This is a genomic window from Aquabacterium sp., from assembly GCF_021768455.1.
Lineage (GTDB): Bacteria > Pseudomonadota > Gammaproteobacteria > Burkholderiales > Burkholderiaceae_C > Aquabacterium.
On the sequence record NZ_JAIZVX010000008.1, the window covers coordinates 1 to 50,765 of the forward strand.

The window sequence follows — 50,765 nt, forward strand, 5'->3', positions numbered from 1 at the left end:
TGCACCGACAACGGCGCCATGATCGCCCTGGCCGCCGCCATGCGCCTGCAGTCCGGCCAGGCGCGCCTGAGTCAGGAGCCTGCTTTCGACGTCAAGCCCCGCTGGGACCTCTCCGAGGACTGATTTGATCCCCCTGAGGGCCCTGTGCTAACATAGAGGGCTTGGCATGCTTCAGGGCGTGCCATGTTCGCACGGTCCGGGTTGGTTTCACCTGGCGCCGCAAGTTCAACGCAGAAACCTTGGGCACTGGTTCGCCAGGTCGATGCCGCCCGAGGCCTGCCATCCGTAAAGGAAACACCATGTCCGTCGCAGACATCAACACCGCAGCCATCATCAAGGACAACGCACGTGGCGCAGCCGACACCGGCTCTCCTGAAGTGCAAGTGGCCCTGCTGACCGCGCGCATCAACGAGCTGACCCCCCACTTCAAGGCCAACAAGAAGGACCACCACGGTCGTCGCGGCCTGCTGCGTATGGTCAGCCGTCGTCGCAAGCTGCTGGACTACCTGAAGGACCGCGACTTCAGCCGCTACGCAGCCCTGATCGCCAAGCTCGGCCTGCGCAAGTAATCGCGCCATGACGACAAAAAGCCTGTCTGGTTCCTCCAGCACAGGCTTTTTGTTTTTCAACGCCTCCCACTCGACCAAGCGACCGCTGTGTCATTCCAACGGGGCTGAGGCCTCAGCCTCGCTGGAATGGCATCGCGACTGAGTGAGGGCTTCACCGAAAGGGTGCCTGTGGCGCCCAACTCAAACCGGAGATCCCATCCATGAGCATTTTCAACAAAGTCACCAAGACCTTCCAGTGGGGTGAGCGTACCGTCACCATGGAAACCGGCGAAATCGCTCGCCAGGCTTCCGGCGCCGTGCTCGTCGACATCGAGGGCACCGTGGTGCTGGCTACAGTCGTGGCCGCCAAGAACGCCAAGCCCGGCCAGGACTTTTTCCCCCTGACCGTCGACTACATCGAGAAGACCTACGCCGCCGGCAAGATCCCTGGCAGCTTCTTCAAGCGTGAAGCCAAGCCCTCCGAACTGGAAACCCTCACCTCGCGTCTGATCGACCGTCCGATCCGCCCGCTGTTCCCCGAAGGTTTCTTCAACGAAGTGCAACTGGTCATCCACGTTGTCTCGCTGAACCCTGAAGTCACGGCCGACATCGCCGCCCTGATCGCCTCCAGCGCTGCTCTGTCGATCTCCGGCATTCCCTTCAATGGCCCCATCGGTGCCGCCCGCGTGGGCTACATCAATGGCGAGTACGTGCTGAACCCGACGCCGGCCCAGATCGCCGAGTCGAAGCTGGACCTGGTGGTTGCCGGCACCGAATCCGCTGTGCTGATGGTGGAGTCCGAGGCCGACCAGCTGTCCGAAGAGGTCATGCTGGGCGGCGTGGTTTACGGCCATGAGCAGAGCGCCGTGGCCATCAACGCCATCCACGAGTTCGTGCGCGAAGCCGGCAAGCCCGTCTGGGACTGGCAGCCTCCTGCCAAGGATGAAGACTTCATCGCCAAGGTCAACGCCCTGGGCGAAGACAAGCTGCGTGCGGCCTACCAGATCCGCTCCAAGCAGGCCCGCACGCAAGCATGCCGCGCCGCCTACGCCGACGTGAAGGCCGCCCTGACCGCCGAAGGCATTGCCTTTGACGCCGTCAAGGTCGAAGGCCTGCTGTTCGACATCGAGGCCAAGATCGTTCGCAGCCAGATCCTGGCTGGTGAGCCCCGCATCGACGGTCGCGACACCCGCACCGTGCGTCCCATCGAGATCCGCACCGGCGTGCTGCCGCGCGTGCACGGCTCGGCCCTGTTCACCCGTGGTGAAACCCAGGCCCTGGTCGTGGCCACCCTCGGCACCGAACAAGACGCCCAGCGCATCGACGCCCTGGCTGGCGACTTCCGCGACACCTTCCTCTTCCACTACAACATGCCCCCGTTCGCCACCGGCGAAACCGGTCGCGTGGGCACTCCGAAGCGCCGCGAAATCGGCCACGGTCGCCTGGCCAAGCGCGCCCTGGTGCCGCTGCTGCCCCCGAAGGAAGAGTTCGCTTACACCGTGCGCGTGGTCTCCGAGATCACCGAATCCAATGGCTCCTCGTCGATGGCTTCGGTCTGCGGCGGCTGCCTGGCGCTGATGGACGCTGGCGTGCCGATGAAGGCCCACGTGGCCGGCATCGCCATGGGTCTGATCAAGGACGGCAACAAGTTTGCCGTGCTGACCGACATCCTGGGTGACGAAGATCACCTCGGCGACATGGACTTCAAGGTCGCCGGCACCACCGCCGGCGTGACCGCCCTGCAGATGGACATCAAGATCCAGGGCATCACCAAGGAAATCATGCAAGTGGCCCTGGCGCAAGCCAAGGAAGCTCGCCTGCACATCCTGGGCAAGATGGTGGAAGCCATGGGCACCGCCAACACCGAAGTGTCGGAGTTCGCGCCTCGCCTGTACACCATCAAGATCAACCCCGAGAAGATCCGTGACGTGATCGGCAAGGGTGGCGCCACCATCCGCGGTCTGTGCGAAGAGACGGGTTGCCAGATCAACATCGCCGAAGACGGCGTGGTGACCGTGGCCTCGTCTGATGCCGCCAAGGCCGAATACGCCCTCAAGCGCATCGGCGAGATCACCGCCGAGGTCGAGATCGGTGCTGTCTACGAAGGCCCCGTCACCAAGCTGTTCGACTTTGGTGCCCTGATCAACCTGCTGCCTGGCAAGGACGGTCTGCTGCACATCAGCCAGATCGCCCACGAGCGCGTCGAGAAGGTCTCCGACTACCTGGCCGAAGGTCAGATCGTCAAGGTCAAGGTCATGGAAACCGACGAGAAGGGCCGCATCAAGCTGTCCATGAAGGCCCTGATGGAGCGTCCGGAAGGCATGCCCGAGCGCGAAGAGCGTGGTGACCGCGGTCCGCGTGGTGACCGTGGTCCGCGCGGCGACCGTGGTGATCGCGGTGATCGCCGTGAACGCGCCCCTCGCTCCGAGCAGCAGGCTGCTGACCAGGGCGAAGGTTCGGCCGAAGGCCAGGCTCAGCAACAACAGCAGCAGTGATCGCCATGAAGAAACTGGTCGTTGGCAACTGGAAGATGCACGGCAGCCGTGCGTCCAATGCAGAGCTGATCCAGGGTCTTCTGGCGGCCGATCTGGCCGCCACGGCGCCCCGGGCAGAGGTGGCGGTGTGTCCGCCTTTCGTCTACCTGGCTGACGTGGCCAGTGCCCTGCAGGGCTCGGCCATTGCGCTGGGCTCTCAGGATGTGTCCACGCAAACCCAGGGCGCCTACACGGGCGAAGTCTCTGGGGTCATGCTGCGCGAGATCGGTGCGCGCTACGCCATCGTGGGGCATTCGGAGCGTCGCAGCTACCATGCCGAGAGCGACCAGCTCGTGGCGGACAAGGCCAAGGCTGCACTGGCTCATGGCCTGATCCCCATCGTGTGTGTGGGTGAAACGTTGGCCGAGCGCGAATCGGATCAGACGGAAACCGTGGTGGGGCGTCAGCTCCAGGCCGTGATCGACACCCTGGGCGCCGAGGTGCTCAAGGTGGTGGTCGCCTACGAGCCCGTCTGGGCCATTGGCACTGGCAAAACCGCATCACCCGAGCAGGCTCAGGCGGTGCACGCCTTCCTGCGCGGTGTGTTGAAGGCGGCCCATGCCGACGCTTCCAGCGTGCCCTTGCTCTACGGCGGCAGTGTCAAGCCGGACAACGCCGCCACACTGTTTGCGCAAGCCGACATCGATGGCGGCCTGATCGGCGGTGCGGCACTGAAGGCGGCGGATTTCGCCGCCATCGCCCGCGCGGCCTGATCTTCTTTCTAGAGATTTGAGGAGTTTTCTTTCATGCAAGCATTGATGACCGTCGTGCTCTTGCTGCAGGTGATCTCGGCCCTGGCCATGATCGGCCTGGTGCTGGTTCAGCACGGCAAGGGTGCCGACATGGGCGCATCGTTCGGCAGTGGTGCCTCCGGCAGCCTGTTCGGCGCCACTGGCAGCGCGAACTTCCTGTCGCGTTCCACGGCCGTGGCTGCCACGGTGTTCTTCTCGTCCACACTGGGGCTGGCCTACTTTGGTGGCCACCGTGCAGTGGCCACCGAGCAGTCCAGCGTGCTGGACCAGGCTGCCAGCGCCGCAGCGCCCGCGTCGCTGCCCGCAGCGCCGGCCTCCGGTGCTGCGCTGATCCCAACGAAGTAAGGGGTCTCCGACCGGTACTTGTGTCGTTTCGAGACGTGGGTTTGACACCAAACTTGAACGCGTTGTTCACGAAACGACATTTTTCGGTTTAGAATGGAAGTCTTCGGTAAGCAAGTCCTCACGCAAACCGAATGCTTCAGAAGAGTGGGTTGAAACAGCCTGCTTGGCCGACGTGGTGAAATTGGTAGACACGCTATCTTGAGGGGGTAGTGGCGAAAGCTGTGCGAGTTCGAGTCTCGCCGTCGGCACCATGGATTTCAACAGAGTCTTTGTGTAGAGCCCTCCATGATCAGCTCCGGTCATCCCCTGAATGCTGATCAAAACAAGGCTCTGGAAGGTGGATGCGCTTCGCGTTCATCCCGCACAAAGTTCTCCCGTGAGCGCGCTCTGGTAGATGTGGAATCGGTCGAAAACCCGATTGACGTCAAACCTGGCGCGCTTTTTGTTTTGTCCGTGTGGTTCAATCACGCGTCCTGCAGCATCTGAAAGACCTGAGTCATGGTGAACCTCGACCAGTATCTGCCCGTCATCCTCTTCATTCTGGTTGGTGTCGGTGTCGGCATCGCGCCACAGGCCCTGGGTTTTCTGCTCGGTCCCCGTCGTCCTGACGAGGCCAAGAACTCTCCCTACGAATGCGGCTTCGAGGCTTTCGAAGACGCGCGCATGAAGTTCGATGTCCGCTACTACCTGGTGGCCATCCTCTTCATCCTGTTCGACCTCGAAATCGCGTTTTTGTTCCCTTGGGCCGTGGCCCTGAAGGAAGTGGGCATGGCCGGTTTCCTGGCCATCATGTTGTTCCTGGGCATCCTGGTCGTGGGTTTCGCCTACGAATGGAAGAAGGGCGCGCTGGACTGGGAGTGATCCCCGTCCGCGTTGCATCCACAGGAATCTTCAAGAGGTAATTCACATGGGTATCGAAGGCGTCTTCAAAGAGGGCTTCATCACCACGTCGGCCGACACGCTGATCAACTGGTCCAAGACCGGTTCGCTGTGGCCAATGACATTCGGTCTGGCCTGCTGTGCCGTGGAAATGATGCACGCGGGTGCGGCCCGTTATGACATCGACCGTTTCGGCATGCTGTTCCGTCCCAGCCCGCGCCAGTCCGACCTGATGATCGTGGCCGGCACGCTGTGCAACAAGATGGCGCCAGCCCTCCGCAAGGTCTACGACCAGATGGCCGAGCCCCGCTGGGTGCTCTCCATGGGCTCGTGCGCCAACGGGGGCGGCTACTACCACTACAGCTATTCGGTGGTGCGGGGCTGTGACCGCATCGTCCCCGTGGACGTCTACGTGCCAGGTTGCCCCCCGACGGCCGAGGCGCTGCTCTACGGCATCCTGCAGCTGCAGGCCAAGATCCGTCGCGAAAACACCATCGCCCGCTGAGCGCTGCACCAAGAGCCACCACATGAGCACCAAACTCGACACCCTGCAGACCGCTCTGCAAAACGTCCTGGGCGACAAGGTCAAGCGCCTCGACAAGGCCCTGGGCGAACTCACGTTGACCGTCTCTGCCGCCGACTACCTCGGCGTGGCGAAGACCTTGCGTGACCACGCCGACCTGCGCTTCGAGCAGCTGCAGGACCTCTGCGGCATGGACTACTCCACCTACAAGGACGGCGCACCGTCGATCTATAGCGAAGGCCCGCGCTACGCCGTGATCAGCCACCTGCTGTCGGTGAGCAAGAACTGGCGCCTGCGCCTGAAGGTGTTCGCCACCGACGACGACTTCCCCATCGTGGACTCGGTCAACGACATCTGGAACAGCGCGAACTGGTTCGAGCGCGAGGCCTTCGACCTGTTCGGCATCATTTTCGATGGCCACAACGACCTGCGCCGCATCCTGACCGACTACGGTTTCATCGGTCACCCCTTCCGCAAGGATTTCCCCGTGACCGGTCACGTGGAAATGCGTTACGACGCCGAGCAGAAGCGCGTGATCTACCAGCCCGTCACCATCGAGACGCGCGAGATCACGCCGCGCATCATCCGTGAAGACAATTACGGCGGCCTGCACTGAGTCGAGGTTGAAGCCATGGCAGACATCAAGAACTACACCCTGAACTTCGGTCCGCAGCACCCCGCTGCACACGGCGTGCTGCGCCTGGTGCTCGAGCTCGACGGCGAAGTCATTCAGCGCGCCGACCCCCACATCGGCCTGCTGCACCGCGCCACCGAAAAGCTGGCCGAATCCAAGACCTACATCCAGTCGCTGCCCTACATGGACCGTCTGGACTACGTCTCGATGATGTGCAACGAGCACGCCTACTGCCTGGCCATCGAGAAGATGCTGGGCATCGAGGTGCCCGAGCGCGCCCAGTACATCCGCGTGATGTTCGCCGAGATCACCCGTGTGCTGAACCACCTGCTGTGGTTGGGCTGTCACGGTTTCGACTGCGGCGCCATGAACATCCTGATCTACTGCTTCCGCGAGCGCGAAGACCTCTTCGACCTCTACGAAGCCGTGTCGGGTGCCCGCATGCACGCGGCCTATTTCCGTCCGGGTGGCGTCTACCGCGACCTGCCGGACACCATGCCGCAGTACAAGGCCAGCAAGATCAAGAACGCGAGGACGATCGCGCGTCTGAACGAGAACCGCCAGGGCTCGATGCTGGACTTCATTGACGACTTCACGCAGCGTTTCCCCAAGCTCATCGACGAGTACGAAACCCTGCTGACCGACAACCGCATCTGGAAGCAGCGCACGGTCGGCATCGGTGTGGTCAGCCCGGAGCGGGCCCTGCAGATGGGTCTGTCTGGCGCCATGTTGCGTGGTTCGGGCATCGTGTGGGACCTGCGCAAGCACCAGCCCTACGACGTCTACGACAAGCTGGACTTCGACATCCCCGTGGGTCGCAATGGCGACTGCTACGACCGCTATGTGGTTCGCGTGGAAGAGCTGCGTCAGTCCAACCGCATCATCAAGCAGTGCGTGGACTGGCTCAAGAAGAACCCGGGCCCGGTCATCACCGACAACCACAAGGTGGCCCCGCCTTCGCGCGTCGAGATGAAGACCTCGATGGAGCAGCTGATTCACCACTTCAAGCTCTTCACCGAAGGCTTCCACGTGCCCGAAGGCGAGGCTTACGCCGCCGTCGAGCACCCGAAGGGCGAGTTTGGCATCTACCTCGCTTCTGACGGGGCGAACAAGCCTTATCGCCTGAAGATCCGCGCACCTGGCTTCCCCCATCTGGCCGCTCTGGACGAGATGTCCAAGGGCCACATGATTGCCGACGCCGTGGCCATCATCGGCACGATGGACATCGTGTTCGGTGAGATTGACCGCTAAGAGACTGACACACCATGCTCAGCGAACAAACCAAAGCGCGCTTCGACCGCGAACTTGCCAAGTACCCGGCCGACCAGCGCATCTCCGCGGTCATGGCCTGCTTGTCCATCATCCAGCAGGAACGAGGCTGGGTCTCGCCCGAGAGCGAGCAGGAGATCGCCGACTACATCGGCGTGGCACCGATCGCGGTCCATGAAGTGACCACCTTCTACAACATGTACAACCAGCAGCCGGTCGGCCAGTTCAAGCTGGCTGTGTGCACCAACCTGCCATGCCAGCTGCGTGACGGTCAAAAGGCGCTCAACCACGTCTGCGAACGCCTCGGTGTCGAGATGGGCGGCACCACGGCCGATGGCCTGTTCACCGTGCAGCAATCGGAATGCCTCGGTGCCTGCGCCGACGCGCCGGTTGCCCTGGTCAACGACCGCCAGATGGTCAGCTACCTGAGCAATGAGCGCCTGGATGAACTCCTGGCCGCGCTCAAGGCCCAGGCCAAGTGAGGCAAGACACCATGACGCTTGATCTCTCCCAATTCCAGGCGACCGGCAAGGAAACCGTTTTCCACGGCCGCCACATCGAACCGCAGATCTACGCCGGCATTGACGGCACGAACTGGGGCCTGAAGGACTACGAGGCCCGCGGTGGCTACGCAGCGCTGCGCAAGATCCTGGGCAAGGATGGCGGCGAAGGCATGACCCCCGACCAGGTCATTGCCGAAGTCAAGGCCTCGGCCTTGCGCGGCCGTGGTGGCGCAGGTTTCCCCACGGGCCTGAAGTGGAGCTTCATGCCCCGCGCCTTCCCGGGTCAGAAGTACCTCGTCTGCAACTCTGACGAAGGCGAGCCGGGCACCTGCAAGGACCGCGAAATCCTGCGTTTCAACCCGCATACCGTGATCGAGGGCATGGCCATTGCGGCCTACGCCATGGGCATCACCGTGGGCTACAACTACATCCACGGCGAAATCTTCGAGGTGTACGAACGCTTCGAAGCGGCCCTGGAAGAAGCCCGTGCGGCCGGCCTGTTGGGCAACAACATCCTGGGCAGCAACTTCAGCTTCCAGCTGCATGCACACCACGGTTTTGGCGCTTACATCTGCGGCGAAGAGACCGCTCTGCTGGAGTCGATCGAAGGCAAGAAGGGGCAGCCCCGCTTCAAGCCGCCGTTCCCGGCCAGCTTCGGTCTGTATGGCAAGCCCACGACGATCAACAACACCGAGACCTTTGCGGCCGTCCCCTGGATCATCCGCAACGGCGGTGAAGCCTTCCTGAACGTCGGCAAGCCCAACAACGGGGGCACCAAGCTGTTCTCGATCTCTGGCGACGTCGAGCGCCCTGGCAATTACGAGATCCCCATGGGCACGCCCTTCAGCAAGCTGCTGGAACTGGCCGGTGGCGTTCGTGCCGGGCGCAAGCTCAAGGCCGTGATCCCGGGCGGTTCGTCGATGCCTGTGCTGCCTGCGCACATCATGATGGACTGCACGATGGACTATGACTCCATCGCCAAGGCGGGCTCCATGCTGGGTTCGGGTGCCGTCATCGTGATGGACGATTCCCGCTGCATGGTCAAGAGCCTGCTGCGCCTGTCCTACTTCTACATGCACGAGTCCTGCGGACAGTGCACCCCATGCCGCGAAGGCACGGGCTGGCTGTGGCGCATGATGGACCGCATCGAGCACGGCAAGGGACGTCCTGAAGACATCGACCTGCTGAACTCGGTGGCCGACAACATCCAGGGCCGCACCATCTGCGCGCTGGGGGATGCCGCTGCCATGCCGGTGCGCGCGTTCATCAAGCATTACCGCGATGAGTTCGTGCACCACATCGAACACAAGACCTGCATGGTCCCGGCCTACATCTGATCGATCGGGCAACACACATGGTTGAAATCGAAATCGACGGCCGCAAGGTCCAAGCACAAGAAGGCAGCATGGTCATCCGTGCCGCCGAAGAAAACGGGACCTACATCCCGCACTTCTGCTACCACAAGAAGCTCTCCATCGCGGCCAACTGCCGCATGTGCCTCGTGGACATCGAGAAGGCGCCCAAGCCCATGCCAGCCTGCGCCACCCCGGTGACGCAGGGCATGATCATCCGCACGAAGAGCGAGAAAGCCATCAAGGCCCAGCAAGGTGTGATGGAGTTCCTGCTGATCAACCACCCGCTGGATTGCCCTATTTGCGACCAGGGCGGTGAGTGCCAACTGCAGGATCTGGCCGTCGGCTACGGCGGTACCTCTTCGCGTTACGAAGAGGAGAAGCGCGTCGTCTTCAAGAAGGACGTCGGCCCGCTGATCTCGATGGAAGAGATGAGCCGCTGCATCCAGTGCACCCGCTGCGTCCGCTTTGGCCAGGAAGTGGCCGGCGTGATGGAGTTGGGCATGGTGAACCGCGGTGAGCACTCCGAGATCGCCACCTTCGTGGGCAACTCGGTGGACTCCGAACTGTCGGGCAACATGATCGACATCTGCCCCGTCGGTGCCCTGACCAGCAAACCCTTCCGCTACAGCGCCCGCACCTGGGAGCTGTCGCGTCGCAAGAGCGTCAGTCCGCACGACTCGACCGGCTCCAACCTGATCGTTCAGGTCAAGAACGGCAAGGTCCTGCGCGTGGTGCCGCTGGAAAACGAAGACGTCAACGAATGCTGGATCGCCGACCGCGACCGTTTCAGCTACGAAGCCCTTGGTGGTGCCGATCGCCTGAGCAAGCCCCAGATCAAGCAGGGTGGCGAATGGCGTGAAGTCGACTGGACGACCGCCCTTGAGTACGTGGCCAACGGCCTGCGAGGCGTGATAAACGATCACGGTGCCGCAGCCATCGGTGCACTGGCCACCGAGCACAGCACGGTGGAAGAGTTGTACCTGCTGGGGCAGCTGGTCCGTGGTCTGGGTTCGGACAACGTCGACACCCGCCTGCGCAACGCCGACTTCTCCGTGGGCGCTGGCGCCCGCTGGCTGGGTCTGTCGATCGCCGAGCTGAGCACGCTGGATCGTGCTCTGGTCGTGGGTTCCTTCCTGCGCAAGGACCACCCGCTGTTCGCCTCTCGCCTGCGTCAGGCTGCCAAGCGTGGTGCCCAGGTTTCCGCCATCGGTGGTGCCAACGACGACTGGCTGATCCCCCTCAAACAGCGCGTGACCGTGGCCCCGAGCGCCTGGGCGCAGGCCCTGGGTGACGTGGCCGTGGCCGTGGCCAATCAGCTGAACGTGGCCATCCCCTGCAATGGCACCGCGACCGACGCTGCCAAGGCGATCGCCGCCTCCCTGCTGTCGGGTGAGCGCAAGGCCATCCTGCTGGGCAATGCCGCGGCCCAACACCCCCAGGCTGCCACACTGCAGGCACTGGCCAACTGGCTGGCAGAGCACACGGGTGCCAAGGTCGGCTACCTGACCGAGTCCGCCAACACGGTGGGCGCGCAACTGGTTGGTGCGCAGCCTCAGCAAGGCGGTCTGAACGCCGGCCAGATGCTGGCAGGCAAGGCCCTGAAGGCCGTCGTGCTGCTGGGTGTCGAGCCTGAACTCGATGCCGCGAACCCGTCTGCAGCCCTCGCAGCCGTGCAGTCCGCCGAAATGGTCGTGTCGCTTTCGGCTTTCAAGACGGCCGCCACGTCTTACGCAGACGTGATCCTCCCCATCGCCGCCTTCACCGAAACCTCCGGCACCTTCGTGAACGCCGAAGGCCGTGTTCAGAGCTTCCATGGTTCGGTCAAGCCGCTCGGCGATGCCCGTCCTGGCTGGAAGGTGCTGCGCGTGCTCGGCACCATGCTGGGCCTGCAAGGCTTCGACTTTGAAACGTCGGAAGAGGTCAAGGCCCGTGCACTGGGTGATCTTGCCGCGCTGCCTGCCAAGTTGAACAACGCCACCTCGGCGGCCATCAACCTTGCCGGCTCCACCGGTGGTCTGGAACGCCTGGCCGACCTGCCCATCTACAGCGCAGACGCCCTGGTGCGCCGCTCGCCCTCGCTGCAGGCCACGGCCGACGGCAAGGCGCCGGTGGCCAGCCTGCCCCAGGCGCTGTGGGCCGAACTCGGCCTGTCCGACGGTGCCCAGGTCAAGGTGTCGCAAGACGGCGCCTCGGCCGTGCTGCCCGCCGTGCTGGACGCCAGCCTCCCCGCCAACGTGGTGCGTGTGCCTTCGGGCCACGCCCTGACGTCTACGCTGGGTGCCTCCTTTGGCGCCATCCGCGTCGACAAAGCCTGAGCGCAAGGGATAGAACAAGATGATTGACACCTTGTACAACGCTGGCCTGGCCAGCCTGGGCGGTGCCTGGCCGGTGGTCTGGTCGCTGCTCAAGATCGTGTGCCTGCTGCTGCCGCTGCTGGGCTGTGTGGCCTACCTGACCCTGTGGGAGCGCAAGGCGATTGCCTGGTCGCAGATCCGTCCGGGTCCAAACCGCACGGGTCCTTACGGCCTGCTTCAGCCCATCGCTGACGCCGTGAAGCTGATCTTCAAGGAGATCATCATCCCGTCGGCAGCCAACAAAGGCCTGTTCTTCCTGGGGCCGATCATGACCATCATGCCGGCCTTGGCCGCATGGGCCGTTGTGCCTTTCGGCCCCGAAGTGGCCCTGTCCAACGTCAACGCCGGTCTGCTCTTCCTGATGGCGATCACTTCGCTGGAAGTCTATGGCGTGATCATCGCCGGCTGGGCTTCCAACTCGAAGTACGCCTTCCTGGGTGCCCTGCGCGCGTCGGCACAGATGGTGTCGTACGAAATCGCCATGGGCTTCTGCCTGGTGATCGTGCTGATGACGGCCGGTTCGCTGAACATGACCGACATCGTGCTGAGCCAGAACAAGGGCCAGTTCGCCGACATGGGCCTGGGCTTCCTCTCCTGGAACTGGCTGCCCCTGCTGCCGATCACGGTGGTGTACTTCATTTCCGGCCTGGCCGAAACCAACCGCCACCCCTTCGACGTGGTGGAAGGCGAATCGGAAATCGTGGCCGGTCACATGATCGAGTACTCGGGCATGGCCTTCGCCATGTTCTTCCTGGCCGAATACGCCAACATGATTCTGGTCTCCACCCTGGCCGCTGTCATGTTCTTCGGTGGCTGGCTGCCTCCGGTTGAGGCGCTGAGCTTCATCCCGGGCTGGATCTGGCTGGGTCTCAAGGCCTTCATCATCGTCACGCTGTTCCTGTGGGTGCGTGCTTCCTTCCCCCGTTTCCGTTACGACCAGATCATGCGTCTGGGCTGGAAGATCTTCATCCCCATCACGCTGGTGTGGCTGGTGATCGTGGGCGTGTGGATGATGTCCCCGCTGAACATCTGGAAGTAAGGGACCACCATGTCGACCTCTTTCAAAGAATTCGTCTCGAGCTTCTTCCTGCTGGAAATGTTCAAGGGGATGGCCCTCACGGGTCGTCATTTCCTGAAGCCGTACATCACGGTCCAGTTCCCGGAAGAAAAGACCCCGCAGTCGCCCCGCTTCCGTGGCCTGCACGCCTTGCGTCGTTATGAGAACGGCGAAGAGCGCTGCATCGCCTGCAAGCTGTGCGAAGCGGTCTGTCCGGCCATGGCCATCACCATCGAGTCCGATGTGCGTGACGACGGTTCGCGTCGCACCACGCGCTACGACATCGACCTGACCAAGTGCATCTTCTGCGGTTTCTGCGAAGAGAGCTGCCCAGTGGACTCCATCGTCGAGACCCACATCTTCGAATACCACGGCGAAAAGCGTGGCGACCTCTACTTCACCAAGGACATGCTCCTGGCCGTGGGTGACCGCTACGAAAAAGAAATCGCCGCCAACAAGGAGGCAGACGCGGCTTACCGCTGACCGATCATGGACACTTTCAGCCTACTTTTCTACATCTTCGCCTCGGTGCTGGTTTTCGCGGGCTTCCGCGTGATCACCGCCAAGAGCCCCGTGTCGGCGGCCCTGCACCTTGTGCTGGCCTTCTTCAGTGCTTCCTGCGTGTGGATGCTGCTGCAAGCCGAGTTCCTGTCGATCGCCCTGGTGCTGGTCTACGTGGGCGCGGTGATGGTGCTTTTCCTCTTCGTGGTGATGATGCTCGACATCAACATCGACTCCATCCGCCAGGGGTTCTGGAAGCACTTCCCGCTGGCAGGTGCCATCGGTGCCGTGATCGCGGTGGAAATGGCCTTCGTCCTGACGCGCGGGTTCGACCTGCCGCTGGCCAAGCCTTTCCCGCCTGATGTCGCCAAGGTGCCCAATACCAAGGCCCTGGGCATCGAGCTCTACTCGCATTACCTGTTCCCTGTGCAGATCGCTGCCGTGATCCTGCTGGTGGCCATCATTGCCGCCATCGCGCTGACCCTGCGCAAGCGCAAGGATTCGCTGGCCCAGAAGGTGGGTGAACAGGTCCGCGTCAAGAAGGCTGATCGCCTGCGCGTCGTCAAGGTCGCGCCGGTGGTGGAAGCCCCCGCCGCATCCGATGCGGCCACGAATGCCAACGGAGGCCAGGCATGAACACGTCGATCACCCTCGGGCATTTCCTGTCGCTGGGCGCCATCCTGTTCACCATGTCGGTGATCGGGATCTTCCTGAACCGCAAGAACCTGATCGTGCTGCTCATGGCCATCGAGCTGATGCTCCTGGCCGTGAACATGAACTTCGTCGCCTTCTCCCACTACCTGGGCGACATGGACGGACAGGTCTTCGTCTTCTTCATCCTGACCGTGGCGGCTGCTGAATCAGCGATCGGTCTGGCCATCCTGGTGGTGTTGTTCCGCAATCGTGCCTCGATCAACGTGGACGAGCTGGACACCCTCAAGGGCTGATGCCGCGACGCTAGGAGAAACACAACAATGTCAGAGCTTTCCCTCAACTCGCTCCTGGTGGTGCCGCTCGCACCCCTGGTGGGCTCGCTCGCAGCCGGCCTTGCCGGCAAGGCGATCGGGCGTCGCGGCGCGCACATCATCACCATCCTGGGTGTGCTGATCTCCTTCATCTTCTCCGCCATGACCTTGAAGGCCGTGGCAGGGGAGGGTGCCCACTTCAATGCCACCGTTTACGAGTGGATGACGTTGGGCAACCTGAAGATGGAAGTCGGCTTCCTGGTGGATGGCCTGACCGCCATGATGATGTGCGTCGTGACCTTCGTGTCGCTGATGGTGCACATCTACACCATCGGCTACATGGAAGAAGACGACGGTTACCAGCGCTTCTTCAGCTACATCTCGCTGTTCACCTTCTCCATGTTGATGCTCGTGATGAGCAACAACCTGCTGCAACTGTTCTTCGGCTGGGAAGCCGTGGGCCTGGTGTCCTACCTGCTGATCGGTTTCTGGTTCAAAAAGCCCACGGCCATCTTTGCCAACATGAAGGCCTTCCTGGTCAACCGTGTGGGTGACTTTGGCTTCATCCTTGGCATCGGCCTGATTCTGGCCTTCACCGGTACGCTGAACTACGGCGAGATCTTCGCCAAGGGCAGCACGCTGGCCGCCATGACGCTGCCCAAGACCGACTGGTCGCTGATCACTGTGATCTGCATCTGCCTGTTCATCGGCGCGATGGGCAAGTCGGCCCAGTTCCCGCTGCACGTGTGGCTGCCGGACTCGATGGAAGGCCCAACGCCGATCTCCGCGCTGATTCACGCCGCGACCATGGTGACGGCGGGCATCTTCATGGTGTCGCGCATGTCGCCGCTGTTTGAACTGTCCGACGCCGCACTGAACTTCATCCTGGTGATCGGGTCGATCACAGCCCTGTTCATGGGTTTCCTCGGCATCATCCAGAACGACATCAAACGCGTGGTCGCCTACTCCACGCTGTCGCAGCTGGGTTACATGACCGTGGCCCTGGGCGTGTCGGCCTACAACGTCGCCGTGTTCCACCTGATGACGCACGCCTTCTTCAAGGCCTTGCTGTTCCTCGGTGCCGGTTCCGTGATCATCGGCATGCACCACGATCAGGACATCCGCAACATGGGTGGCCTCTGGAAGCGCATGCCGATCACGTGGATCACGTCGCTGCTGGGTTCGCTGGCCCTGATCGGTACGCCGTTCTTTGCTGGTTTCTACTCGAAGGATTCGATCATCGAGGCCGTTCACGCCAGCCATCTGCCTGCAGCCGGTTTCGCTTACTTTGCCGTGATTTGCGGCGTGTTCGTGACCGCCTTCTACAGCTTCCGGATGTATTTCCTGGTCTTCCACGGCAAGGAGCACTTCCACCACAAGCCATTCCCGGGTGAGCACGACCACCATGACGACGACCACGGTCATGGCCATGCCCACGAGCCGCACGAGTCGCCTTGGGTGGTGACGGCACCACTGGTGCTGCTGGCCATCCCTTCGGTGGTGATCGGTTTCCTGTGCATCGAACCCATGCTGTTTGGCGACTTCTTCAAGGGTGCGATCTTCGTGAACCACGAACTGCATCCTGCGATGGAAGAACTGAAGAACGAGTTCCACGGCGCCACCGCCATGGCCTTGCATGGCCTCTCGACCCTGCCGTTCTTCCTGGCGCTGGGTGGTGTGGTCACGGCCTTCGTGTTCTACATGGTGGCCCCGCAGATCCCGGCCATGTTCGCCAAGGTGCTGCGTCCGCTGATCGTGATCGGCGAGAACAAGTACTTCATGGACTGGTTCAACGAGAACGTCCTGGCTGCTGGCGCTCGCCTGCTGGGCCGTGGCTTCTGGAAGATCGGTGACACAGCGATCATCGACGGCCTGGTCGTCAATGGTTCGGCCAAACTGGTGGGCCTGATTGGTTCGCTGGTGCGCCTGTTCCAGACTGGTTACCTCTATCACTACGCGCTGGTCATGATCCTGGGGGTGTTTGCCCTCATGACGTGGTTCGTGTTCATGCACCCCTGAGCGCGAGGGCCCGTTCATGCAAACAACATCCAACATCCTCTCTCTGGCCGTCTGGCTCCCGGTGGCTTTCGGCATCCTGCTGCTCGCCATTGGCCGCCAGGAAAATGCCAAGGTCACCCGCTGGGTGGCCCTGATCGGTGCACTGGCCGGCTTCTTGGCCACGGTGCCCGTGATGACCGGTTTTGACAACTCGACGGCGGCCATGCAGTTCGTCGAGCACGCCGCCTGGATCGAACGCTTCAATGTGTTCTACCACCTTGGCGTCGACGGCATCTCGATGTGGTTCGTTCCCTTGACCGCTTTCATCACCGTGATCGTGGTGCTGGCGGGCTGGGAAGTCATCGAAGACCGTCCGCACCAGTATTACGGCGCTTTCCTGATCCTGTCCGGCCTGATGGTTGGCGTGTTCTCGGCGCTCGACGGTCTGCTGTTCTACGTGTTCTTCGAAGCCACGCTGATCCCGATGTACATCATCATCGGCGTGTGGGGCGGCCCGCGTCGTGTGTACGCCGCCTTCAAGTTCTTCCTGTACACGCTGCTTGGCTCGCTGCTGATGCTGATTGCGCTGGTCTACCTGTACTACAAGTCGGGTGGTTCCTTCGACATCGCCACTTGGCAGAAGCTGCCCTTGGCAGCCACGCCTCAAGCCCTGCTGTTTGGTGCCTTCTTTGCGGCCTTCGCCGTGAAGGTGCCGATGTTCCCGGTGCACACCTGGCTGCCCGACGTGCACGTGGAAGCGCCCACCGGCGGTTCTGCCGTGCTGGCAGCCATCATGCTGAAGCTGGGTTGCTACGGTTTCCTGCGCTTCATGCTGCCCATCGTGCCGGATGCGTCCCACGAGTTCGCTCCCGTGGTGATCACCCTGTCGTTGATTGGTGTGATCTACATCGGTCTGGTGGCGATGGTTCAGCAGGACATGAAGAAGCTGGTGGCTTATTCGTCCATCGCTCACATGGGTTTCGTGACCCTGGGTTTCTTCATCTTCAACGAACTGGGCATCGTCGGTGGTCTGGTGCAAATGATTGCCCACGGCTTCGTCTCCGGCGCGATGTTCCTGAGCATCGGCGTGCTGTATGACCGTGTTCACTCGCGTGAGATCGCCAGCTACGGCGGCGTGGTCAACACCATGCCCAAGTTTGCGGCCTTTGCCCTGCTGTTCTCGATGGCCAACTGCGGCCTGCCGGGTACCGCTGGCTTCGTGGGCGAGTGGATGGTCATCCTGGGCGCGGTCCAGCACGACTTCCTGATCGGTGCCCTGGCTGCGACCGCCCTGATCTTCGGTGCGGCCTACACGTTGTGGATGTACAAGCGTGTCTACCTTGGTGACGTGGCCAACGACCATGTGCGCGAACTCACCGACATCAACGCCCGCGAATTCCTCATCCTGGCCATCCTGGCCGCTGCCGTGCTGTGGATGGGCATCCAGCCCAAGCCTTTCACCGACGCCATGCATGTGTCGGTGACCGAGCTGATCAAGCACGTGTCGCAAAGCAAGCTGAACTGAGGGCCGACATAACATGAACGACTTGAACTGGCTCGCGGTGACCCCCGAGATCGTCCTGCTGGGCATGGCCTGCGTGGTCGCGCTCCTGGACCTCTTCGTCACCTCTCCCCGCCGCACGGCAACGTACGTGCTGACCATGGTGTCCCTGGCCGCGGTGGCCGGCTTGCACCTGTGTGCCCTGGACAGTGGCACTTCCGTCTATGCGATGCAGAAGATGGTGGTGACCGACGCGATGGGCCACCTGCTGTCCCTTTGCGCGACCCTGGCCGTCATGGGTTCGCTGGTGTACGCCCAGGTGTACGCCCGTGAACGTGAGATGCTGCAAGGCGAACTGTTCACCCTGAGCATGTTCGCGTTGCTGGGCATCTCGATCATGATCATCGGCAACAACTTCCTGAGCATCTACCTCGGGCTGGAGCTGATGTCCTTGTCGCTGTATGCACTGGTGGCCCTGCGCCGTGACCATGCCCAGTCGACCGAAGCCGCGATGAAGTACTTCGTGCTGGGTGCGCTGGCCTCGGGCTTCCTGCTCTACGGCATGTCGATGATGTATGGCGCAACGGGTTCTTTGGACCTGAGCGAGGTCTACAAGGCCACGCTCGCCGGAACCGTGAACAAGCAGGTTCTGGCCTTCGGTCTGGTGTTCATCGTGGCCGGTCTGGCTTTCAAGCTCGGTGTGGTGCCTTTCCACATGTGGGTGCCTGACGTCTACCAGGGCGCTCCGACCGCTGCCACGCTGATGGTGGCCGGTGCGCCGAAGCTGGCTGCGTTTGCCATCACCGTCCGCCTGCTGGTGGAAGGTCTGATCAACACCGCCACGGACTGGCAGCAGATGCTGATGATCCTGGCCGTGCTCTCGATGGCATTGGGCAACCTGGCCGCCATTGCGCAGACCAACCTGAAGCGCATGCTGGCGTACTCCGGCATTGCGCAGCTGGGTTTCATGCTGCTCGGCTTTGTGCCGAGCGTGGTGGCGGGCAACACCGTGTCGGCCGGCAACGGCTACGGGTCTTCGCTGTTCTACGTGCTGACGTATGTGCTGACGACCCTGGGCACCTTCGGTCTGATCATGATTCTGTCGCGCCCCGGTTTCGAGTCGGAGCAGGTGAGCGACCTGGCTGGTCTGAACAAGCGCAGCCCGGTGCTGGCTGGCGCCATGGCGGTGTTCATGTTCTCGCTGGCAGGTATCCCTCCCACGGTGGGCTTCTACGCCAAGCTGGCCGTGCTGCAGGCGCTGATCACGACGAACTCCGCCTTGCTGCTGCAGATCTCGATCGTGGCCGTGCTGCTGTCTCTGGTGGCGGCGTTTTACTACCTGCGCATCGTCAAGGTCATGTACTTTGATGAGCCCACCGACAATTCCCCGGTGGCCGAAGCCGGTGGTGCACGCCTCCTGCTGTCGGTCAATGCGCTGGCTGTGCTGGTCCTGGGCATCTTGCCGGGCGGCCTGATGGCCCTGTGCGCACGCGCCATCACCCAGTCGCTGGCTGGTTGAGCGATCAGAGCATGGACCACCTTTTTCTGGTGCGCTCATGACGGGCCTCGTGCCCGTCTGGGCGGTGATCGCCGTGCTGTTGGCCGCGCTCGTCGCGGCCAATTTGCCATTTGTGAACGAACGGCTCTTTGTTCTCGGCCCCCGGCGCGAGGCGAAGAGCGTGGCGTGGCGCCTGCTTGAATTGCTGGTCTACGCCCTGGCCGTGGCCCTCCTGGGTCGGAGCCTGGAAGGCCATCTGGGCCAGGTGAGTCCGGTTCGCTGGGAGTTCGTCGCGGTGTGGCTGTGTGTCTTCCTGACCCTGGCTTTCCCTGGCTTCGTGTGGCGCTACCTGCGTCGTCGTTGAGCCGTTTGGTTTCAGGATCGTTGCGACGATCTCTCCCTTCCTGCCCCGACATGAGCGAACAACAAGACCCCGTTGGCGACAGCCACCTGCGTGAAACCACCCTCGATTCGACGGTGGTCTACAACGGTGGGTTCTTGGAGATGCGCAAAGACCGCATCCGGCTGCCTGACGGGCGCGAGGCCACCCGAGAATACGTGGTGCATCCCGGCGCGGTGATGATCGTGGCCATCCTGCCCGATGGGCGCCTGGTGATGGAGCGTCAGTACCGCTACCCGGTGTCTCGCACCATGATCGAGTTTCCGGCTGGCAAGCTCGACCCGGGTGAGGGTGGGCTGGCCTGTGCGCAGCGTGAACTCTGGGAAGAGACCGGCTATCGCGCCAGGCGCTGGGCCAAAGCGGGGGTCATGCACCCTGTGATCGGTTACGCGACGGAATTCATCGAGATCTGGTTTGCGGACGACCTGACGCTGGGTGAGCGCAACCTGGACGACGGCGAGTTCCTGGACGTGTTCCCGGCTGCCCTGGCCGAATTGGAGGCCTGGGTGCGTGACGGCCTGCTGACCGATGCCAAGACGGTGGTCGGCATGATGTGGCTCCAGCAATGGCGCGCGGGCCATTGGCCTCTGGATTGGCAGAACGTTTGAATCGGGCCGATTGAGTCATGCTGGTCGTGGACCTTCATTGCGGACAAGGGCACCACTTCGAAGGGTGGTTTGCTTCGGCCGATGACCTGGCCTCTCAGCAGGCGCGCGGGCTGGTGAGCTGTCCGGTGTGTGGTGCGCTCGATGTGCAGCGCAGGCCTTCTGCTCCGCACCTGAATGTGTCGGGTGCGAAAGCCGAGCCAGTCGGGCCGAACGCAGCGGTGGCGACGCAGCAAGGGGGGGCGGGCGGCTCTCCGGCGGTGTCTTCTGGCGTGAAGCCAGGGGTCGAAAGCCACCCGGTGCCGTCAACCGGTACCGAAGCGATGGAGGCTTTGCAGGCGATGTACCTGCACGTGGTGCGCAAGGTGGTGGAGAACACCGAGGATGTGGGGCGCCACTTTGCCGAGGAAGTGCGGCGCATGCACCATGGTGAGGAGCCCGTCCGGGCGATCCGTGGCCAGGCCACGCCGCAAGAGAAGGCCTCCTTGCAGGAAGAGGGGATCGACGTTCTCAGCCTGCCGGTGCCGGAAGGTTTTGACGGACCGCTGCAGTGAGCCAGGCCGCCGGGAGGCGGTCGGTTTGCGGAACTGCGTTGTGCCTCAGGCGATGAGCCGACCGGGGTTGAGCGTGCCCAGCGGATCGAGTGTCTGCTTGATGGCACGCATCCAGGCTCGACCGATGGGGTCCTGACGCTGCGCCAGTTCGTCGCGTTTGAGCTGGCCGATGCCGTGTTCCGCTGAGAGGGTGCCGCCCATCGCCATGGCGATGTCGTAGACCACCTTGTTGACTTCGTGCTCGTGGGCGGCGAGGAAGTCGCGGTCTGCCATCGTGGCGGGCCCCTGGACGTTGAAGTGCAGGTTGCCGTCTCCGAGGTGTCCAAAGCAAACGACCCGGCATCCCGGGAAGCGGGCGTGCAGGCTGGGCAGGGCCTGGGCGAGGAACTCCGGCACGCGCGAGGTCGGCACGGCGATGTCGTGCTTGACCATGAGGCCTTCGGCCTTCTCCGCCAGGGGGATGGCTTCGCGCAGCGCCCACATCGCCCGGTACTGGCTGTCGCTGGTGGAGACCAGGGCGTTGGACGCCAGGCCCGAGGCCAGGGCTTCTGACAGCAGCTCTTCCAGTTGTGCCGACAAGGTGGCGTCGGGCTGACTGCTGGCCGCGTCGATCAGGATGAGCCATGCAGGTGGCGTGGAGGGCTCGGGGGCCGACGGATCGGCACAGAGTCCCTGCATGGCTTTGGCCTGCGCGGGCAGATGGCGGGCGAGCAACTGCAAGGGGTGCTGGTGCATCAGCTCGAAGCCGGTGAGGTGGGCATCGAGTTGCCGGCGAGCCAGACCGAGCAGGGCCAGCGCCTGTTCAACCGAACCGACCGAAACCAGGGCGGCCATCCGGCTCGCGGGTTTGGGGTAGAGGCGCAGGCTGGCCGCGGTGATGATGCCCAGCGTGCCCTCGCTGCCAATGAGGAGGTCGCGCAGGTCGTAGCCGGTGTTGTCCTTGCGCAGGCTTTTGAGGCCGTGCCAGATCTCGCCTTGCGCGGTGACGGCTTCGATCCCGAGGCAGAGTTCGCGGGCCGTGCCGTAGCGCAACACCTGGGTGCCGCCAGCATTTGTGGCCAGGTTGCCACCGATCGTGCAGCTGCCTTCGGCGGCGAGGCTCAGCGGGAAGAGCAGGTCGGCTTCATCGGCTGCAGCCTGCACCTGGGCCAGCACGCACCCGGCTTCGACCGTCATGGACAGGTTGGCCGGGTCGATGTCGCGGATGCGGTTCAGGCCCTGCAGGCTCAGGACGATCTGCTTGCCGCTGGTGTCGGGCACGCTGCCGCCGACCAGGCTGGTGTTGCCGCCCTGGGGGACGAGGCTCACTCCATGGGCCGCGCACAGGCGCACCACCTGCGCGACTTCGTCGGTGCTGCCTGGTTTGACCACGGCGAGGGCCTGGCCCGCATAACGCTGGCGCCAATCGTTCAGGTAGGGACGCAGGGCGTCGGGCTCGGATGGGTTGTGTTGGCGCACGGCGTGGGGCCCGAGGGCCGCCTGCAGCGCCTGAATCAGCTCGGCGTGGGCCATGGCGACTGGCTCAGGCAGCGGAGGCCGGATCGGTCTGCCCGGCGGCCGCCTTGTCGCCCTTGACCTTGGGGGGCAGGACCTTGAGCCGCAGGCGAACGTACACGGCGCAGGCCACGAAGAGCCCGGTGCTGAGCGCGATTTCGACGATGGCCAGGCCCTGGCTCAGGCCATGCTCGGTGGTGGCGCGCAGCACGCCTTCGGTGAAGTAGAGCAGCACCAGCATCGAGAGCCAGCGGTTGGTGTAGAGCTTGTGTTTCAGCAAGCCCGCGATGCCCAGGCACAGGGGCAGGACCTTGAGGGCCAGCGCGCCGGAGCCGCCTTTGAGCGGTGCCAGCCAGAGTTCCCAGGCCAGGCCGAGCGCAATGAGGCCCAGCAGGCAGAAGAGGTTGAGGGCGCGCAGGCGCTGGATCTGCGCCAGGCGCTCGGGTGGGTGCTGGCCCATCACGTCCTGGAGCGTGGCTTCAGGTGCGGCGGCCGGAGAGGCGCTGTCGGGCTGGGTGGGAGAGGCCTCGGCCATGGTGTCCTTCGGTGGGAGAGGGCGCCGGGCGGCGCGCGGCTGGCATCATAGCCAGCATGAGCGCATTTTGGACCTTCTGGGCAGCGAGCCGTCAACGCTGGGCCCTGCTTCTTGTCACCTTGCGGCAATGGCCGTGGATGCAAACCTATGTCACCTTGCGCCAGCGCTTTCGGGAGGACCGCCTGGGGCTCACGGCCGGCAGCCTGACTTTCACCACGACCATCGCGCTGGTGCCGCTCTTCACGGTGATGCTGGCCTTGTTCAGTGCCTTCCCGATGTTCGGGCGCTTTCGCAAGGTGCTGGAGCAGCAGGTGCTCACGGGCATGGTGCCCGATGCCATCGCCAAGCCGGTGTTGCTCTCGCTCACCAAGTTCGCGACCAAGGCCAGCCAGCTGGGTGGCCTGGGCCTGGTGGCCCTGGGGCTCACTGCCATGGCGCTGATGCTGACCATCGACCACACCCTCAACAGCATCTGGCGGGTGCGCACCGTCCGGCCGATCGCGCAGCGGGTGCTGGTCTATTGGGCGGCCCTGACGCTGGGCCCGTTGCTGGTGGGCGCCAGCCTGTCGATGACCTCGTATGTGCTGTCGGCCTCACGGGGCCTGGTCGAGGACCTGCCCGGGGGCGTGGGCCTGCTCCTGAGCCTGACCGTGTTCATGCTGCAGACCGGCGGGTTTGCGGCGCTGTACCGCTATGTGCCCAACACCTTTGTGCGCTGGGAGCACGCCTGGGCGGGGGCGATCTTCGCGTCGCTGTGCCTGGAGCTGGGGCAAAAGGGCCTGGCGCTTTACCTCAGCAATGTGCCGGTCTACGCGACCATTTATGGCGCCTTCGCGGCCCTGCCCATCTTCCTGATCTGGATCTACCTGAGCTGGCTGATCGTGCTGATGGGCGCGGTGGTGGCGGCCTACACGCCCAGCCTGCTGTCGCGGGTCAAGCGATGGCCTGATGCGCCGGGCAGCCGGTTTTCGCTGGTGCTGGCCATCATCCAGGCCCTGGCTGCCGTGCAGCACGCGCCGGAGCGGGGGTGTTCTGCCGAAGCCCTGGCGCAGCAGCTGCGCACCGATCCCCTGCAGATCGAGCCCTTGCTGGAGTTGCTGGTGCAGCTGGATTGGGCTGGCCGCCTGGACGAAGATGGCGAAGCCGGTGGCCGCTTTGTGCTCTTGTGCGACCCTGCTCAGACCCGCGTGGCGCCGCTGCTGGGTGAGGTGCTGATCCGGCCTGACGGTTTCACGCAGGGCTTCTGGTCCGAAGCAGGGCTGGACGACATGACCCTGGCGCAGGCCTTGCGCGCCTGAACCGGCTGCGCTCCCATGCCAGTGCGCCACGCCCTCGGGGCAACCCTGATCCCCGATGCGGCTCCGGGCCCTGACTGGCTGCGTGCTGAGGCCCGGGGGGGCGGTTTTCAGCGTCGGCTCGGCCCGACACCTCTTGGCTGGGCCGCTCGCTTGGGGCTATATTGAGACATGGCCGACCGTGCCACCCTGTTCAACCTTGTCGAGGAGAAATCCCCATGAAAGTCAGCGACATCCTGCGCGTCAAAGGCAGCACCCTGTTCACCGTGCAGCCTGAACAGCCGCTGGCCGAAGCCGCCCGCACGATGGCCGATCACGACATCGGTTCGCTGGTGGTGATGGACCATGGCGATGTGGTCGGCATGCTGACCTTCCGTGAAGTGATCCAGGCCACGGTGCGCAACTCCGGCGTCTTTGGCAGCCTTGTGGTGCGTACGGTGATGGACGACCACCCGCTGACCTGCACGCCCGACACCGAGATCGACGAGGTGCGCCGCATGATGCTGAGCCGCCATGCCCGTTACATGCCGGTGATGACCCAGCGCACGCTGATGGGCGTGATCTCTTTCTACGACGTGGCCAAGGCCGTTGTCGATGGCCAGGACTTCGAAAACCGGATGCTCAAGGCCTACATCCGCGACTGGCCGGTGGAAGAGGGCGCCGAGAAAGAGCGTCCCGCGCTGCTCTGAGGCCCACGCGGCCTGCCACCTACCGAACCCGGCCGCGTGCCGGGTTTTGTTTTGGCCCGGAGCCGGGGCCGATGGAGGACAATAGCGGTCTTCCTGATTTGTGTATGGATTTGGCGTCATGGCTGGCAGCACCTTTGGTCTTTTGTTCACCGTCACGAACTTCGGCGAGTCGCATGGCCCGGCCATCGGCTGCGTGATCGATGGCTGCCCCCCTGGCATGTCCCTGTCAGAAGCCGACATCCAGCCCGACCTGGACCGCCGTCGCCCAGGCACCTCGCGCCACGTGACGCAACGCAACGAGCCCGATCAGGTCGAGATCCTCAGTGGTGTCTACGAAGGCAAGACCACGGGCACGCCGATTGCCCTGCTGATCCGCAACACCGACCAGCGCAGCAAGGACTACGGCAACATCCTGCAGACCTTCCGTCCGGGGCACGCGGATTACACCTACACGCACAAGTACGGCATCCGCGATCCGCGCGGTGGTGGCCGTTCCTCGGCCCGACTGACCGCGCCCATGGTGGCCGCCGGCGCCGTGGCCAAGAAGTGGCTGCGCGAGCAGTACGGCACCGAGGTGCGCGGCTGCATGACGCAACTGGGTGAGCAGCCCATCGCGTTCGAGGGCTGGGAGCACGTGCACCAGAACCCCTTCTTTGCCGCCAACGCCAGCCAGATCGAGCAACTCGAGGCTTACATGGACGCGCTGCGCAAGGATGGCGACTCCTGCGGTGCCCGCCTGACGGTCGAAGCCACGGGGATGCCGGTGGGCCTGGGCGAACCGCTGTTCGACAAGCTCGACGCCGACATCGCCTACGCCATGATGGGCATCAATGCGGTGAAGGGTGTGGAGATCGGCGCGGGCTTTGCAAGCGTGAGCCAGCGCGGCACCGAGCACGGCGATGGCCTGTTCACCGACGGTTTTGCCTCGAACCATGCGGGTGGCGTGCTGGGAGGGATCTCCACGGGGCAGGACCTGCGTGTCTCGATCGCCATCAAGCCGACCAGTTCGATCCGTTCGCCCAAGCCCTCGATCGACCTGGCTGGCCAGCCCGCCACGGTCGAGACCTTTGGCCGCCACGACCCTTGTGTTGGCATCCGTGCCACGCCGATCGCCGAGGCCATGCTGGCCCTGGTGCTGATCGACCATGCGCTGCGCCACCGTGCCCAGTGCGGGGATGTGCAGGTGAGCACGCCTGCCATCGCGTCGGCCCGACCCGGCGTTTGAGCCTCAACGTGGGGTGCCCAGGCACCTCGCTGAAGGCTTGAGCGCGTAATCGCGCACGAAAACCGGCTTGTTCACGCTTTGGCCGACTCGGCCCGGATGGTGAAATCGGGGCCTTGTATACAAAAGGGTGTGCGGTGACCCCGGCAATGGGGTTTGCGGTTGTCGCGCGCCCTGCTGGCCTTGACCGGAGGGCGCATGGATTCTGTGACGGACGTGGGCGACACGCAGCGCAATCAAAAGGGCGCACTGGCCGCATTTTTCCGTTACCACGGCGTCTGGGCTCCGGGGGTGAGGTTGTTCCGCAGGCTGGGCTTTCGGGCCAAGGCCATGACGATCTCCCTGGCCTTCCTGATCCCCCTGATGGTGCTGTATGCCTCCTTCACGCTGAGCAAGCGAGAGGAGCTTCAGTTCGTCGCCAGCGAGCGCATGGGGGTGGCTTATGCCCGTCCCTTGCTGGCTTTGACCCAGGCGTCGATCCGGGAGCGCCAGCTGGCACGTGTGGCCGCCCGGGGGGAGCCCGCACCGGAACTGCCCGCTGCCCGCGAGGCGAGTGCCAAGGCCTATGCCGAACTGGCCGCGCAAGAGGCGCTCAATGGCGCCCATCTGGGCACGTCGGCATGGCATGCGAAGCTGGTGCAGGCCACCGAGGGGATCCGTTCGCTGGGATCGGCCTCGCCCGAGCAGGTTTACAAGGTGTTCAACGTGGCCATCGATGCGCAGGGCGCGTTGCTGGAGGCGCTGGTCGATGGCTCCAAGCTGGCCCTGGACCCGGAGATCGACAGCTATTACACGATGGACGCCGTGCTGATCGATGCGCCGGACCTGGCTCAGGCGATTTCCCGTTTGCGGGCGCGCCTGGTGACGGCCATGAAGTCCGGTGGCGGGGACAAGCTGGACACGATGGCACTGATCCAGCTGGACCGCGAAGCACAGACCGTGACCCGCCGCCTTGCGCAGCTGGAAACCTCTTTGGGCAAGGCGGGGCGTGACGTGCCAGGTCTGCAAGCCACCTTGCCGACGGCCACGCTGAAAGATGCGTCTCAGGCCCTGCTTGACATGGCCACCACCGCGATGGGCGGTGGGGTGCAGGGAACGGACGCAGACAAGGTCGCCAAGGTGGGCACCGAGGCCGTGGCCGCGGCCTACAAGCTGGTGGCCGATGGCGTGCCGGTGCTGGATGGCCTGTTGGCCGACCGCGAAGCCAGGCTGGTCCGTTCCGAATGGGCGGTGAACGTGCTGACGGTGTTGTGTGTGCTGATGGCGGCCTACCTGCTGTACTGTTTCTACCGCGTGACCCGTGGCGGCATGGAGGAAGTGCGCTTCCACCTGGTGGCGATGACCGATGGTGACCTCACCACCAGCCCCAAGCCCTGGGGCAAGGACGAGGCCGCAGGCCTGATGAACACCCTGGCCGACATGCAGAAGGCCTTGCGCGGTCTGGTGCGGGAGGTGAGGCAGGCGTCTCAGGTGATCGTGCAGTCGAGCACCGAGATCGCATCGGGGTCGCTGGACCTCTCGGCGCGCACGGAGCGCACGGCGGCCAACCTGCAGCAGTCGGCGTCGTCGATGGACCAGATCTCTGCAACGGTGCAGCGCACCGCAGACCACGCCGTGGAGGCCGCCGATCTGGCCTCGGGCAATGCGGGTGTCGCCTCGCGTGGCGGCCAGGTGATCGAGGGTGTGGTGAAGACCATGCGCGACATCCACCAGTCGTCGAGCAAGATCGCCGACATCACCAATGTGATCGATGGCATTGCCTTCCAGACCAACATCCTGGCGCTGAACGCCGCGGTGGAAGCCGCCCGCGCTGGCGAGCAGGGCCGCGGTTTTGCCGTGGTGGCGGGTGAGGTGCGGGCCCTGGCCAAGCGCAGCGCCACGGCCGCTCAGGAAATCAGCGCCTTGATCCAGGACAGCGTGAGCAAGGTGGGCTCGGGCACGCAGATCGTGGAGGAGGCTGGCGAAACCATGGCCGACATCCTTTCGACGGCGGAGCGCATGAACAGCCTCCTGTCGGACATCGCCATGGCCTCGCGTGAGCAGAGCACGGGCGTGTCGCTGGTGGGGCACTCGGTGCAGGAGCTTGACCGCGTCACGCAGGAGAACGCCGCCTTGGTGGAAGAAACCGCAGCGGCTTCGGGCGCGCTCAAGCAGCAGGCGATTGCACTGGCCAAGGCGGTGGGCAATTTCCGCCTGCCTTGAACCGCCCGCTTGGGGCGGCGAAAGGGGGGATCAGCTCAGTTCGCTGGCCGCTTCCGGGCGTTCGATCAGCTCGATCTTGTAGCCGTCCGGGTCGGTGATGAAGGCGATCACGGTGGTGCCACCCTTGAGCGGACCGGCTTCCCGGGTGATGCCGCCTCCCAGTGCGGCCGCCTTGTCGCGCACGGCCTCGCAGACGGCCGCGGCGTTGTCCACGCCGATGGCGATGTGGCCGTAGGCCGTGCCCAGTTCATAGCGTTCCACACCGTAGTTGTAGGTGAGTTCGATCTCGGCGTGCTCGGGGTTGCGGCCGTAGCCCAGGAAGGCGAGGGTGTACTGCTGCTCGGGCCGGTCGGTCGTGCGCAGCAGGGTCATGCCCATGACCTGGGTGTAGAAGTCGATGGCGCGCTGGAGGTTGCCAACGCGCAGCATGGTGTGCAAGAGGCGCATGGTGTGCTTTCGAATGGGGACGCGGGGAGTCTGCCAGGGATGCATCAACCCTGTGGTGAGCCGGGTTCGGTCATCTGGAGTCGGGCCTCGGTTTGGGCGCGCAGGTGGGGCAGGTCGACCAGCAGCCAGCCTCGCACGCTGTTGAGCAGGGCCAGGGCTTCGGCTTCCAGCAGATCACCCAGTGTGAGTGCACGGGTGTGCAGGTGGCCTTGGGCCAGGGCGTGGGCCCGCATCACGCCGGGCAGCATCAGGCTGGACTCGGGCGGGGTGAACCACTGTCCCTCACGCTTCAGTGCCACGTTGCCGATGGTGAATTCGGTGAGCTGGCCCTGGGCGTCGAAGAGCAGGGTGTCGAGACAGCCTTCCGGCGCAGGGCTGAAGGGCGCGTAGGCCTGGCGCCGGGTGCTCTTGTGGCGCACGAAGTCGTCGCCTTCGGTGATGGGTTGGCCGGCCAGCGCGACACGGACGTGGCTGGACGCAGGCTGCTGCGCTGCCTCGGTTGGGTTGCTGGCATGGGCTCGTGCTCCAGGGCCCTGCAGCGGTTCGGCCTCCATCTGCCAGCGGCCATCGTGGGCATAGAGCAGACGCAGTTTGTGCACGCCCTGTGCATGCTGCGCGGCGGTGTCTTGCAGGGCCCGTTCGAGATCGGAGGCGATCGTGTCCGACCAGGGCCAGCCAAAGTGCCGGGCGCTGCGGCCCAGGCGCTGCAGGTGCAGGGCCAGGCGCGGGATGTGGCCGGCCTCGAGTCGCAGGGATTCGAGCAGGTGGAAGGGGCGTTCGGCGCGGGTCAGGAAGGCCTGTTTGGCACGCCATTCGGCCGCCTCGGCAGGGCCGGTGGCGTCCAGCGTGATGCCGCTGCCGATGCCGCAGCGTGCCGACCAGGGCGCAGGCGGTGGGGGCGTGTGCAGGCAGACGGTGCGGATGGGGACGTTGAAGGTGACCCGTCCGCCCGGCGCCATCAGGCCCACGGCGCCGCAGTAGAGACCGCGCTCGCTGCGTTCCATGCGGGCGATGTGGTGCATGGCCTGGCGCTTGGGCGCCCCCGTGACCGAGCCACAGGGAAAGAGCGCTGCAAAGGCCTGGCTGAGGCGCAGGCCCGCACGGCTTTGGGCGGTGATGGTGGACGTCATCTGCCAGACCGTGGGCAGTGCCTGCACCTCGAAGAGCGAGGGCACGCGCACGCTGCCGACCTCGGCGATGCGCGAGAGGTCGTTGCGCAGCAGGTCGACGATCATCAGGTTTTCAGCGCGTTCCTTCTCGCTTTGGCGCAGGTGGTCGGCGGCGGCCTGGTCGGCTTCGGGCGTGCTGCGGCGGGCGGCCGTGCCTTTCATGGGCTGGGTGGTGAGGGTGTGGCCGTCCCAGTCGAAGAAGAGCTCGGGCGAGACGCTGAGCACCGCACCTGGGGCGCGGCAGGCGGCGCGGGCGTCGAGCATCAGGCTGTAGCCGGCGGGCTGGCTGCGTCGCAGGGCCTGGAAGGTGGACCACATGGCCTCGGGCGCACCGTCGTAGGCCGAGCGGCGCTGCGCGGTCAGGTTGATCTGGTAGACCTCGCCCTGGCGGATCAGTTCTCGAATGCGCTCGACCTGTGTCTGCATGGCGCCGTCGTCGAGGTCGGCCTGCCAGGGGCCCATGGCCCAGGGGGCCTCACCGGCCGGTTGAACGGTGTCGCCATCCCAGGGGGTGGCGGTGTCGAACACGGCCCAGACCGCATAAGGCTGGCCGGGGGGCAGGGCCTTGACGGGCAGGGTTGGGTCCAGTCCGGGGGCGGCCTCGTAGGCCACCCAACCCAGGCACCACTGGCCTGCCAGGGCCAGGGTGTGTGCCGCGTCCAGCAGGCCAGGCACCTGGCTGGGGTCATGGGCCACCAGCCAGCGCACAGGGGCATCGAAGCGCCAACGCTGGCGGGGAGCGCCTTCGGGCGAGCCGGGCGCAGCGGGGAAGTCGACCAGCGCGGTGGGCAGGTCGGGGTTCTGATCAAGCACGGCGGTTGGGGGTGACGGCACTGGCCAGCAAGACCATGCCGGCGATGGCGAAGAGCGCCAGGCTCCAGAACTCGAAGGGCACGCCCAGCACGCTCACGGCGGCATCGGCGCAGGAGGCGCGGACCTCGAAGACCTCGGGCCAGCGGGTGTCGACACCGAAGAAGCCGATCACCTTGTCGGCGAAGGTGAGGGCGCAGGAGGCGCTCTGCGCGGCCACGAAGTGCTGGTAGAGCGCCGCGGCGATGCCGGCGCCGGCCAGCGGCACGGTCAGGGCCGACAGCAGGCGGCGCAGGAGGCCCCAGGGCAGGGCGGCGGCCAGCAGGCTGAGGGCAGCGATGGCGATGAAGACCAGGCGCTGCAGGATGCACCAGGGACAAGGCTCCATGCCGAAACGGTGCTGCGCCACCAGGGCGGCGGCCACCGAGGTGGCACAGACCAGGCCCAGGCCGGCCAGCGCGAGGCGGGGCGACAGGCGGTTCATGCGGGGGCCGCGTGTCAGCGCACTTCGACGATGAGTTCGATCTCGACGCAGGCTCCCAGCGGGATCTGCGCGACACCGAAGGCACTGCGGGCGTGCTTGCCGGCTTCGCCAAAGACCTCGCCGATCAGTTCGGAGAAGCCGTTGGTGACCAGGTGGTGCTCGGTGAAGTCGGGCGCGCTGTTGACCAGGCTGGTGGCCTTGACGATGCGCACCACGTTGTCCAGGCCATTGGCGGCCACGGCCAAGGTGCCCAACAGGTCGATGGCGACGGCGCGGGCGGCCTGCTTGCCTTCTTCGGTGGCCATGGTCTTGCCCAGTTGGCCGACCCAGACCTGGCCGTCTTTCTTGGCGATGTGGCCGGAAAGGAAGACCATGTTGCCGCTGCGCACGAAAGGCACGTAGGCGGCAGCGGGCACGGAGACGGGCGGCAGGGTGATGCCGAGGGCTTCAAGGCGTTGGGCGATGCTCATGGTGGGTGGGGCGGCAGGCGACCATCGTGCCGGCCAGCCAGTGTGGTCTTGGGGGATGGCGGTGATCCTACACGAGCCACCTCGGTGCGAGGGATGGGATGTCGCAAGGACCCTGGCAGGGGTCGGGTCGGAACAAATGCAAGGCGAGAACACGATGGTGCAGGGCGGGGCGATGGCCGGTGAGCCTGGGTTACCGGATCGGGGTGCGCTCCCGATGACCCCGTGTTGGTGCCTCTTGGCCCCTTTGGGGGGACGGATCACCTCCGATGGGGGCTGGTCGGCAAGGGCCGGGTTTGGACAATCGCTGGCAGCCCAGCTTTGCCCTTGCCTTGCCCGCCATGCGCCAGCCCAGTTTGAAGGCCCTTCCGCTGCCTCCCGACCCATTGCGGCGCGAAGCCGCAGGGCCCGTCATGGCGCCAGTGGAGGGGGCGGCTGCGTTCTGGCTGGGTGTGGCGGCGTTGCTGGCCGGTCTGATCGGGGAGGCCTGGCAGACCAGCGAGGCCCGCCTGGCGCCCGAGCGCTTTTACCTTGCCGGTCTCGCGGTCGGTGTGGGCGCTGCGTGGCTGGCGTGTCGTGGGCGCGGTGGTCCGAGCCACCCGGGCCGTCCTGTGGTCTGGCGCCTGTGTGCCGTGGCCGTGGCGGGTGGCTTGCTGGCCTGGGGCAGCACGGGCTGGCGCGCCACACAGCGCATGGCCGAGGCCTGGCCGGCCGACTGGGCGCGGCGCGACATGCCCATTTGCGTGCAGATCGAGGGCCTGCCGCGTCCGATGCCCGGCGGCGTGGTGCAGGCCGATGCGATCTTGCTGGCCACCGACGTGCCCGATTGCGATGCGGCCCGGCTGGCCAAGGCCCACCCGCCGGTTCACCACATCGGCCTGTATGGCAACTGGCCGGCCGACGCACGCACCGTGGCAACGCCCCAGGCGGGCCAGACCTGGTGGCTGGTGGCCCGCCTGCATCCGCCCGATGGGGCCAGCAACCCGGGAGGTTTTGACGCGCCCCTGCAGGCTTTCGACAAAGGGGTGAGGGCCATGGGCACGGTGCGACACCGCCTCGAGATGCCGCGCCTGGTGTCGCCCGCGCCGACCTGGCCCTGGGAGGGCGCCATCGATCGCCTGCGCCAGCGCATCCGCGATGGCATCCTGAAGCGTGTGGCGGATGCGCGCGCGGCGGGTGTGCTGGCCGGCCTGGCCGTGGGCGACCAGTCCGCCATTGACCGCGAGGACTGGGATGTGTTCCGCCGCACGGGCGTGGCGCACGTCGTGTCCATCAGCGGGACCCACATTGCCATGCTGGGCTGCCTGGCCGCCATGCTGTGCCGACCTCTGTGGGCCCGCTGGCGCTGGGGGCGAGCGCGCTGGCCCGCCCCCGAGGCCGCGCGCTGGCTGGCGGTGCTGGCCTCGGTGCTCTACGCCCTGCTGGCGGGCTGGGGCGTGCCGGCCCAGCGCACGGTGCTGATGATGGCCGTGATGGCTGCCTTGCACACGGGAGGACGCCGCTGGCCCTGGGGCCTGGTCTGGCTGCTGGCTGCCGTGGTGGTGGTCGCCTGGGACCCCTGGGCGTTGCGCCAGGCGGGTTTTTGGCTGTCCTTTGTGGCCGTGGGGGTGTTGATGTCGGCGGGGATGTCGCCCGAAGCGGCGCTGCGGACGCCCGAGGGGATGGTGCCGGCGATGTCACACGACCCCCAGCCCGGCCTGGATGCCACCGCGCCGGCCACCCATGCCGGGTCGCAGCCATCGACCCGAGTGGGGCGGCTGGCCCGCGCCGCTCAGGCAGCGTCACGCGGTGGTTTGCGCGCGACCCAGGCCGCATCCCGCGAGATGGCGCAGACCCAGTACCTCGTCACCCTGGCCCTCACGCCTCTGGCCCTGGTGTGCTTTCAGCAGGTGTCCATCGTCGGGGCTGGGGCCAACCTCGTGGCCATCCCGCTGTTCACGCTGCTCATCACGCCCCTGGCGCTGGCCGGCGTGTTGTGTCCCTGGCTGTGGGATCTGGGCGCCTGGCTGGTGCAGCTGGCGCTGGCGGGTCTGGGGGCTGCGTCGGCCTTGCCATGGGCCGTCGCGCAGGCGCCGGTGGTGCCGGGCTGGGTGGCCGCCATGGCCGTGCTGGGCGGCGTGCTGGGGTTGCAGCCCTGGGCGCGCCCCTGGCGTTGGCTGGCCTGGCCGTGCATGCTGCCGCTGTTCTGGCTGCCGATTGGCTGGCGCCTGTTGCCGCCGCCCCCGCCCGGGCATTTCGACCTGCTCGCCGCCGACGTGGGGCAGGGCACCGCCGTGCTGGTGCGCACCGCCCACCACCAACTCTTGTTCGACACCGGCCCGCGCCTGGGCACCCAGGGCGACGCCGGGGCCCAACACCTCCTGCCACTGATGCGCGCACTGGCGGTCGATGAACTCGACACCCTCGTCATCAGCCACGAAGACAACGACCACGTCGGTGGGGCCATGAGTGTGCTGGCCGGCCTGCCTGTGGCGAACCTGCGCAGCAGCCTGGCTGCAGACCACGCCTTGTTGGCCCAGCCCGATGCGCGGGGGCAGAAGCCTGTCCACACGCCGTGCATGGCAGGCCAGTCCTGGGTCTGGGAGGGCGTTCGCTTCTCGTTCCTGCATCCCACCCCGGCCGACCTGGCGCAGCGCAAACGCCTGCCGCCCAACGCCCTGTCTTGCGTGCTCAAGGTCGAAGGGCCGGGTGGCCGCAGTGCCTTGCTGACCGGTGACATCGAAGCCCCTCAAGAGCGGACCCTGCTGGAGAGGGGCGGGGCGGCCTTGCGCAGCACCGTGCTCACCGTCCCCCACCACGGCAGCACCACCTCGTCCACCGGAGGCTTCCTGGCCGCGGTGGCGCCCGAGGTGGCCATCATCCAGGCCGGTCGGCGCAATGCCTATGGGCATCCTGCGCCCGCTGTGCTGCGTCGTTATGCAGACATGGGCCTGCCCCTGCGCAGCACCCCGCGTTGCGGCGCCTGGTGGTGGTCCAGTGCCAGCCCCGTCGGTGCGGGCGAACAGGGCCGTTGCTGGCGAGACATCGCCCCCCGCTACTGGTACCCCCCAGATGCCCCCGATTGAAACTCCCGTATGCTTGCGGGATGCGCGTGCTGCTTGCCGAAGACGATGACATCCTGGCCGATGCCCTGGCCGCCCAACTGAGCAATGCCGGTTTCCGAACCGCCGTGGCCGGCGATGGCCGCACGGCCCTTGACCAGCTGCTCGACGAACCCTTTGACCTGGCCGTGCTCGACCTGGGTCTGCCCGTGATGGACGGCCTCACCGTGCTCAAGCAGGTGCGCGCCAGCAAACCCGCCTTGCCCATCCTGATCCTCACGGCCATGGATGGCCTGGAGCACCGCGTGGCCGGCCTCAACGCAGGGGCCGACGATTACCTCACCAAACCCTTCGACTTTCCGGAGCTCGAGGCCCGCGTGCGCGCCCTGTTGCGCCGCTTCAAGCCCGCCGGTGGCAGCGTGCAGGTGCTGGGGGGGCTGAGCTTCGACCGCGAAGCCCGCCGCGCCATGGTCGATGGCGACGCCATCGAGCTCTCGCCCCGCGAATGGGAGCTGCTCGACCTGCTGCTCAGCCAGCGCGACAAGGTCGTCACCAAGGACGAAATCGCCAAGGCCTGGGACCTCGACCGGAACCAGAGCGGCCCCAGTTCCATCGAGGTCTACATCCACCGCCTGCGCCGCAAGCTCGAACCCTCGGGCCTGTCGATCCGCACCGTGCGCGGCCTGGGCTACATGCTGGAGACGCAAGGCTGACGGCCACGCGCCGCCCAAGCCTTTGCCCCCATGGCCACCGCCAGTGCCGAACAGGCCCGCGAGATCCGGGCCACCGGCTCCCTCACCCGCCAGCTGCTGTGGTGGATCGTGTTGCCGCAGATCGTGCTGTGGCTGGTGGGCGCTTTCGTCACCTACAACGTGGCCTTCAGCTACGCCAACCAGGTCGTGGACCGCAGCCTCTTTCAGAGCTCGCGCGCCCTGGCCCGCCAGGTCAAACCCATCGGCAACGGCCTGCTGATCGACTTCCCCAAAGCCGCCCGCGACATCATCGAGACCGACCCAGACGACACCGTCTTCTACATGGTCAGCTCGCCGCCCGGTCGCTTCATCCTGGGCAACCGCAAGCTGCCCCCGCCGCCACCCAGGGCCGATCTCGAGGTCGACAAGCCCTATTTTTACGACGTCAGCGTCGACACCACCCGGGTCCGCGTTGCCGCCTTGCTGCTGCCCTACGGCGACACCGGCACCGAGCGCCTGCTGGTGCAGGTGGCCAAGAGCCGCGCCAGCCGCGAGCTGCTGGCCCGACGCATCCTGGTCGACACGGCCTTGCCCCTGTCAGGCCTGATCGTGCTGATGACGCTGATCGTGTGGGCCGGCATCCGCGCGGGTCTGGCGCCGCTTTCGCGCCTGCGCCGCCTGGTGGAGGACCGCCATCCCAACGACCTCACCCCCATCCGCATGGCCAGCGCCCCCACCGAGGTGCGTGCCCTGGCCCTGGCGCTCAACAGCCTGCTGGGCGCGGTCCAGCGCAACGTCGAGACGCAAAAGCGCTTCATCAGTGACGCCGCCCACCAGTTGCGCACCCCCCTGGCCGGCATGAAATCGCAGGCCGAACTGGCCATCGGCGTCATCCAGGACCCGGCCGTGCGTGCCCGCCTCGAGCGCGTGCGCGAGGGCACCATCCGCAGCGCCCACGTCGTCAACCAGCTGCTCACCCTGGCGCGGGCCGAGCCCGAGTCCGCCATGAAACAAGGGCAGGTGAGGGTGGCGCTGGGCCCGCTCACCCGCGAGCTCACGGCCGAGCTGGTGCCGCGTGCGCTGCAGCTGGGTGTTGACCTGGGTTGCGACGACAGCGAAGCCGATGCCGAGGCCATGGACCCGGCCGCCGCCGCCGTGGCCGTGACCGGCAACCCCCTGCTGTTGCGCGAGGCCCTGGTCAACCTGGTGGACAACGCCATGCGTTACGCCGGGCGGGGCGCCGTGGTCACCGTTCGGGCCCGGCTGGAAGGGCCGCTGGCCGTGGTCGAGGTGGAAGACAATGGCCCGGGCATCCCCACGGCCGAGCACGAGCGCGTGTTCGAGCGTTTCGTGCGCGGCGTCAACGACGGCAGTGGCTGCGGCCTGGGCCTGGCCATCGTCAAGGAGATCGTGCAGCAGCACGGCGGCCAGGTGGCGCTTTTCAACGTGCTGCCCCATGGCCTGAGGGTCAGGGTGAGCCTTCCGTCCGCAAAAGTGGGTTCAACCTAGGGAAGACCCCTGCGTTCAGGAATCATTAATTTATTAATAATTCCTTAACGGTTGATTTAGTCGACTGTTGAACTTCAACACATCCCTCGTTGACGAGAAGGAGACACCCATGTCCAAGAAGATGTTTGCATTGCGTGCTGGTGCGGTGATGGTCGCTGCCATGGTGAGCACCATGGCCGCTCAGGCCGGTGAAGTGGAAGTCCTGCACTACTGGACCTCCGGCGGCGAAGCCAAGGCTGCCAAGGCCCTGCAAGCCACGCTGCAAGCCAAAGGTCACAGCTGGAAGGATTTCGCCGTGGCCGGTGGTGGTGGTGATTCGGCCACCACGGTGTTGAAGTCGCGCGTCGTGTCGGGCAACGCCCCGGCCGCCGCCCAGATCAAGGGCCCCTCCATCCAGGAATGGGCGCAAGAAGGCGTGCTGGCCGACATCTCCGATGTCGCCGCTGCCAACAACTGGGACAAGCTGCTGCCCCCGGTCGTGGCCAACGTCATGAAGTACAAGGGCAAGTACGTGGCCGTGCCGGTCAACGTGCACCGCGTGAACTGGCTGTGGGCCAACCCCGAAGCCTTCAAGAAGGCCGGCGCCAAGGTGCCGACCAACTGGGACGAGTTCTTTGCTGCCGCCGACAAGCTGAAGGCCGCCGGCATCATCCCCGTGGCCCACGGTGGCCAGAACTGGCAGGACTTCACCACCTTCGAAAGCGTGGCGCTGGGCGTCGGCGGTGCCGACTTCTACAAGAAGGCGCTGGTGCAACTCGACCAGGGCTCGCTCAAGAGCGACACCATGAAGAAGGTGCTGACCACCTTCAAGCGCATCAAGGGCTACACCGACAAGAACGCCCCTGGCCGCGACTGGAACCTGGCCACGGCCATGGTGATCCGCGGTGAAGCCGGCATGCAGCTGATGGGCGACTGGGCCAAGGGCGAGTTCATCGCCGCTGGCAAGAAGCCGGGCACCGACTTCGTTTGCGCCGCGGCCCCTGGCACCGCCAAGAGCTTCACCTTCAACATCGACTCGTTCGCGCTCTTCAAGATCAAGAACGAAGCCAATGTGAAGGCCCAGAAGGACCTGGCTGCCGCCATCCTGGCTCCTGAGTTCCAGGAAGTCTTCAACCTGAACAAGGGCTCCATCCCTGTGCGCCTGGGCGCCGACATGAGCAAGTTCGACGACTGCGCCAAGCTGTCGTCCAAGGACTTCGTCGACACCGCCAAGTCTGGCAGCCTGGTGCCCTCCGTGGCCCATGGCATGGCCGTGTCCTCGGCCGCTGAAGGCGCCATCAAGGATGCCGTGTCCAACTTCTGGAACAGCGACAAGCAAACCGTCGAAGACGCCATGGCCAAGATCGCCTCGGCTGCCAAGACCAAGTAAGTTCGCCTGAATCGGCTCAGCCCTTGAGCCGACACCCATCGGGGCCGTCACAAGCGGCCCCGATCGGGTTTGCCGCGCACGCAGCCCGCGTGGCCACCGCCGCACGGCGCTGCTCGCACCGCACGCACCCTCGCCCTCCTGTTCTTTTCCTGCAAGGGATGTCTCCGACATGACCCAACCCACCCCGACGATCCACAAGGCGCGCACCCACTGGCTGCCCAAGCTGGTCCTGGCCCCGTCCTTCCTGGTGTCCATGCTCTTCATCTATGGCCTGATGGCCTGGAACGGCTACCTGTCCGTGTCCGCATCGCGCCTGCTGCCCAACTACGAATTCGTGGGTCTGGAGCAATACCAGATCCTGTTCGAGAGCGAACGCTGGATGGTGGCGCTCAAGAACCTGTGGATCTTCAGCGCCCTGTTCATCTTCTTCGGCATGGCGATCGGCCTTTTCCTGGCCATCCTGCTCGACCAGAAGATACGCGCAGAAGGTTTCCTGCGCACCATCTACCTCTACCCCATGGCCATCTCCTTCGTGGTGACGGGCACGGCCTGGAAGTGGATCCTCAACCCTGGCCTGGGCCTTGAGCACCTGATGCACGAGTGGGGCTTCACCAACTTCAGCTTCGACTGGCTGGTTGACCCTGATCACGCCATCTACTGCGTGGTGATCGCGGGTGTCTGGCAGAGCGCCGGCTTCGTGATGGCCCTGTTCCTGGCCGGTCTGCGCGGCATTGACGACACCATCATCAAGGCCGCCCAGATCGACGGTGCCTCGCTCCCCCGCATCTACTGGCGCATCATCGTGCCCAGCCTGCGCCCAGTGTTCTTCTCGACGCTGATGGTGCTGGCCCACCTGGCCATCAAGAGCTTTGACCTGGTCATGGCCCTGACCAACGGCGGCCCGGGTTACGCCACCGACGTGCCTGCCACCTTCATGTACTCGATGTCGTTCACACGCGGCCAGATCGGCCTGGGTGCCGCATCGGCCACCGTGATGCTGGCCACCGTCGCCGCCATCGTCGTGCCTTATCTGTATTCCGAGCTGCGCGCTCGCCGCTGAAGCCGGGTGAGATCCATATGAACCGCTTTCACCGCTTTGTCCTCTACTCGCTCCTGGTGCTGTTTGCGCTGGTCTTCCTCACGCCGCTGTACGTGATGCTGGTGACCTCGCTGAAGGACCTCGACGAGATCCGCTCCGGCAACCTGCTTTCGCTGCCTGGCTCCATCAACGTCGACGCCTGGCTCAAGGCCTGGTCGACCGCGTGCACCGGCGCCGATTGCGGCGGCCTCAAGCCCTTCTTTTTCAACTCCATGCTGATGGTCGTGCCGGCCGTGCTGGGCTCGACCGTGCTGGGGGCCATCAATGGCTACATCTTCAGCAAGTGGCGCTTCCGCGGCAGCGAGGTGATGTTCGCGCTGCTGCTGTTCGGGGTGTTCATGCCCATGCAGGTGGTGCTGCTGCCGATGTCGCAGGTGCTGGGCTGGATCGGTTTGTCCAGCTCGATCTGGGGCCTGGTGCTGATCCACATCATCGCGGGCCTGGCCTCGACCACGCTGTTCTTCCGCAACTACTACGTGGGTCTGCCCGATGAACTCATCAAGGCGGCCATGCTGGACGGCGCAGGCTTCTGGCGCATCTTCTGGCGCATCGTGCTGCCGCTGTCGACGCCCATCGTCGTGGTCGTGCTCATCTGGCAGTTCACCAACATCTGGAACGACTTCCTGTACGGCGTGGTGTTCTCGGGGTCTGACTCCAAGCCCATCACCGTGGGCCTGAACAATCTGGCCAACACCTCCAGCACGGTCAAGGAATACAACGTGGACATGGCCGCGGCCCTGATCGCCGCACTGCCCACCCTGTTCGTCTATGCCGTGGCCGGCAAGTACTTCGTGCGTGGCCTGACCGCCGGTGCCGTCAAGGGCTGATGCCCTGATCCCTGCACCGACACGCCACCCCATTCACCGATTCACACAAGAAGGTAAAGCCCATGGGCGCTCTATCCATCCGCAACGTTCGCAAGTCCTACGCTGGCCACGAGATCCTCAAAGGCATCGACATCGAGATCGAAGCCGGCGAGTTCCTGATCCTGGTCGGCCCCTCGGGCTGCGGCAAGTCCACCCTGCTGAGCATGATCGCTGGCCTGGACACCCCCACCTCCGGCAACATCCTCATCGGTGACCGCGACGTGACCTTCGCGCCGCCGAAGGACCGCGACATCGCCATGGTGTTCCAGAGCTACGCGCTCTATCCCAGCATGAACGTGGCCGAGAACATCGCCTTCGGTCTGGAGATGCGCAAGGTGCCCAAGGCCGAGCGTGACGAGGCCGTGGCCCGCGTGGCCAAGATGCTGCAGATCGAGCACCTGCTCAAGCGCAAGCCGGGCCAGCTCTCGGGTGGTCAGCGTCAGCGTGTGGCCATGGGCCGCGCCCTGGCCCGCAACCCCAAGCTTTTCCTCTTTGACGAGCCGCTGTCCAACCTCGATGCCAAGCTGCGCGTCGAGATGCGCGCCGAGATCAAGCTGCTGCACCAGCGCACCCGCACCACCACCGTGTACGTGACCCACGACCAGGTCGAGGCCATGACCCTGGGTGACCGCATCGCCGTGATGAAGGAAGGCGTGCTGCAGCAGTTCGGCACCCCGGACGACATCTACACCCGCCCCGCCACCAAGTTCGTGGCCGAGTTCATCGGCTCGCCCGCCATGAACATGCTCAAGGCCCACCGCGCTCCCGATGGCAGCCTCAACGCCAATGGCGTGGCCCTGCCCGTGACCGCTTCGCAGGCATCGGCCCTGGCCGGCCTGTCGTCCAGCGCGAGCGTGACCTATGGCCTGCGCCCCGAGAGCCTGAGCATCAGCGCGATCGAAGGCGCCCAGCTGGTGGGCAGCGTGCGCATGCTCGAGCCCACAGGCCCTGAAACCTATGTGTTCCTGGACACGCCGGCCGGCCCCCTGGTCTCGCGTGTGGCCGGCCCCCGCGCCAACCTCGAAGTGGGCGAGCAGGTGGGGCTGCGTTTCGATGCGCAGGACACCCACCTCTTTGACGACGCCACCGAGCGCCGCCTGGGCTGATCCCTCCTTCTGCGCCCCCATGAAAAAAGGCCTTCGTCGGAAGGCCTTTTCTTTTTTCTTGCTCTTGCGCGTGTGCCGTGCCGCGCAGAGACGCGGCGACGGGTGCTTCAGTCGTCGTGATCGACCGTGCGGGAGGCCAGCACCTTGTCGATGCGTTTGCCATCCATGTCGACCACCTCGAAACGCCAGCCGTCCCATTCCACCGTGTCGGTGGTTTGGGGCAGGCGCCCCAGCAGCAGCATGACCATGCCGGCCAGAGTGTTGTAGCGGCCACGGTCTTCGTCGGGCAGGGCCTTCATCTCCAGGCGGTCTTTCAGCTCGGGGATGGGGATCAGGCCGTCGACCAGCCAGGAGCCATCCTCGCGCTGGATGGCCCAGGCGTCATCGGGCTCGGTGGTGGTGAACTCACCGGTGATGGCCTCCAGCACGTCGCGCAGCGTGATCACCCCCTGCACCTCGCCGTATTCGTCGACCACGAAGACCATCTGCGTGTCGGAGGCGCGGAAGTGCTCCAGCAACTCCATGCCCGAGAGCGTTTCCGGCACGAAGACCGCAGGCAGGATGCCTTCCATCAGGTCATTGCCTTCATGCTGGGTGAGCTGGTGCAGCAGCTGCTGCGCCGTTGCCACGCCGACCACATCGTCCAGCCCGCCTCGGCAGACCGGGTAGCGCGAGAAGCCGTGGGCAGCGATGGTGGCCAGGTTGTCGGCCATGGCCGCTTCGACGTTGAGGAAGGCGATGTCGCTGCGCGGGATCATCATCGAGCCGATCTGGCGCTCATCGAGGCGGAACACATTGCGCACCATCTGGTGCTCATGGGCTTCGATGATGCCGGCGTCCAGGCCTTCTTCCAGCTGGGCGGCGATCTCCTCTTCGGTCACGCCACGGTTGCCGTTGTCGCGCACGCCGATCAGCTTGAGGATGCCCTCGGTCGTGGTCGACAGCAGGCGCACGAAGGGCTTGGTGAGGCTGGAGAGCCACATCATCGGCTTGGCCACCAGGCGCGCCACAGGCTCGGGGTACATCTGGCCGACGCGCTTGGGCACCAGTTCGCCAAAGATGATGGAGACGAAAGTGATGATCAGCACCACCAGGCCAGTGGCCGTGATGCCGGCCACGCGGTCGGTCAGCAGCGGGAAGGTTTCCTTGAGCCACTCGGCCAGGGGTGGGGAGAAGGTGGCTTCACCCACGATGCCGTTGAGCACGCCGATGGACGTGATGCCGATCTGGACCGTGGAGAGGAACTGGGTGGGGTTGTCATGCAAGGCCATGGCGGCCTGTGCCCCGGCATCGCCGGTCTCGGCCATCACCTGCAGGCGGGCCTTGCGGCTGGCGGCCAGTGCCATCTCCGACATGGCAAACAGGCCATTGAGCAGAACCAGGAAAATCAGAAGCGCTAAGTCCATAAACGGCGCCGGAGCGGCCGGGCCACGAGTGAGAACGCAGCAAGCGTAGCAGAATCCATTCCATGATCTATCTTGTTGGTGATGTGCAAGGCTGTTGCAGCCCCCTGGAGCGGCTCCTGGCCACGCTCGATTTTTCGCCTTCGCGCGACCACCTTTACGTGCTGGGTGACCTGGTCAACCGGGGCCCGGACTCGCTGGGCGTCTTGCGCAGGCTGAGCGCCCTGGGCGGTGCGGCCACCTGCCTGCTGGGCAACCACGACCTGCATTTGCTGGCTGTGGCCCATGGGGTGCGCAAGCCGCACCGCAGCGACACCCTGGGTGGCATCCTCGACGGGGGCGAGCGTGAAGACTGGCTGCACTGGTTGCGCCAACAGCGCCTGGCAGTGCACGAACATGGCTGGTTGATGGTGCACGCGGGCGTGGTGCCGCAATGGGATGCGGCGCAAACGGTGGCCCTGGCCGGTGAGGTGGAGGCCATGCTGCGTGGCCCCGATCTGGGCGGCTTCCTGACCGAGATGTACGGTAACGCGCCAGACCGCTGGGAAGACGGGCTGCAAGGCATCGAACGCTGGCGCTGTGTGGTCAACAGCCTCACGCGCCTGCGCTTCTGCGCAGCCGACGGCACCATGGAGTTCGCCACCAAGGAGGGCGCTGGCGGCGCGCCCGAGGGCTACATGCCCTGGTTCGATGTGCCCGGGCGCCGCACGGCCGGCACGCCGGTGGCCTTCGGCCATTGGTCGACGTTGGGCCTGATCAACCGCGATGACCTTCTGTCCCTGGACACCGGCTGTGTGTGGGGCGGCCAGCTCACCGCGGTGCGTGTGGACGGCGCCACGCGCGAGGTGATTCAGGTCGATTGCCCCCAGTCGCAAAAGCCCGGGGTGGTTTGAGCCCTTACAATGTGGCCCAGTTTCAGGGTGTTTGGCCGAGCGGTTTAAGGCACCGGTCTTGAAAACCGGCGAGGGTTGATCCCCTCCGTGAGTTCGAATCTCACAGCACCCGCCAACATGAAAAAAGCCCACGGCGCAGGTCGTGGGCTTTTTTTGTGCCCGCAGCCAAGGGCGGGTGTGGCGCAATCGACTCAGTAGCCTTCCGAGGCATCGTCGGCCTTGGCGCCTGTCAGCCGACCCTTGAGGTTCGCGATGCCCTTGACGATGGGGTAGAGGCCGCTTTTGAGGCCGTCCATCGAGCCTGCCGAGTTCACGGCGCTGGGGGCCAGGCCGAAGCGGCTCAGGCGGCGGCGCAGCAGGTCGTTGATGATCAGGGCCTGGCGGAAGCGACGGGTGACGTCGGTGTGATAGAAGATGGCCATGGAGATGGAGACGTCTTCCGGGCCGTTCTTCACGTAGTGGCCGCCCAGGAAGGGGATGTGGATGGCCTGGCCTGCCTGGAAGTTGAACTTGTGGGCGTGGCGGTCCATGCGGTCGTCCCAGTGCATCTGCCGGTCAGAGCGGGCGGTGTAGGCCTCGTACTGCGTTGGGGCAATCACCTCGTCGTTCCAGGGCTCGAACACGGCCACCTGCTTGCTGCCACGAAACTGGAGCAGGAAGTTCGAGAAGCGGTCGAAGTGGAACGGCGTGACCGCGTTGGGCGATGCGATGAACAGCCACATTTCCGCATCGGTGGGCAGGGTGCCGCTGCCATTGCGCTTCATCAGCCTGGCGATGTCGTCGCACATGCTGCGGTGCAGGTCTTTGAACGATGCGTGGTTCTCAGGGCCCCGGACGGCGACATAGGACTGGGTGGTGAGGATCTGGTCGATCGTCTCTTCGATGCTCAGTCCGTTCTGGTGATCGATGTGGGCGCGGTCGAAGTTGGCGCCCAACTGGGCCATGCCCTTGGAGTACATCACCCGCTCGCCCAGAGCGGGCAGCACCTGCGCGAGGTTGGACAGCTCCAGTGCGGGATGGCCCATGAGCTTATGCTCGAACTGGAAGGGGGTCTTGTCCAGCTTGTCGGGCTGGATCGAATCGGCGAAACATGCGTACACGGGTTCGTCCCCCTTGGGCGATGGTGTGGGCTGGAAAGTGCTGGATTCTGTCATGGGTGAGCGACACGGCCTTGACACAGCGCACGAGCGCACCACAGCCGTCAGGGTCCGTGGCAAGCTTGGGGCATGCACGCAGCCGCCTCCCCCTTCACCGACCACCTCTTGCTGACCTGTGCCCAGATGGCGCAGGCCGATGCCCATGCCGCCCATCAAGGTGTGCCCGGTATGGTGCTGATGGCCAGGGCCGGGCAGGCGGTTGCCGACGCCATCCGGGCTCGCTGGTCGCCGAGGCCGGTGCTGGTGGCCTGCGGCCCCGGCAACAACGGGGGTGATGGCCACGTGGTGGCCCGCCTGTTGCACGAAGCAGGGTGGCCGGTGACCCTGGCGAGCCTGGTGCCGACCGCGGCACTGAAGGGCGATGCCCTGCACCATGCCCGACGGGCCGAAGCCGTGTTGCCTGTGCAGGCCTTGCACGCCGGCTTGCTCGCGGGCCAGGCCATGGTGGTGGACGCGCTGTTCGGTGCAGGCTTGAACGCGCCGCTGGAGGGCGAGGCGGCGGCGTTGTTGAAGGCGGCCGCGCATGCGGGCGTGGTGAGGGTGTCCATCGATGTGCCCTCCGGCCTGCGCGGGGACAGCGGTGAAGACTGGGGCGCCGTGCCGGCCGACCTCACCGTGACCTTCCATCGCAAGAAGCCGGCGCATGTGCTGTGGCCAGGCCGTGGCCTGTGTGGCGAACTCCTGGTGCGCGACATCGGCATTCCCCCGGGTTTTGAGGCCGGTTTGGCTCTGCAGGCCTGGGAAAACGGCCCGGCGCTGTGGCAACACGCCTGGCCCTATCCCGGCAGCCTGCTGGCGGAGCGGGTGCTGCACAAATACACCCGCGGCCACGTGGCCGTGCTGGGAGGGGCGGTGATGACCGGGGCCGCCCGCCTGGCTGCGCGGGCGGCCGTGCGGGTGGGTGCAGGCCTCAGCACCTTGCTCGTGCCGCGTGGCGTCTGGCCGGTGTACGCCACCGCCCAGCTCAGCGGCATGGTGCAGGCGCTGGACGATGTGGATGCGACCACCTTGCGGGCCAGCTGGCGCGCCCAGTTGGGGAGCCTGAAGTGGCGCAGCCTGGTGCTGGGTCCCGGTGCGGCGCTGGGCTTGCCAGAGCCAAGTGGCGAGACCTTGTCGGAGCTGGTGTTGTTGGCGCTTTCTCTGGCGCAAGGTCGGGGTGTGGTGCTGGACGCCGATGCGCTCACCGCCTTCGAGGGGCATGGTGAGGCCCTGTTTGACGCCATCCTGGGTCCGGTGGTGCTCACGCCGCACGAGGGCGAATTCCTGCGTCTGTTCGGCCGCAGCGCCCACGACAAACTTCAGGCCACCCGCGAGGCCGCGCGCCGCAGTGGCGCGGTGGTGCTGCTCAAGGGGGCCGACACCGTGATCGCTTCGCCCGATGGCCGTGCCGTGGTCAACACCAATGGCCCGGCGACCCTGGCCACTGCCGGTTCGGGCGATGTGCTCAGCGGCCTCATTGGTGGTTTGCTGGCGCAAGGCTTGCCGGCTTTCGAGGCGGCCTGTGCGGGCGCCTGGCTGCATGGGGCCTGTGCCCAGGCCTTTGGCCCTGGTCTCATCGCCGATGACCTGCCCGAGCAACTGCCAGGTGTCCTGCGGTCGCTCTGGGCCTGACGAGGCCTTTCAGCCGATGCAGGTGCGGTTCTTCCCGGTGCGTTTGGCTTCGTAGAGCGCGACGTCGGCACGCTCCAGGGCCACCTCGATGCGCTCTCCAGGCCGGTAGGCCGTCACCCCTGCCGAGAAGGTGATGAACACCTTTTTGTCTTCGTGCGTGAAGAACTCGGCGCTCAGGGTGCGTTGCAGGCGGGTCAGCACCTGCTGGGCTTCGTCGGCCACCGTGTCGGGCAGCATGACCACGAACTCCTCGCCGCCGTAGCGCGCCACCACGTCGACCGGGCGCAGGCACTCGCTCACGCGGCGAGCCAGGAATTTCAGGGCCTCGTCGCCGGTCTGGTGGCCCATCTGGTCGTTGAGCTTCTTGAAGTTGTCGACGTCCAGCAGGCCGATGGCCAAGGGCGTGCCTGCCCGGTCCACGCGTGCCTGCTCGGCCTCGAAGGCTTTTTGCATGCCGCGGCGGTTGGCGATCTGGGTCAGCGGGTCGGTCGACACCTCGCTGGAGAGCTGGCGGATCTCGTCTTCCAGCTGGCGAACCTTTTCGGTGAGCTCGGTGGCGCGGCTGTGCTCGGCCTGCAGGCGGGTCTGGGTCTGGGCCACGGCGTTTTGCACCAGGCGGCTTTCGGCCACCATCTCGCGCACGACGCCGGTGAGGCTTTCCAGGCTGTCGGCTTGTCCGATGGTCTCGGCGTAGCCGCCCAGCTTGTCCTGGAAGCGATCGGTGGTCTGGCCCAGTTCGGCCAGTTCGGCCAGCATCTGGTGGATCAGTTCTTTGAGGGCCAGCCGCGCGGCCTGGCGTTCGCGCTTGAGGCTGAGCTGGCGGGTGCGGGTGTCGGCCAGCAGCTGCTGCATGTGCCTCACCCCCATGGGGTTGAGGCCTTCGGCCAGCTGGTGGTGCATGGCGGTGCACTGGCCTTGTACCCAGCTCTCGTCTTCGCTCAGGTCGACCAGGCTGTCGGTCAGGGCGCCGCACAGGTCCGTCAACTGGGCGATGAGGTGGTGGCGGTGCTCGATGACGCGCCGCGCCTGGTGGCAGGCGCTGCCAAGGGCCTGGCGCGCCTGTTCGGCCTGGTCGGCGGTGAGGGGGGCGGCCGTGGCCAGGTCCAGCGCCTCTGCCATGGCCTGGGCGGATTCGATGGCCGCCTGTTCCCGCTCGTTGGGCGGCAGAGGCGGCGCCATGTCCGGGTTGGGAGGAGTGACCGATGCCGTGGTGGCAGGCGCCGGGTGGGGCGCCAAGGGGCGCAAGGCGGTGTCCACCAGTCCGCCCAGTTCGGCCAGGGCTTCGTGCGCCAGGGTCAGGCCGGGCGTGTCTGGGGTGGTGCTGGCGGGCGTGGCCGGCGAGGGGGCGATCACGGCTTGCGAAGCTGGGGCAGCTTGAGGCGGCACAGCGGCGTCCCCGGCTGCCTCGCTGCCGTCCTGGCCGCCTTCCAGCAGGCTGTTGTCCAGCGTGTCGCTGTCCCAACTGGCCACCAGTTGGCTCAGGCGCTGGTGCAGCATGTCACCGGCGCGCTTGCTGCTGGTCAGCACGCGCTGCAGGCTGTCCTTCTTGCGCGCTGTGGTCCATTGCCGCCCTCCACGTTCGGCGCCGCGCAGGATGCGGCTAATCAGGGTGGCCCAGCGTTCGCTGTCGTCGGCGGGCGACAAGGCCGGGGTGGCCGATGCGGCATCGCGCCCGGGCTCAGGGGGCGACTCGGGTGGTGCGGCCAGGCCACTCTCTTGCTCGTAGGCCTGGCGGTAGTGGTCCGGCGTGGGTTCGCGTTTTTGCTCGGCCAGCCGGCGAAGGGCCGCCTTGGCGATCTGGGCCGGGGTCAGTTTGTCGGTGCTGCTGGCCACGTGCGTGCCTCGTTGACGGGGAGGGGGGCTCAGCGAGCCTTGGGTGCCAGGCCGACCGGTGCAAACAGGTCGGCACTGAGGCCGGGCAGCGTCTGGCCGTGCTGCGTGTCGTGCAGCCACTGCGCGACCTCGCTGGCGGGCATTGGCCGGGCGAACAGGAAGCCCTGGCAGATGTGGCAGCCCAGTTCGTAAAGCACTTCCATCTGGGCCACGTTCTCCACCCCCTCTGCGATGACGCGCAGGCCCAGGGCCCGGGCCAGGGCGATGATGGCCGAGACGACGGCTGAGCTCTGGGGGGTGTCGCCCAGGTCGCGCACGAAGGAGCGGTCGATCTTGAGCTCGCTGATGGGCAGGGTGGTGAGGTAGGACAGCGAGGAGTAGCCGGTACCGAAGTCGTCGATGGAGATCTCGGTGCCGAGCTGGTTCAGGCGGTGCAGCGACGGCACGACGCCCTGCAGGTCCTTCATCAGGCCGGTTTCGGTGATCTCGAGTTCGATGGCGCGCGGGGCCAGGCCCACCTTGTCCAGGATGGCCTCGATCTTGTCGACCAGGTCGGACTGCTCGAACAGGCGGCTGGGCAGGTTGACGGCGATGGAGGCGTCGAAGCCGAAGGCCTGTTGCCACTCATGGGCCTGGCGTGCAGCCTCTTCGATGGCCCACAGGCTCATCGGGTTGATCAGGCCGGTGGCCTCTGCCAGGGGGATGAAGTCGCCCGGGGGGACCAGCTGGCCGTTGCGTTGCCAGCGCATCAGGGCCTCGGCGCCCACCATCCTGCGGGTGCGCACGTCGATCTTGGGCTGGTAGTACAGCACCAGTTCGCGGCGCTCCAGGGCCTTGTGAAGGGCTGTGTCGAGGTCGAGGCGCACGCGGCCCTTGCTGGCCAGTTGCGGGTCGTAGAGCAGGCTGGTGTTGCGGCCCTGGCTCTTGGCCAGGTCCATGGCCACGTCGGCATTGCGCAGCAGGTCGGCCACGTTGAGGCCGTGGGCCGGGAAGACGGCGGCCCCCACGCTGGCCGTGATGAAGCATTCCTGGCCGGCGGCCATCATGGGCTCGCGCAAGGCCTCCAGGAGGCGCTGGGCGGTCTCCATGGCTTCGGCTTCGTGGGCCACTTCAGGCAGCAGCACGACGAATTCGTCGGCACCCAGGCGCCCGACGGCCTCCAGGGTGCGGTGCACGCGCTGACCGTTGAGGTCCATGCTGCCTTCGAGGATCTGCTCGGAGTGGCGCACGCAGTTGCGCAGGCGCCGCGAGACCTCGATCAGCAGCTCGTCGCCGGCATGGTGGCCGAGGTTCTCGTTGATGACCTTGAAGCGGTCCAGGCCGATCTGGAGCAGGGCCACACTGTGGTTCAGGCGCTTGGCGTGTTCGATCGCGCGCTCCGCACGCCAGAAGATCTGGCGGCGGTTGGGCAGGCCGGTGAGCGTGTCGAAGTTCGCCAGGTGCTTGATCTTGTCTTCGGCGATGCGGCGGTCGGTCACGTCCTGCACGATGCCGGTGTAGCCGATGAGGTTGGCCTGTTCGTTGAACTCGGGCTCGGCCTCGATGTGCAGGATGCGCTGGCGGCCGTCGATCAGGGTGACCTGGATGTCGTTGCACAGCACGGTGCCGTGGTCGAGCACCTCGTGCAGGATGCGCTGGAAGCCATGGCGTTCTTCGGAGGGCATCATGCGGACGATGGCGCGCAGGCCCAGGCGGTCGGAGGGGCCCATGCCGAACACGCGCAGGCCTTCGAGCGAGAAGGCCAGGTCGCCAGCACCGCGACGCCAATCGAAGGAGCCCATTCGGGCCAGGTCCTGGGCGCGGGCCAGTTTGGCCTTGCTGCGCTCCAGTTCGTGCCGGGTGCGCGAGGCGCGCAGCAGGTAGCGCAGGCGCCCGGCGAGCAGGCTCCACTGGGTGCTCTTGACGAAGAAGTCGGTGGCGCCGACCTCGTAGGCGCGCGTGATGGAGGCCTCGTCGTCCAGGCCGGTCAGCATCAGCACCGGCACCGACTCGTATCCGGGCAGGTGGCGCAGTTCCTGGCAGGTGGCAAAGCCGTCGAGCCCAGGCATGACGGCGTCGAGCACGACCACATCGGGCAGGCAGTCGGCCATCATCTGCAGGGCGGTGTCGCCCGCATTGGTTTCGGTGACGGCAAAGCCGCGCTCGCGCAGGGCAATGGAGGTCAGCAGGAGGTTGACTTCGTCGTCGTCGACCAGCAACACGCGCGGTTGCTCGTCCAGATCGTCGTGCGCGAAGTTTGAGCCACGGCTCATGGCGTCTCCAGCAAGGCGCTCAGGCATTCCAGCACGCGGTGTGCTTCTTGCGGGATCTCGCGGATGCGTGAACTCAAGTCTTCTCCTGTCTGGCGCCGGATCATGTTTTCGATTTCGGCACACATCTGTGACAACTTGAGTGCGCCAATGCTGGCCGATGACGACTTCAGTGTATGCGCGACGTGCGTGATCGCTGCCTGGTCGTGCATCTTGAAGGCTTCTTCCAGTTGCGGCAACAGGCGTCCCACCGATGTTTCGAACGCTTTGGCCACGCGCTCGATCAGGCGATTGTCACCCCGCGGATCGAGTTCGCGCAGCCGCTGGAGCGCTTCGGCATCGAGAACA

At 65.5% G+C, this 50,765-nt stretch carries 46 protein-coding genes, 2 tRNA genes and 1 pseudogene; 38 read left to right on the forward strand and 11 right to left on the reverse strand.

What is annotated here, in order from left to right:
* The 24 genes and pseudogenes from QZ994_RS02025 to QZ994_RS02140 all read left to right on the forward strand — a co-directional run.
* Positions 1–123, forward strand: a pseudogene (locus QZ994_RS02025) (tRNA (adenosine(37)-N6)-threonylcarbamoyltransferase complex transferase subunit TsaD); the annotation flags it as partial.
* Positions 124–299: 176 nt separating this feature from the next.
* Positions 300–569, forward strand: coding sequence for a 30S ribosomal protein S15 (gene rpsO / locus QZ994_RS02030; protein ID WP_290867481.1), 270 nt, complete (start codon positions 300–302; stop codon positions 567–569).
* 200 nt (positions 570–769) lie between these two features.
* Complete coding sequence (gene pnp / locus QZ994_RS02035; protein WP_290867484.1) at positions 770–3,043, forward strand: polyribonucleotide nucleotidyltransferase; 2,274 nt, start codon at positions 770–772, stop codon at positions 3,041–3,043.
* Positions 3,040–3,795, forward strand: coding sequence for a triose-phosphate isomerase (gene tpiA, locus QZ994_RS02040; RefSeq protein ID WP_290867486.1), 756 nt, complete (start codon positions 3,040–3,042; stop codon positions 3,793–3,795). Before pnp ends, tpiA begins: the two co-directional genes overlap by 4 nt.
* A 33-nt stretch (positions 3,796–3,828) precedes the next feature.
* Positions 3,829–4,179, forward strand: coding sequence for a preprotein translocase subunit SecG (gene secG, locus QZ994_RS02045; RefSeq protein WP_290867489.1), 351 nt, complete (start codon positions 3,829–3,831; stop codon positions 4,177–4,179).
* A 166-nt stretch (positions 4,180–4,345) separates the two neighbouring features.
* Positions 4,346–4,430, forward strand: a tRNA-Leu gene (locus tag QZ994_RS02050).
* A 34-nt stretch (positions 4,431–4,464) separates the two neighbouring features.
* Positions 4,465–4,665, forward strand: a complete 201-nt coding sequence (locus QZ994_RS02055) for a hypothetical protein (protein WP_290867492.1) — start codon at positions 4,465–4,467, stop codon at positions 4,663–4,665.
* Between the two features lie 15 nt (positions 4,666–4,680).
* Positions 4,681–5,040, forward strand: coding sequence for an NADH-quinone oxidoreductase subunit A (locus tag QZ994_RS02060; RefSeq protein WP_290867601.1), 360 nt, complete (start codon positions 4,681–4,683; stop codon positions 5,038–5,040).
* A 46-nt stretch (positions 5,041–5,086) separates the two neighbouring features.
* The gene (locus tag QZ994_RS02065; protein WP_035035151.1) at positions 5,087–5,563 is read left to right on the forward strand and encodes an NADH-quinone oxidoreductase subunit B family protein; all 477 of its coding nucleotides are present in this window, start codon (positions 5,087–5,089) and stop codon (positions 5,561–5,563) included.
* Between the two features lie 22 nt (positions 5,564–5,585).
* Positions 5,586–6,197, forward strand: a complete 612-nt coding sequence (locus tag QZ994_RS02070) for an NADH-quinone oxidoreductase subunit C (RefSeq protein WP_290867495.1) — start codon at positions 5,586–5,588, stop codon at positions 6,195–6,197.
* A gap of 15 nt (positions 6,198–6,212) precedes the next feature.
* Positions 6,213–7,466, forward strand: coding sequence for an NADH-quinone oxidoreductase subunit D (locus QZ994_RS02075; protein ID WP_290867498.1), 1,254 nt, complete (start codon positions 6,213–6,215; stop codon positions 7,464–7,466).
* A 14-nt stretch (positions 7,467–7,480) separates the two neighbouring features.
* Entirely contained in the window at positions 7,481–7,966 is a 486-nt protein-coding gene (nuoE, locus tag QZ994_RS02080) for an NADH-quinone oxidoreductase subunit NuoE (protein WP_290867501.1), read from the forward strand.
* A gap of 11 nt (positions 7,967–7,977) precedes the next feature.
* Positions 7,978–9,324 (forward strand): NADH-quinone oxidoreductase subunit NuoF, encoded by a 1,347-nt coding sequence (gene nuoF / locus QZ994_RS02085; protein WP_290867504.1) that lies wholly within the window; start codon positions 7,978–7,980, stop codon positions 9,322–9,324.
* A 17-nt stretch (positions 9,325–9,341) separates the two neighbouring features.
* The gene (nuoG, locus tag QZ994_RS02090; RefSeq protein WP_290867507.1) at positions 9,342–11,657 is read left to right on the forward strand and encodes an NADH-quinone oxidoreductase subunit NuoG; all 2,316 of its coding nucleotides are present in this window, start codon (positions 9,342–9,344) and stop codon (positions 11,655–11,657) included.
* 19 nt (positions 11,658–11,676) lie between these two features.
* On the forward strand, positions 11,677–12,735 hold the full coding sequence (nuoH, locus tag QZ994_RS02095) for an NADH-quinone oxidoreductase subunit NuoH (protein ID WP_290867510.1): 1,059 nt from the start codon (positions 11,677–11,679) through the stop codon (positions 12,733–12,735).
* A gap of 9 nt (positions 12,736–12,744) precedes the next feature.
* The gene (gene nuoI / locus QZ994_RS02100) at positions 12,745–13,236 is read left to right on the forward strand and encodes an NADH-quinone oxidoreductase subunit NuoI (RefSeq protein WP_290867512.1); all 492 of its coding nucleotides are present in this window, start codon (positions 12,745–12,747) and stop codon (positions 13,234–13,236) included.
* Positions 13,237–13,242: 6 nt separating this feature from the next.
* Positions 13,243–13,890 (forward strand): NADH-quinone oxidoreductase subunit J, encoded by a 648-nt coding sequence (locus QZ994_RS02105; protein WP_290867515.1) that lies wholly within the window; start codon positions 13,243–13,245, stop codon positions 13,888–13,890.
* Entirely contained in the window at positions 13,887–14,201 is a 315-nt protein-coding gene (gene nuoK / locus QZ994_RS02110; RefSeq protein WP_290867517.1) for an NADH-quinone oxidoreductase subunit NuoK, read from the forward strand. Before QZ994_RS02105 ends, nuoK begins: the two co-directional genes overlap by 4 nt.
* Before the next feature lie 27 nt (positions 14,202–14,228).
* Positions 14,229–16,238, forward strand: coding sequence for an NADH-quinone oxidoreductase subunit L (nuoL, locus tag QZ994_RS02115; protein WP_290867521.1), 2,010 nt, complete (start codon positions 14,229–14,231; stop codon positions 16,236–16,238).
* Between the two features lie 16 nt (positions 16,239–16,254).
* On the forward strand, positions 16,255–17,742 hold the full coding sequence (locus QZ994_RS02120) for an NADH-quinone oxidoreductase subunit M (protein ID WP_290867524.1): 1,488 nt from the start codon (positions 16,255–16,257) through the stop codon (positions 17,740–17,742).
* Between the two features lie 13 nt (positions 17,743–17,755).
* Positions 17,756–19,237 carry an NADH-quinone oxidoreductase subunit NuoN gene (gene nuoN / locus QZ994_RS02125; protein ID WP_290867527.1) on the forward strand — a complete coding sequence of 494 codons (1,482 nt, stop codon included), beginning with the start codon at positions 17,756–17,758 and terminating at the stop codon, positions 19,235–19,237.
* A 37-nt stretch (positions 19,238–19,274) separates the two neighbouring features.
* Positions 19,275–19,580, forward strand: coding sequence for a DUF2818 family protein (locus QZ994_RS02130; protein ID WP_290867530.1), 306 nt, complete (start codon positions 19,275–19,277; stop codon positions 19,578–19,580).
* 50 nt (positions 19,581–19,630) lie between these two features.
* A complete protein-coding gene (locus QZ994_RS02135) occupies positions 19,631–20,224 on the forward strand; it encodes an NUDIX hydrolase (RefSeq protein ID WP_290867533.1) in 594 nt (197 codons plus the stop codon).
* A 17-nt stretch (positions 20,225–20,241) separates the two neighbouring features.
* A complete protein-coding gene (locus QZ994_RS02140) occupies positions 20,242–20,775 on the forward strand; it encodes a DUF1178 family protein (protein WP_290867536.1) in 534 nt (177 codons plus the stop codon).
* A gap of 45 nt (positions 20,776–20,820) precedes the next feature.
* Here the strand turns inward: QZ994_RS02140 and QZ994_RS02145 are convergent, their stop codons facing one another.
* Together QZ994_RS02145 and QZ994_RS02150 are read right to left on the reverse strand one after the other, a co-directional pair.
* A complete protein-coding gene (locus tag QZ994_RS02145; protein WP_290867539.1) occupies positions 20,821–22,287 on the reverse strand; it encodes an FAD-binding oxidoreductase in 1,467 nt (488 codons plus the stop codon).
* Positions 22,288–22,297: 10 nt separating this feature from the next.
* Positions 22,298–22,804, reverse strand: a complete 507-nt coding sequence (locus QZ994_RS02150) for a DUF2069 domain-containing protein (RefSeq protein ID WP_367172248.1) — start codon at positions 22,802–22,804, stop codon at positions 22,298–22,300.
* A 56-nt stretch (positions 22,805–22,860) separates the two neighbouring features.
* Here QZ994_RS02150 and QZ994_RS02155 point away from each other — a divergent pair, with 56 nt between their 5' ends.
* The 4 genes from QZ994_RS02155 to QZ994_RS02170 all read left to right on the forward strand — a co-directional run bounded on the left by QZ994_RS02155 (position 22,861) and on the right by QZ994_RS02170 (position 28,212).
* The gene (locus tag QZ994_RS02155; protein ID WP_290867542.1) at positions 22,861–24,102 is read left to right on the forward strand and encodes a YihY family inner membrane protein; all 1,242 of its coding nucleotides are present in this window, start codon (positions 22,861–22,863) and stop codon (positions 24,100–24,102) included.
* A 215-nt stretch (positions 24,103–24,317) separates the two neighbouring features.
* Positions 24,318–24,788: a CBS domain-containing protein gene (locus tag QZ994_RS02160; protein WP_290867545.1), complete on the forward strand. Its 471-nt coding sequence runs from the start codon at positions 24,318–24,320 to the stop codon at positions 24,786–24,788.
* Between the two features lie 118 nt (positions 24,789–24,906).
* Positions 24,907–26,013, forward strand: coding sequence for a chorismate synthase (gene aroC / locus QZ994_RS02165; protein ID WP_290867548.1), 1,107 nt, complete (start codon positions 24,907–24,909; stop codon positions 26,011–26,013).
* 195 nt (positions 26,014–26,208) lie between these two features.
* Entirely contained in the window at positions 26,209–28,212 is a 2,004-nt protein-coding gene (locus QZ994_RS02170; protein ID WP_290867551.1) for a methyl-accepting chemotaxis protein, read from the forward strand.
* Between the two features lie 30 nt (positions 28,213–28,242).
* Here QZ994_RS02170 and gloA read toward each other — a convergent pair whose 3' ends face one another.
* From gloA to QZ994_RS02190, 4 genes are read right to left on the reverse strand one after another with little or no spacing between them, the layout of a single operon-like run.
* Positions 28,243–28,659, reverse strand: coding sequence for a lactoylglutathione lyase (gloA, locus tag QZ994_RS02175; RefSeq protein WP_290867554.1), 417 nt, complete (start codon positions 28,657–28,659; stop codon positions 28,243–28,245).
* A gap of 44 nt (positions 28,660–28,703) precedes the next feature.
* The gene (locus QZ994_RS02180; protein WP_290867557.1) at positions 28,704–30,641 is read right to left on the reverse strand and encodes a bifunctional anthranilate synthase component I family protein/class IV aminotransferase; all 1,938 of its coding nucleotides are present in this window, start codon (positions 30,639–30,641) and stop codon (positions 28,704–28,706) included.
* The gene (locus QZ994_RS02185) at positions 30,634–31,122 is read right to left on the reverse strand and encodes a disulfide bond formation protein B (RefSeq protein ID WP_290867559.1); all 489 of its coding nucleotides are present in this window, start codon (positions 31,120–31,122) and stop codon (positions 30,634–30,636) included. The genes QZ994_RS02180 and QZ994_RS02185 overlap by 8 nt, the downstream gene beginning before the upstream one ends.
* Positions 31,123–31,136: 14 nt before the next feature.
* Positions 31,137–31,592 carry a RidA family protein gene (locus tag QZ994_RS02190; RefSeq protein ID WP_290867562.1) on the reverse strand — a complete coding sequence of 152 codons (456 nt, stop codon included), beginning with the start codon at positions 31,590–31,592 and terminating at the stop codon, positions 31,137–31,139.
* A gap of 338 nt (positions 31,593–31,930) precedes the next feature.
* On the opposite strand from QZ994_RS02190, the gene QZ994_RS02195 reads away from it, so the two are divergent.
* The 7 genes from QZ994_RS02195 to QZ994_RS02225 all read left to right on the forward strand — a co-directional run bounded on the left by QZ994_RS02195 (position 31,931) and on the right by QZ994_RS02225 (position 41,271).
* A complete protein-coding gene (locus QZ994_RS02195) occupies positions 31,931–34,654 on the forward strand; it encodes a DNA internalization-related competence protein ComEC/Rec2 (protein WP_290867565.1) in 2,724 nt (907 codons plus the stop codon).
* A gap of 20 nt (positions 34,655–34,674) precedes the next feature.
* Positions 34,675–35,343, forward strand: coding sequence for a response regulator transcription factor (locus QZ994_RS02200; protein ID WP_290867567.1), 669 nt, complete (start codon positions 34,675–34,677; stop codon positions 35,341–35,343).
* Between the two features lie 30 nt (positions 35,344–35,373).
* Complete coding sequence (locus QZ994_RS02205; protein WP_290867569.1) at positions 35,374–36,831, forward strand: sensor histidine kinase; 1,458 nt, start codon at positions 35,374–35,376, stop codon at positions 36,829–36,831.
* A 121-nt stretch (positions 36,832–36,952) separates the two neighbouring features.
* Positions 36,953–38,200 carry an ABC transporter substrate-binding protein gene (locus tag QZ994_RS02210; RefSeq protein ID WP_290867608.1) on the forward strand — a complete coding sequence of 416 codons (1,248 nt, stop codon included), beginning with the start codon at positions 36,953–36,955 and terminating at the stop codon, positions 38,198–38,200.
* 169 nt (positions 38,201–38,369) lie between these two features.
* Entirely contained in the window at positions 38,370–39,260 is an 891-nt protein-coding gene (locus tag QZ994_RS02215; protein ID WP_290867572.1) for a carbohydrate ABC transporter permease, read from the forward strand.
* A gap of 17 nt (positions 39,261–39,277) precedes the next feature.
* Entirely contained in the window at positions 39,278–40,126 is an 849-nt protein-coding gene (locus QZ994_RS02220) for a carbohydrate ABC transporter permease (protein WP_290867574.1), read from the forward strand.
* Between the two features lie 62 nt (positions 40,127–40,188).
* A complete protein-coding gene (locus tag QZ994_RS02225; protein WP_290867577.1) occupies positions 40,189–41,271 on the forward strand; it encodes an ABC transporter ATP-binding protein in 1,083 nt (360 codons plus the stop codon).
* A 107-nt stretch (positions 41,272–41,378) separates the two neighbouring features.
* Here QZ994_RS02225 and QZ994_RS02230 read toward each other — a convergent pair whose 3' ends face one another.
* Entirely contained in the window at positions 41,379–42,677 is a 1,299-nt protein-coding gene (locus tag QZ994_RS02230) for a hemolysin family protein (protein WP_290867580.1), read from the reverse strand.
* Between the two features lie 62 nt (positions 42,678–42,739).
* On the opposite strand from QZ994_RS02230, the gene QZ994_RS02235 reads away from it, so the two are divergent.
* Positions 42,740–43,567, forward strand: coding sequence for a symmetrical bis(5'-nucleosyl)-tetraphosphatase (locus tag QZ994_RS02235; protein ID WP_290867583.1), 828 nt, complete (start codon positions 42,740–42,742; stop codon positions 43,565–43,567).
* Positions 43,568–43,592: 25 nt separating this feature from the next.
* Positions 43,593–43,682 (forward strand) — tRNA-Ser (locus QZ994_RS02240).
* A 76-nt stretch (positions 43,683–43,758) separates the two neighbouring features.
* On the opposite strand, the gene QZ994_RS02245 is transcribed toward QZ994_RS02240, so the two are convergent.
* Complete coding sequence (locus QZ994_RS02245; RefSeq protein WP_290867586.1) at positions 43,759–44,667, reverse strand: cupin-like domain-containing protein; 909 nt, start codon at positions 44,665–44,667, stop codon at positions 43,759–43,761.
* A gap of 126 nt (positions 44,668–44,793) precedes the next feature.
* Here QZ994_RS02245 and QZ994_RS02250 point away from each other — a divergent pair, with 126 nt between their 5' ends.
* A complete protein-coding gene (locus QZ994_RS02250) occupies positions 44,794–46,335 on the forward strand; it encodes an NAD(P)H-hydrate dehydratase (RefSeq protein ID WP_290867589.1) in 1,542 nt (513 codons plus the stop codon).
* Between the two features lie 9 nt (positions 46,336–46,344).
* On the opposite strand, the gene QZ994_RS02255 is transcribed toward QZ994_RS02250, so the two are convergent.
* The 3 genes from QZ994_RS02255 to QZ994_RS02265 form a co-directional block, all read right to left on the reverse strand.
* Positions 46,345–48,168, reverse strand: coding sequence for a diguanylate cyclase (locus QZ994_RS02255; RefSeq protein WP_290867592.1), 1,824 nt, complete (start codon positions 48,166–48,168; stop codon positions 46,345–46,347).
* A 29-nt stretch (positions 48,169–48,197) separates the two neighbouring features.
* Positions 48,198–50,420, reverse strand: a complete 2,223-nt coding sequence (locus tag QZ994_RS02260) for an EAL domain-containing protein (protein WP_290867595.1) — start codon at positions 50,418–50,420, stop codon at positions 48,198–48,200.
* Positions 50,417–50,765: Hpt domain-containing protein (locus tag QZ994_RS02265; RefSeq protein ID WP_290867598.1), on the reverse strand; the 349-nt coding region annotated here is incomplete at its 5' end. The genes QZ994_RS02260 and QZ994_RS02265, both read right to left, overlap by 4 nt.

Excerpts from the sequence above, each read along its gene's own strand:
- QZ994_RS02055 (WP_290867492.1), top strand. The coding sequence starts at position 4,465 with ATGATCAGCTCCGGTCATCCCCTGAATGCTGATCAAAACAAGGCTCTG.
- nuoE (WP_290867501.1), top strand. The coding sequence starts at position 7,481 with ATGCTCAGCGAACAAACCAAAGCGCGCTTCGACCGCGAACTTGCCAAG.
- QZ994_RS02185 (WP_290867559.1), bottom strand. The coding sequence starts at position 31,122 with ATGAACCGCCTGTCGCCCCGCCTCGCGCTGGCCGGCCTGGGCCTGGTC.
- QZ994_RS02250 (WP_290867589.1), top strand. The coding sequence starts at position 44,794 with ATGCACGCAGCCGCCTCCCCCTTCACCGACCACCTCTTGCTGACCTGT.
- secG (WP_290867489.1), top strand. The coding sequence starts at position 3,829 with ATGCAAGCATTGATGACCGTCGTGCTCTTGCTGCAGGTGATCTCGGCC.
- QZ994_RS02205 (WP_290867569.1), top strand. The coding sequence starts at position 35,374 with ATGGCCACCGCCAGTGCCGAACAGGCCCGCGAGATCCGGGCCACCGGC.
- nuoK (WP_290867517.1), top strand. The coding sequence starts at position 13,887 with ATGAACACGTCGATCACCCTCGGGCATTTCCTGTCGCTGGGCGCCATC.
- QZ994_RS02135 (WP_290867533.1), top strand. The coding sequence starts at position 19,631 with ATGAGCGAACAACAAGACCCCGTTGGCGACAGCCACCTGCGTGAAACC.
- nuoN (WP_290867527.1), top strand. The coding sequence starts at position 17,756 with ATGAACGACTTGAACTGGCTCGCGGTGACCCCCGAGATCGTCCTGCTG.
- pnp (WP_290867484.1), top strand. The coding sequence starts at position 770 with ATGAGCATTTTCAACAAAGTCACCAAGACCTTCCAGTGGGGTGAGCGT.
- QZ994_RS02140 (WP_290867536.1), top strand. The coding sequence starts at position 20,242 with ATGCTGGTCGTGGACCTTCATTGCGGACAAGGGCACCACTTCGAAGGG.
- QZ994_RS02230 (WP_290867580.1), bottom strand. The coding sequence starts at position 42,677 with ATGGACTTAGCGCTTCTGATTTTCCTGGTTCTGCTCAATGGCCTGTTT.
- QZ994_RS02150 (WP_367172248.1), bottom strand. The coding sequence starts at position 22,804 with ATGGCCGAGGCCTCTCCCACCCAGCCCGACAGCGCCTCTCCGGCCGCC.
- nuoH (WP_290867510.1), top strand. The coding sequence starts at position 11,677 with ATGATTGACACCTTGTACAACGCTGGCCTGGCCAGCCTGGGCGGTGCC.
- QZ994_RS02160 (WP_290867545.1), top strand. The coding sequence starts at position 24,318 with ATGAAAGTCAGCGACATCCTGCGCGTCAAAGGCAGCACCCTGTTCACC.
- QZ994_RS02130 (WP_290867530.1), top strand. The coding sequence starts at position 19,275 with ATGACGGGCCTCGTGCCCGTCTGGGCGGTGATCGCCGTGCTGTTGGCC.
- QZ994_RS02260 (WP_290867595.1), bottom strand. The coding sequence starts at position 50,420 with ATGAGCCGTGGCTCAAACTTCGCGCACGACGATCTGGACGAGCAACCG.
- QZ994_RS02120 (WP_290867524.1), top strand. The coding sequence starts at position 16,255 with ATGCAAACAACATCCAACATCCTCTCTCTGGCCGTCTGGCTCCCGGTG.
- nuoL (WP_290867521.1), top strand. The coding sequence starts at position 14,229 with ATGTCAGAGCTTTCCCTCAACTCGCTCCTGGTGGTGCCGCTCGCACCC.
- nuoI (WP_290867512.1), top strand. The coding sequence starts at position 12,745 with ATGTCGACCTCTTTCAAAGAATTCGTCTCGAGCTTCTTCCTGCTGGAA.
- QZ994_RS02190 (WP_290867562.1), bottom strand. The coding sequence starts at position 31,592 with ATGAGCATCGCCCAACGCCTTGAAGCCCTCGGCATCACCCTGCCGCCC.
- aroC (WP_290867548.1), top strand. The coding sequence starts at position 24,907 with ATGGCTGGCAGCACCTTTGGTCTTTTGTTCACCGTCACGAACTTCGGC.
- QZ994_RS02195 (WP_290867565.1), top strand. The coding sequence starts at position 31,931 with ATGCGCCAGCCCAGTTTGAAGGCCCTTCCGCTGCCTCCCGACCCATTG.
- QZ994_RS02210 (WP_290867608.1), top strand. The coding sequence starts at position 36,953 with ATGTTTGCATTGCGTGCTGGTGCGGTGATGGTCGCTGCCATGGTGAGC.
- QZ994_RS02235 (WP_290867583.1), top strand. The coding sequence starts at position 42,740 with ATGATCTATCTTGTTGGTGATGTGCAAGGCTGTTGCAGCCCCCTGGAG.
- QZ994_RS02215 (WP_290867572.1), top strand. The coding sequence starts at position 38,370 with ATGACCCAACCCACCCCGACGATCCACAAGGCGCGCACCCACTGGCTG.
- rpsO (WP_290867481.1), top strand. The coding sequence starts at position 300 with ATGTCCGTCGCAGACATCAACACCGCAGCCATCATCAAGGACAACGCA.
- nuoF (WP_290867504.1), top strand. The coding sequence starts at position 7,978 with ATGACGCTTGATCTCTCCCAATTCCAGGCGACCGGCAAGGAAACCGTT.
- gloA (WP_290867554.1), bottom strand. The coding sequence starts at position 28,659 with ATGCGCCTCTTGCACACCATGCTGCGCGTTGGCAACCTCCAGCGCGCC.
- QZ994_RS02145 (WP_290867539.1), bottom strand. The coding sequence starts at position 22,287 with ATGGCCCACGCCGAGCTGATTCAGGCGCTGCAGGCGGCCCTCGGGCCC.
- QZ994_RS02070 (WP_290867495.1), top strand. The coding sequence starts at position 5,586 with ATGAGCACCAAACTCGACACCCTGCAGACCGCTCTGCAAAACGTCCTG.
- QZ994_RS02155 (WP_290867542.1), top strand. The coding sequence starts at position 22,861 with ATGAGCGCATTTTGGACCTTCTGGGCAGCGAGCCGTCAACGCTGGGCC.
- QZ994_RS02075 (WP_290867498.1), top strand. The coding sequence starts at position 6,213 with ATGGCAGACATCAAGAACTACACCCTGAACTTCGGTCCGCAGCACCCC.
- nuoG (WP_290867507.1), top strand. The coding sequence starts at position 9,342 with ATGGTTGAAATCGAAATCGACGGCCGCAAGGTCCAAGCACAAGAAGGC.
- QZ994_RS02065 (WP_035035151.1), top strand. The coding sequence starts at position 5,087 with ATGGGTATCGAAGGCGTCTTCAAAGAGGGCTTCATCACCACGTCGGCC.
- QZ994_RS02170 (WP_290867551.1), top strand. The coding sequence starts at position 26,209 with ATGGATTCTGTGACGGACGTGGGCGACACGCAGCGCAATCAAAAGGGC.
- QZ994_RS02225 (WP_290867577.1), top strand. The coding sequence starts at position 40,189 with ATGGGCGCTCTATCCATCCGCAACGTTCGCAAGTCCTACGCTGGCCAC.
- QZ994_RS02105 (WP_290867515.1), top strand. The coding sequence starts at position 13,243 with ATGGACACTTTCAGCCTACTTTTCTACATCTTCGCCTCGGTGCTGGTT.
- QZ994_RS02200 (WP_290867567.1), top strand. The coding sequence starts at position 34,675 with ATGCGCGTGCTGCTTGCCGAAGACGATGACATCCTGGCCGATGCCCTG.
- QZ994_RS02220 (WP_290867574.1), top strand. The coding sequence starts at position 39,278 with ATGAACCGCTTTCACCGCTTTGTCCTCTACTCGCTCCTGGTGCTGTTT.